This is a genomic window from Cupriavidus sp. 22TCCZM01-5, from assembly GCF_057798915.1.
The window spans coordinates 55702-111149 of record NZ_JBYOJR010000009.1 but is presented as its reverse complement, the minus strand read 5'-3'; the positions used below and the strand labels follow the sequence as shown (position 1 = coordinate 111149).

Sequence of the window (55448 nt, the reverse complement as noted above, 5' to 3'; positions counted from 1 at the left end):
CAAGGCGCTGATCGACGTGGCGGTCGAGCGGGTCGCAGCCGGCCATGCGCTGGTCGGCAACGCCGGCGGCACCATCGAAGAGATGACTGCCGCGATGGCGCAGGTGTCCCGCTTTGTGAATGAAATGGCCGCGGCGTCCGGCGAGCAGAGCAACGGCATCGAACAGGTCAATATGGCCGTTGGTCAGCTCGATCAGGTCACCCAGCAGAATGCCGCGCTCGTCGAAGAGGCATCGGCGGCTACGCAGTCGATGGCAGAGCAGGCGAGGGCGCTGCGCGAGGCGGTGGCGGTGTTCCGGCTTGGCGGGCAGGGGATGGTGGCTGCGTGATTCAATCCGATTCCTTCAGGCGCTAAGCCCTCCGGGAAGGCGCTTCATCCGCACCCACCCGGCATCTCCGTGCTGACCCGATGCACTGCAATCCCCTCTATCGGATCCAGCGGCTCGCGCCATGGGGCACGCTCCAGTGCGCGTTGCGTGTCCTTGTACCCGGCCATCCAGCGGCGCTCGATCCCGCAAGTGGAGAAGTCGATATCGCGGTGAATGTCGTTGCCGTCGAGTTGCGGCGCGTCGAGCTCGACTACATGCATGGTCGTCCCGCATCCCCAGCCGAGCAGTTCCTGCACGTCGGCCTGCACGCGTTCGCTTTCGGGGATGTGCTTGCCCAGTTCGCGGATCACATGCCGCAGGCGGTGGATCTGCCGCTGCCGCTCCAGATGGGATTCCGCCCGGCTGGAATACTGGATATCCCGCAGCCGGCTCATCACCTGCCAGATGGAATCGGGCTCCGGGCCGCTGGCGGGCCAAAGCTGCACGGCGAAGATCAGCGAGCTGCGGCGCGGGCGGTCGTCGAGAATCGCTTCCAGCGGCGTGTTCGAATAGATGCCGCCGTCCCAGTAGGGCTCGCCCTCGACCTGTACGGAAGGGAAGCCAGGAGGGAACGCCGCCGAGGCCATCACGTGATCAATATTCAGCGGCGTGTCGCGGTTGGTGAAGTAGCGCATGCGGCCGCTGCGGACACTGACCGTGCCGACCGTCAGCCTTGTCTGCCCGGCGTTCAGGTAGTCGAAGTCGACCAGCCTGGCCAGGGTCGCGCGCAGCGGCGAAGTCGAGTAGAACGCCGCCCTGGCGAGGCCGACAGTGGCGCGTACGCCCAGCCACCAGGCATCGGGGCTTGGGGTGAAGAACGAGGGAATGCCCCGGGTTGTGACCGACAGCACCCGCAGCCAGTCCTCGATCTGTCGAAAGCCGCCGCTCCCTTCGGCAGCGCCGCGATAGGCAACGCCGTCCCAGAATTGCTTGAGCCGGGAGAGCCGCTGCTCAGGCGGATTGCCGGCGATGATGGCCCCGTTGATCGCCCCGATCGAGGTGCCGATCACCCATTCCGGCTCAAGACCCGCCTCATGCAGGGACTGATAGACGCCCACCTGGTAGGCGCCGAGTGCGCCACCGCCTTGCAGTACCAGCACGACCTGGCCCGGTAGCTCCGCGAACGACGTTCCAGCATGCGCGGAGCTGGCGCCTGGTGCTTTTGCGTTCTCGCCCATTTGCTCCCCCAGTCTGTCGTGGCACAGGGACGCCAACTGTTCGCCAGTATCGCCCTGCATATCAGGGCCGGCAATCGCCAACTGACGGTGTCGCGGCGCCTTTTTCCCCGGAGTGGCGCTTCAGATACCGGAGCCCTGCGTTTGCCGGCGCATACCGCAAGTTCTTCGGATCTATGCAGAATCCGGCCGCGCGACATCGCGGCGGCGCGCGGCGTTACCTATGCTGGACAGAAGCGGCGATCCGGCCGGGCAGCCGCGTGGTTCCATCTCATTTCAAGGAGACAACCGTGGACAAGCGATTGAGTGAAGAAGGCATGGATCTGATCTTTCGCGAGGCTCGCACGCACAGCGCGTGGCTGAACAAGCCCGTGAGCGACGAGACCCTGCGGCAACTCTATGACCTGATGAAATGGGGGCCGACCAGCGCCAACTGCTGTCCCGCGCGCATTCTGTTCCTGCGTACCCCTGAGGCCAAGCAGCGCCTGTTGCCCGCGCTGGCACCGGGCAACGCAGAAAAGACCATGGCCGCGCCGGTCACGGCCATCATCGCCTATGACATCAAGTTCTACGAGCTTCTACCCAAGCTGTTTCCGCATGCGGACGCACGCTCATGGTTCACCGACACGCCGGAACTCGCGCTCACCACCGCAAGGCGGAACAGTTCCCTGCAGGGCGCGTACTTCATGATTGCGGCCCGCTCGCTGGGGCTCGACTGCGGGCCGATGTCCGGCTTTGACAATGCCAAGGTCGATCATGAATTCTTTCCCGCGGACCCGAAGGAGAATGCCTTCCAGCTTGAATATTTCCCGGACAGCCATGTGAAATCGAACTTCCTGTGCAATCTGGGCTATGGCGACCCTGCCAAGCTGTTTCCGCGCAGCCCCCGCCTGGATTTCGACGAGGCATGCAAACTGCTCTGAAGCAACTGGTGTCGCGCGACCGGGCGCGGCGCCGGCCCGCGACACCCGATCGCTTGCGGGCGCCGGCGTCCGAACTTCAATCCGTGGCGTGGGCGCAGACCATGGCGCAATATCACTATCGTGTATTGGATGATGAAACGCCTTCCAGGCCGCGCTTGACGAAATTGCCGAGAAGCGGATAGATTGGCGCAACCATGAGCCGCCGCCCCGCCTCCTTTTCCCTTGACCTCACTGCGAACCAACCGCAATGGGGCGCGCGCGCCAAATCCAAAAAACAGTCGCTCACCTGACCGGAGCGCGCTGTTCCGTCAGTTGAGCGACGGAACAGCATCAGTGTAGAAGACGGTCTGCCAGTTTCCCCCCTTACTGTCTTGAGCGCCTCTTGCTCCGTCGCTTGCCTGCGCGGTTTCCGAATCGGTCGATCCGGAGCATGCAATGCAAGAAGTGGAACATCTCTATCGTGGTATCTGGCTACCCCTGGTCACCCCTTTTCGCAACGATGAGGTGGATTACGTCGCACTGCGGCGGCTAGTGGCTTATTACCGCTGCAGTGGCCTGGCGGGATTAGTGGTGTGCGGCAGCACCGGCGAAGCCGCCGCGCTCGATGAGGCGGAACAGCTGGCGGTGCTGGATACCGTGCTGGCCGAGGCGGGGGAGTTGCCGGTCATGATGGGCCTGGCCGGCAATAATCTCCGGCATGTGCTGGGCCGTCTGGACAGGATTGGCGAACGTCCGCTGGCGGGCGTCCTGGCGCCTGCACCGTACTACATAAGACCGTCGCAGGAAGGATTGAAGGCATATTTTCGCGAGCTGGCCGACAGATCCCGCGCACCACTGGTGCTGTATGACATTCCCTACCGGACCGGTGTGACGCTGAGCGCTGAAACGCTGCTTGCGTTGGCGAACCACGGCAATATCCGGGGTATCAAGGACTGCGGCGGGAATGCTGAAACCACACAGGCGCTAATCGCCGATGGCCGCCTGGCCGTCCTCGCGGGGGAGGATCACCAACTGCTTGCCACGCTGTGCATGGGCGGCCAGGGCGCGATCGTTGCATCAGCGCACATTCGGCCTGATCTCTTCTCGGCGTTGTGGCGCGCGGTGGCTGACCAGCGCCTGAGCGTTGCCCGCCATCTTTTCCATGCCCTGATGCCGCTGATTCGGCTCGTGTTTGCGGAACCTAATCCAGGTCCGATCAAGACACTGCTGGCCAGGCATGGCTGGCTGTCTGATGAACTGCGATTGCCAATGACGTCGGCTTCGACCGCGCTAGCTGAGCAATTGGCGATTGCGTGTGAAGCCTTGGATTCGCGACACGTGAATGCTTTGTAGTTGCGCAGGCTGGAGGTAGGCGTACGGTCACTGCCGTATGTCTGCCCGTTATTGTGAGTGAGGACTGTGTCCGAATGCCAAGGACCTTCGCCTACGGAGCTGGCGGGAGGCTCGGTACAGGGAACTCGGCGGCGAGGACGACTCGCCGGCCGAATCGCCGATTCCAGAGTCGTCTCAACGCGGCCTTACCTCCATGGCACGACACTTTTCCGATGCACCCGGATTTTGCTTAATTCTCGGTTGTCACTTGACAGCCTACGATTGCTTATCTAGCCTCGGAGATATAGATGGTCGTCCGTGCCAAACACCCGAAGAAGGAAGTCGAAGAAGCGCTAAGGTACGCGGAGTCGCAGGGCTGGCGCGTCGAAAAGGCGAAGGGAAACGGACATGCATGAGGCCGCATCTACTGCCAGCCCAACGATAAGGGATGCCGCAGCGGCGAGTTCTGTGTCTTCAGCATCTATAGCACGCCGAAGAGTCCGTTCAACCACGCTGACAGGGTCAGGCGGATCGTGGACCACTGCTCGTATCGGTACGAGGAAGCAATACCGCTTAAGCTGCATAAGAGGACCTAGCCATGGAGTATGCATTCACCCTCAGATACCAACTGTCGCAGGACGACAGCGATCCCGACACGCTGGTCGAGCGGCTCTATGAAGCCGGGTGTGACGACGCGATCGTAGGAACGGGCGTGGCCGGCCGGATCGCGCTCGCCTTCGACCGCGAAGCTGAATCCGCCAGCGCTGCCATCATGAGCGCCCTTGCCGATGCCAGGCGCGCAATGCCATCTGCCACGCTGATCGAAGCCGCTCCCGATCTGGTGGGACTCACCGATATCGCCGATGCCGTTGGCATGTCCCGCCAAAACATGCGTAAGCTGATGCTTGCCAATCCGGATTCATTCCCGGCACCAGCGCATGAAGGCACCAGCTCCCTCTGGCACATGATGGAGGTTCTCTTGTGGATGAGCGGAAAGGGCTATGAGATTGAGCGGGGACTCATTGAAACCGCATCCACGACCAAGCAAGTCAACCTGGCCAGGCGCGCCCGGGATGTGGTTCCGGCGATGGCGCGGCAGTTGCGGGCATTGCTAGCGTAGGGCGGCAGGCAATACGACTCGCGCCGCTGTCATCGCCCTGTCATCCCGGCCTTCGACAATGCGCAGCGAAGCAGGGGGCCGAGCCTTCCCGGCTGACCGCGTGACGCGGCGCAGCGACGGAATGTCTTGACTCCCGATTTTTTCCGCCTTCAATGAAAACGTTTTCATCCGGCCCCGCCGCTCTGGCTGCCCGGAATGCTCGAATCAGGTAGCCGTGACGCGAAGACACATTCCCGAACCCAGGCCAGACAGCGGCGGCGCGACGCTGCTCGACGTGGCTCAGGCCGCGCGCGTGTCGCTGGCGACCGCGTCGCGCGTTTTCAGCGCACCCGGCATGGTGCGCGAGAGCACCGCACAGCGTGTGCTCGACGCGGCGCACAAGCTGAGCTTTCGTCCGAACCTGCTTGGCAGCAAGCTGCGCGCCCAGCAGTCCCGGATGATCGGCGTGATGCTGCCGACGATGGACAACACGGTATTCGCCGAATGCTGGCGCGGGATCGAGGAGGCGGCGCTCGCCGCCGGCTACTCGCTGATGCTGGTGACGAGCGGCTACGACCCGGCGCGCGAGCGCGAGCGCGTGGAGTACCTGCTGCGTCATCGCGTCGACGGCATGGTGCTGACCGTGGCCGATGCGGCACGCAGCGCGGTGCTGGACCAACTCGACGGCGAGGGCGTGCCGTATGTGCTCGCGTACAACCAGGCCAGCGCACGCGGCCGTCGGCATTCGGTTTCCGTGGACAACCGCGGCAGCGCCTGCGCGGGCGTGGAGACGCTGATCGCGGCCGGGCACCGGCGCATCGTCGTGGTCTCTGGCGCCTTTGTTGCCTCGGACCGCGCGCGCCAGCGCTTTGCGGGCTACCAGGACGCGATGCGCGAACACGGGCTGGAGCCGGTCCCGGCACTCTGCCTGCCGTCGCACACCGCCAGCAATGCGGCGCAGATCCGCGCGCTGATGGACGCTGACGACGCCCCCACGGCCTTCTTCTGCACCAACGACCTGCTGGCGATCGGCGTGATCGCCGATCTGGGCCGGCTCGGCCTGCGCGTGCCGGCCGACGTCTCCGTGCTCGGCTACGACGGCATCGCGCTCGGCAGCGTGGTAGAGCCGACGCTCGCGACCGTGGTGCAGCCCAACACCGACATCGGCACCCGGGCCGTGCGCCATCTGCTGGCGCGGCTGCGGGCCACGCCCGACGGCGCGCCGGCGCCCGCGCGCGTGACGCTGCTGCCCCACGCGTTGCGCGTGACCGGCACCATCGCGGCGCCGCCGGCGCGTGCGAATCCGGGCATTCCCGCGCATGTCCCGCGCGTTGCCGCACGAATCCGGCGTATCCCATAACCCAGCCTTCCACCACCGACAGTTGCCAACCAAGGAGCCTCACATGCAACCGTTCTCCGCCTGGCGCCGCCCGCTGCGCCGGATCGCCCTGATGTTCGCCGCCGCGGCCTTCAGCCACGGAGCCTTCGCGCAGACCGCCATCTGCTACAACTGCCCGCCCGAATGGGCCGACTGGGCCGCGCAGATCCGCGCCATCAAGGAAAAGACCGGCGTTACCGTGCCGCTGGACAACAAGAACTCCGGGCAGTCGCTGGCGCAGCTGGTGGCGGAGAAGGCGAGCCCGGTGGCCGACGTGGTCTACTACGGCGTGACCTTCGGCATCCAGGCCAAGAAGGACGGGGTGACCGCACCGTACAAGCCAGCGCACTGGAACGACATCCCCGATGGCCTGAAGGACCCGCAGGGCAACTGGTTCGCGATCCACTCGGGCACGCTCGGCTTCATGGTCAACGTGGACGCGCTGCGCGGCAAGCCCGTGCCACAGTCGTGGGCCGACCTGCAGAAGCCCGAGTACAAGGGCCTGATCGGCTATCTCGACCCGGCCAGCGCATTCGTCGGCTACGTCGGCGCGGTCGCCGTCAACCAGGCGCTGGGCGGCACGTTCGACAACTTCGGCCCCGCCTTCAAGTACTTCAAGGACCTGCAGAAGAACCAGCCGATCGTGCCGAAGCAGACCGCCTACGCGCGCGTGCTCTCCGGCGAGATCCCCATCCTGCTCGACTATGACTTCAATGCGTACCGCGCCCGCTACAAGGACCACGCCAACGTGGCCTTCGTCATCCCGAAGGAAGGCACGGTCGTGGTGCCCTACGTGATGAGCCTCGTCAACAAGGCCCCGCATGAGGCCGAGGGCCGCAAGGTGCTGGACTTCGTGCTGTCGGACGCCGGCCAGGCGCTGTGGGCCAATGCCTACCTGCGCCCGGTGCGCAGCAGCGCGGTTTCGAAGGAGGTCCAGGCACGCTTCCTGCCGGCCTCCGAGTACGCGCGCGCCAAGCCGGTCGACTTCGGCCGCATGGCCGATGTGCAGAAGGCCTTCAGCGAGCAGTACCTGAAGGAAGTGCGCTGAGCACGCGCTGGTAATGGTCAGTCGTCCCCGCGCCCCGCTCGCGCGGGGACGACGCCACGGCAAGGCCCATCCCATGACAAAGCGAAATCTCCTCCTGTTCGGCTTCGCACTGCCGGCACTGGTCGTCTTCCTTGCGTTCTTCTGCCTGCCGATGGCGCGCCTCGTCGCGGTCAGCGTCGAAGGGCCACAAGGCGCGGGCGTGTACTGGACGGTGCTGACGAGTCCCCGCTATCTGCACAGCCTGATGGTGACCGTGCTGCTGTCCGGCGCCGTCACGCTGGCGACGCTCGTCATCGCCGGCATCGCCGGCACGTTTCTGCAGCGCAACCCCGTGCCGGGCAAGCCCGCGCTTGTCGCCGTGCTGACGTTCCCCCTGGCGTTCCCCGGGGTGGTGATCGGCTTCATGGTCATCATGCTCGGCGGACGCAACGGCCTTTCGGCGATGGTCGGCGACTGGCTCGCGGGCGAGCGCTGGGCCTTTGCCTACGGGCTTGCCGGCCTCTTCGTCGGCTACCTGTACTTCTCGATTCCGCGCGTGATCCTGACCGTGATGGCGGCGGTGGAGAAGCTCGACACCTCGCTCGAGGAAGCGGCGCGCTCGCTCGGCGCGAGCCCGTGGCGCGTGGTGCGCGACGTGATGCTGCCCGCGCTGATGCCGGCGATGCTCTCCAGCGGCGCAATCTGCTTCGCGACCAGCATGGGCGCGTTCGGCACGGCATTCACGCTGGCCACGCAGCTCGACGTGCTGCCGCTGACGATCTACAACGAATTCACCAACTACGCCAACTTCGGCATGGCGGCCGCGCTCTCCATCCTGCTGGGCAGCGTGACCTGGGCCCTGCTCGCGGTGGCGCGCTGGTTCTCCGGCGATGCCGTCGCCGCCACCGCCTAGGAGCTCGATCATGTCTACCGTTCGCCCTGGCCTTCGCTACTGGCTGCAGCTCGCGCTGACGCTGGCGGTCTGCCTGTTCATGATCGTGCCGGTCGTGCTGTCCGTGCTGGCCGGCCTCACCAACAACATCTTCGTCGGCCTCGCCAGCGGCCTTACCACTCGCTGGCTCGAGGAGGTCTGGTCGCTGTACCGCAATACGATCTTCCTGTCGCTCGGCATCGCGCTCGCATGCCTGGCCTGCACGCTGGTGCTCGGCGTGCCCGCCGCGTACTACATGGCGCTGCGCCGCAACCGCGTCACGCGCCTGATCGAGGAACTGCTGATGTTGCCCGTGGCGATCCCGGGCCTTGCCACCGCGCTCGGCCTGATCCTGCTCTATGGCCAGTGGCAGGCGCTGCGCACGAGCTGGGTGTTTATCCTGATCGGCCACGTGCTGTTCACGCTGCCGTTCATGGTGCGTGCCGTGCTGGCGATCCTGTCGGCCATCGACATCCGCACGCTCGAGGACGCGGCCGCCAGCCTTGGCGCCGGCCGCATGCAGCGCTTCTTCACGGTGATCCTGCCGAACTGCCGCCAGGGGATCCTGGCCGGCGCGCTGATGGTGGTCACGCTGTCGGTCGGCGAGTTCAACCTGACCTGGATGCTGCACACGCCGACCACGCAGACGCTGCCCGTGGGACTGGCGGACAGCTATGCGTCGATGCGGCTCGAGATCGGCTCCGCCTACACCATCGTCTTCTTCGTGATGATCATTCCGCTGCTCGTGCTGATGCAGGCGCTGGCCGCCATGGGCGCGCGCGCCCGCAAGCACGTGCGCGCCGAGGTGCCGGCCGTGACCGCCGCGCCCGCCACCCCTACCGAGACCCGTCATGCATGAACCCACGACCATCCGCCTGCGCCGCTGCGGCAAGACCTTCGCCGACGGCGCACTGGCGCTGCAGCCGCTGGACCTGGACATCGGCGCCGCCGAGACGCTGGTGCTGCTCGGCCCCTCGGGCTGCGGCAAGACCACCACGCTGCGCATCATCGCGGGACTGGAGTCGCCGGACGCTGGCGGCGAGGTCTGGTTCGGCGACACCAATGTGACGGCGCTGCCGATCGAGCAGCGCGGCGTCGGCATGGTGTTCCAGAACTATGCGCTGTTTCCCAACATGACGGTCGCCGAGAACATCGGCTACGGCCTGCGCGTGCGCCGCGTGGACGCCGCCACGCAACGCCGGCGCATCGACGACATGCTTGGCATGATGCATCTCGGGCCGTTCGCCGACCGCCGCGTCGACCAGCTTTCCGGCGGCCAGCGTCAGCGCGTGGCGCTCGCCCGCGCCATTGCCGTGCAGCCGCGCGTGCTGCTGCTGGACGAGCCGCTGACCGCGCTCGACGCCAAGCTGCGCGACGCATTGCGCGCCGACATCAACCAGCTCCTGCGCAGCCTGCGCATCACGGCCGTCTACGTGACGCACGACCAGGCGGAGGCGATGGCGCTCGGCGACCGCATCGTCGTCATGGACCGCGGCCGCATCGCGCAGGCAGGCACGCCGCAGGAGATCTACCGCGCGCCGGCCAATGCGTTCGTCGCGGATTTCATCGGCACGATGAACCGCCTCTGCGCCACGGCGGAGCACGGCGGCGCGTGGCGCGTGCCGGGCGGCGTGGTGCCGCGCGACCCCAAGACCGTGGCCGGCCCGCGTGCCGAACTCATGTTCAGGCCCGAGGACGTGGCGCTCGCGCATGCGGACAACGCGCATGTGCAGGGTGCCGTGATCACCGCGCTGTTTCTCGGCAACTGCACGCGGCTGCTGGTGGATGTCGGCGCCGGCGCGCCGCTGATCGTCGACACCACGCGGCGCGACGGCTGGCAGGCCGGCGATCGCATCGGATTGCGCGTCGACACCGCGCACATGATCACATTGGCGGAGGCCGAGGCAGCATGAACAAGCCCTATCTCGTTGCGCATGTCACCGACCTGCACATCAAGGCCGGCGGAAAACTGTCCTACCGGATGGTCGATACCGCCGGCGCGCTGCACCGCTGGATCGACACGCTGCTGGCCCTGGCGCAACGCCCGGACATCGTCATCATCACCGGCGACCTGGTCGACTTCGGCGCCGAGGCCGAGTACTGCTTCCTGCGCGACATCCTGCAGCGCCTGCCGATGCCATACCGCCTGCTGCCCGGCAATCACGACAGCCGCGGCGCGCTGCGGGCGGTGTTTGCCGATCATGACTACCTGTTTGCCAATGGCGACGGCGAGGCGCCGGTCCACTATGCCGTCGACGCAGGGCCGCTGCGCCTCGTCGGTTTCGACTGCACGGTGCCGGGCAAACCGGGCGGGCGCGTCGATCCCGCCGCGCTGCCGTGGCTGCAGGCCACACTCGCCGCCGCGCCGGCCACGCCGACGCTGTTGCTGCTGCACCATCCGCCGTTCTACACGGGCATCGGGCACATGGACGAACAGGGGCTGGAAAATGCGGCGGCGCTCGAAGCCGTCGTGCGGCTGCACCCGCAGGTCGAGCGCATACTGTGTGGCCACCTGCATCGCCACATCACGCGGCGCTTCGCCGGCACCATCGCGATCACCGCGCCCGGTCCCGCGCATCAGGTGGCGCTGGACCTGGACCCACAGGCACCGTCGCGCTTCCGCATGGAGCCGCCCGGCTACCTGTTGCACTGGTGGCATCCGCAGCACGGCCTGGTCACACACGCCGCCGCGATCGGCGAGTATGGCCCACTGCATCCGTTCTTCGATGCGCACGGCAAGCTGATCGACTAAGCGGTTACCGGGACAGGTGGCACAGCCGCGCCTCTCCAGGTGAGGCGACAGGGACCCGGTGCGGCAGTTGCCCGTACCGGATAAACTGTGCGCGGCCATTCAGCCCGTGGCGGGCGGCACGCGTTGCGCGCCTGCAGCCACTCTTCCTCTTCCGTCATTCCAATGCCAATGAAAGCCATCCTTTCCACCCTGACCTTCGCCCTGCTGGCTCCGCTTGCTGCGCATGCCGCCAACGAATGCGACAAGTACCGCACCAGCTACGACAAGACGTACTGCTTCGCGAAGTTGTTCCTCGAATCCGACAAGGAATTGAATTCGAGCTACAACGAGTTGCGTGGCCTGGTCGGCGACAGCGTGAAGCAGCAGTTGAAGGACACCCAACTGGCCTGGATCAAGTACCGCGACGCGTCGTGCGAGTCTAGCGGGGCCATCGACGTCGACTGCAACTACCGCGTCAACCGCGACCGCGCCGAATACCTGCGCGACCGCGTGCGCGAATGCAAGGCCGGCACCTGCCGCAACGACATGATCAGCAAGAAGTCCTGGAACTGATCCGATGACAGGGGCGATCTCTCGCGGCCGCCGGGCAGTGTTGGCTGGGCTGGCGGCCGGCTTTTCGGCCGTCGCCTGCGCGTCGCAGTCGCCCGCCAGCCCGCGGCCGGTCCGCATCGTCATCGATCCCGGACACACACCGTCGCAAGGCGGCGCATTGGGTGTACGTGGCATCCATGAGGTGCACTACAACGACCGGCTGGCCTCGCAGCTGGTACAGGCGCTCACGCTGGCCGGGTTCGATGTGGCCCTCACCCGTGGCCCGACCGAGAACGTGTCGCTGGAAGCGCGCGCCCAGTACGCGAATGCACGGCAGGCGGACCTGTTCCTGTCGATCCACCACGATTCCGCGCAGATGCAGTATCTGGAGAAAGCCAAAGCGGGCGATCTCGATGCATATCGGACTACGCGGCCCATCGCCGGCTATTCGATCTTCGTGTCGCAACGCAATCCGCGCTTCGCGCAGAGCTATGTATTCGCGCAGATCCTCGGCGAAGAAATGCGCAAGCTGGGGCGCGCGCCGACGTTGCATCATGCGGAACCAATCGCCGGCGAATCGCGGGAACTACTGGCGCCAGATTTTGGTATTTATCGCTTCGACGATCTGGTTGTCCTGCGGCAATCCGTGATGCCAGCGGTGCTGCTGGAGGCGGGGGTCATTGTGGATCCGGCTGACGAGGCTTATGTCAGTGATCCGGGGAACCAGGCTCGCATGGTTCATGCGGTGGTTGTAGCGGTGCAACGGTATGTGGCGATGGTTCGGGCCGGCGACGCGGGGAGATGATGTAGCGGCGCTGGAGATCGTGAGGAGGTGGTGGCCTTCGATTCAATATCCCGAAACTGGCTGCATAGCCTATGACCTACCGCAGCGAAACCTGATCGCTTGACACGAACAGTCATAGCATCTGCGCCACGCGTCACGGCAATCGCAGAATCGCAGAATCGAAAGAAATCACAAGTGTTTCAAGATTGATATTAAGCACCGTGCGCTTTTTCCTTTGACGCGCAGCCTGCGCCTGCGGGCATACGCAACGCGGATGCACCGGCTGTGTCATGTCATCATTGACTTTCCGGATTGGTGGACTACACATCTTGATACACAGCCTGTCGCGATCCACGTTCGCACTTGCTGTTGCCATCCCCCGCACCTCAGGCATACAAGTCCGGCGCTGATTTCTGTCATCGCACAGCAGCCCTGCGAACGAACAAGTTGCCTGCCATTCACGGGGTATTCCCACGCCTTGTGTTTCGCGATGGACATGGAGGCTTTCATGATCCCTCATCCTTCCCCCGTCCTTTCCCGTAGAGGTTGCCTGACCGCCGGCAGTGTCCTGTTGCTGCTCGCCGGTGTCGTCCAGGCCCAGACATCCGTCGTACCCGAGCAACATTTCCCGCCGGGCTACCTCGAGTCGGTTTCTACTGGCTACGAAAATGGTGCGGGGATCCCAGGGACCGCCATGGACGAGTCGCGTGTCACCCCTGCATCCCCCAAGGAGGCACGCGAACCGACTTCCACGCCTCTGAGTCACGCGATGTTCCTCGTGCCGCCGAAATCTCCCGTTTCGACTTCGCCCCAGAAAAAGAAGCGCCACGAGTGAATGGGGACGGAAGGCGCCGACTGGCGCGGCGCCAAGCCGCGGCATGGCGACCTATGCGTGACAAGTCCGCCTGCATCGCTCAGCGCGAGTTCAGCCAGGCCTGCCGTGTATTGACTCCCTAAGCAGTGCTGCTGTGCGTACGCGGGAAACCCGCAATTGCCGGTGCCGGTGCTCAGGCAGACAATCGGCGAGCACGCAGCTTCATACCGACATGCTCGTGGCGGTCTCGCTGGCCGCCATCTGTCGCTCGCCCACGTAACGACGCCCATTGGCGCGCAGACCCATCGTGACGTCCTCGTCCTCGTCCTCACGCAATCCCCGCCTCCATTTTGACCTCACCACCATCCAGCTCTTCATCGCCGTAGCCGACCAGGGCAGCATCACCCGCGGCGCGGAGCGCCTGCACCTGGCCGCGGCGGCCGCGTCCCGCCGCATCCTCGAGCTGGAATCCCAGCTCGGCGTCTCCCTGTTCGAACGCCTGCCTCATGGCATGGCCCTGACCGAAGCCGGCCGCGCGCTGCTGGCCCACGCCCGCGGCATTACCCACACGGTCCAGCGCATGCAGGACGATGCGTCGTCGTTCGTCGGCGGCGACCTCGGCGTGGTGCGGGTGGCGGCGCCCAAGTCCGCCGTGATCCAGTTCCTGCCGTTCGACATCCAGCGCTGCGCCAGCGCTTGCCCCGGCGTGCGTATCGATCTGCAGGAGATGAACAGCCAGGAGGTCCAGCAGTGCCTGCGCCGCGGTACCGTGGATATCGGCATTTACGAAAGCAGCCTCGGCGTGATCGATATGCCGACTGCACCATACCGGGCCGACCGGCTGATGCTCGTGGTTGCGCGCGGCCATGCGTTGGCGCGGCGCAAGCAGGTGACTACGGACGACGTGCTGGACTGCGACCTGATCGTGCTCGGCGAGAGTTCGGCGATCTCGATCGGGCTGGAGCGGCTTGCGGAGGAGGCCGGCCGCGTGCTGCGGATGCGCATGCGGGTGGGCGGCTTTGACAGCATTGCCGCACTGGTGGCGCAGAACCTGGGTGGCGGGGTGATGCCGGAGGCGATAGCGGCCGAGGTGGCCGCTGGCAGCCGGTTCGTGCGGCTGCCCATCGCCGGGCCCTGGGCTCAGCGGCAGTTCGTGCTGTGCCACCGACCGCCCGGCGCGCTGTCGTCGGCCGCGCAGGGCGTGCTGGCGGTGCTTGCGCAAAACGCGAAACCTGAATCCCCCAAATAGCGATAGCCTGCTGCAGCCGCATTGCGCATCATGGGCCCCATAACGACCAGTCATAGGACGGAGACACGCAATGCAGCGCAGACAATTCATGCTCGCGGCCGTGGCCGGATTGGCGGTTCCCAGCCTCGTGCGCGCCGCCGCCGACGTGCACGGGCCGGTGCGGATCGTGGTCGGCTTTGCGCCGGGCGGCGGCACCGATGTGCTGGCGCGTGTCATCGGGCAGAAGCTCGGGGTCATGTGGAACACCAGCGTGCTGGTGGAGAACAAGCCGGGCGCGACCGGCGCGATCGCCGCCGCCTATGTCGCCAAGCAACCGCCTGATGGCACCACGCTGCTGATGGCCCACGTCAACAGCCATGCGATCGCGCCCGCGCTGCTCGACGTCAAGTACGACCCGCGCACCGACTTCTCGCCGATCTCGATGGTCGGCGTCACGCCCAATATGCTGACCTGTCGGCCCGAGCAGAAGGTGCGCACGGTATCGGAGGTCGTGGCGCTGTGCCGGCAGAAGCCCGGCAAGATTTCCTTCGGCTCGTCGGGCATCGGCTCGGCCCAGCATCTGGCGCTGGAGATGTTCCGGATGCAGGCGAAGCTCGACGTGGTGCACGTGCCGTACAAGGGCTCGGGCCCGCTGGTGGCGGACCTGCTCGGCGGCCAGATCGACTATGCCTTCGACACGATGACCGCCGCCACGCCGTTCATCCAGCAGGGCAAGGTGATCGCCATCGCGCAGACCCGCCTGAAGCGCGCGGCCAGCCATCCGAATGTGCCAACGCTGGCGGAGTCCGGCTTCCCCGGCCTCGACGCGGCCTCGTGGTACGGCCTGGTGGGCCCGAAAGGCATGGCGCCGGCGCTGGTGCAGCGCATGAACGAGGACGTCAACCGCGTGCTGGCCATGCCCGACGTGGTCGAGCGCCTCAAGAGCTTCGGCGCCGAGGACTCGGGCGGCACGAGCCAGCAGTTCGGCGCCTTCATCGTGTCCGAGTCCAGCAAGTGGGCCAGGGTCGTGAAGGACGCCGGCGTGAAGGCGGAAGCCTGATGGCCGGGCGCGCCGCCGCACCCGCACCCGCGCACGCCACCCGATACCCTTATCCAGGAAGTACCCGATGACAGATTTCGCCGATACCCGCGACCAGACGTCCGCTCGCCCCTTGCCGCTGGCCGGCGTGCGCGTGCTCGACATCTGCCAGGTCATGGCCGGCCCCTATGCCTGCATGCTGCTGGCCGACCTTGGCGCCGACGTGATCAAGATCGAACCGCCCGAGGGCGGCGACCAGACGCGCGGCTCGATGGGGTTCAAGATGAAGGGCCCGGACAGCATGGGCTTCCTCAACATGAACCGCAACAAGCGCAGCGTCACGCTCGATCTCAAGACCGAGTCGGGCCGCGAGGTACTGTATCGCCTGGCGCAGACGGCCGACGTCCTGGTCGAGAACTATCGTCCGGGCGTGATGAAGCGCCTGGGCATCGACTACGAGACGCTCAGCAAGATCAACCCGAAGCTGGTCTACTGCAGCATCTCCGGCTTTGGCCAGAGCGGCCCGTGGGCCAGCCGGCCCGGCTTCGACCTGATGGCGCAGGCCATGTCGGGCGTGATGAGCGTGACTGGCTACCCGGGCGGCGCGCCGGTCAAGGCGGGCGTGCCGGTGGCCGACATCGGCTGCGCGCTGTTCGCGACCTACGGCATGCTGTCCGCATATATCGGTGCGAAGGCGACTGGCAAGGGGCAGTATGTCGATGCGTCGCTGTTCGACTCCGCGCTGGCGTTCTCGATCTGGGACACCTGCGAATACTGGGGCACCGGCCGCGAGCCCGAGCCGCTGGGCACGGCCAATCGCATGAGCGCGCCGTACCAGGCGATGAAGGCCGCCGATGGCTATTTCGTCATGGGCGCGACCAACCAGAAGCTGTGGCAGTTGCTGTGCAAGACCATCGACCGGCCGGACCTGCTGGCCGATGAGCGCTTTGCCACCGTCGCGCTGCGCTTGAACAACCGCAAGGAACTGATCGCCGCGCTGGAGGAGAGCTTCGCCAGGCAGGGCTGCGACTACTGGATCGAACACCTGCTCGAAGTCGGCATTCCGGCGGGGCCGATCCTGACCTATCCGCAGGCCTTCGACAGCGAGCACGGCCGGCACCGCCAGATGCGCATCGAGATCGACCACCCGATCGAAGGCAAGGTGCCTAATATCGGCTTCGCCGTGAAGATGGGCGGCACGCCGCAACAGGTACGGCGCCCGCCGCCGCTGCTGGGCCAGCATACGGAGGAAATCCTGGCGGAGCTGGGGCTTTCGAAGGACCAACAGCAGTCGCTGGCCGCGGCCGGCGCGTTCGGCGCGTGAGCACCGCTCAGCCCGACGAAGGGCGGGTCACGCTCACGAGGCAAGGGCAGGTCGCGACGCTGACCTTCGACCGTCCGGCCGCGCGCAATGCGATGACGTGGGCCATGTACGAGCAGCTTGCCTCGCACTGCCGCACGCTTTCCGCCGAGGGCAACTCTGGCGCGCGCGTGGTGGTCATGCGCGGCGCGGGCGGCGAGGCCTTTGTCGCGGGCACCGATATCGCCCAGTTCCGGCAGTTCTCCGGTGGCGACGACGGGGTGGGCTACGAAGCGCGCATCGACGAGGGCATCGGGCTGGTAGAGCGGCTGCCGATGCCTACCGTGGCAGTCGTCGAAGGATGGGCGGTGGGCGGCGGGCTTGCCATCGCCACGGCATGCGATTTCCGTGTCGCGACGCCCAAAGCAAAATTCGGCGTGCCGATTGCGAAGACGCTCGGCAATACGTTGTCGGCACAGAACCTCGCCAAGCTGCGTGCGGCATGGGGGCTGCAGCCCGTGCGCCGCATGCTGTTGCTCGCGCAGATACTCGATGCCGATGCGGCGCTGGCGTGTGGCTTTCTGGAAGGGGTCTATGCACCGGAGGCGCTGGACGGCGAGGTCAACGCCCTGTGCGGCCGGCTCGCCGCGCTGGCGCCGGTCACGCAGCGGGTCGTGAAGGAGTCATTGCGGCGACAGACCGTGGAGGCAGTGGCCGATACCGATGACCTGGTGCGGCAGTGCTATGGCAGCGAAGACTTCCGCGAAGGCGTGGAGGCGTTCGTGGGTCGGCGGCCGCCGGAGTGGAGGGGCAAGTGAATGATGGATAGGGATGGTGACAGCCAGCGCGTTGTTACTCCTCCACGAGTGCCTGCACAGCCCTGCGCGCAACCGGCGTGACCAGCAGGACGGCAGGAAACGCAACCAGCCAGGCCGTCAGCCATGCGCTGAGCCACATGCCGGCAAAGTCCGGTACCAGGCCGACAGCGCGATACGTCGAGATGCCGGCAACGATCAGGGACATCAGCCCCGACAGCACCAGGCTGAACAACTGCGGACCGTATTTCCTCGGGATCATGGGCGTTCCTCGTATTCGTTGCGCGGGACGTGCATTTCAGCGGACGCGGTGCAGCGTCTCGGCGAAGTTCCTGCCGAACATTCTGGCCGTTTTCACATCGCCGGGGGCGAACGCATCTGCCGCCGCGGAGTGGTCAGACTGGGCCATCAGGCCCGACCACGATCCCAGCCGGTTGGCGGCCTCGTCATAGGGAACGCCGCCGTGCTGCTCGGGCAAGATAGGGTTGCCGACCCACAGCATCCCGTGCTGCATGGAAAACACGAAGATCGACATCAGCGTTGACTGCTTGTCGCCGGCAGGCAGCGACGACACCGTGAAGCCGGCAGCGAGCTTCCCCTTGAGTTGCTGCGTTCGCCACAGGCGCCCAGTGGCATCCATGAAGGTCTTGAAGGTGCCGGAGACACCGCCAAGGTAGGTTGGCGAGCCGAGGATGTAGGCGTCGTACCCGAGCAGTTCCTCCGGGGCTTCGGCCAGGTCCCTGGCCTTGATCAGCCGGGCTTCGGTATCGGCGACGCTCGCCGCGCCTTCCTGCACGCACCCGGCAATGTGTTCGGTGTGGCCGTGGGCGCTGTGATAGATGATGGCTAGCTTCTTCATGGCGATCAATCCAGTTTACGTTGCGGTAGTTCGGGGAAGGCGTTCTTTATTGCATTAGAGATGCGATACAGCGCGCGGACAGGTACAGGCCGAAGCCAAAGACGGTGTGATTGGCGACGCTGCGCAGGCAGTTCCTGAACGGCGTCGGCGTCCGGGAAGCGGCAAAGCCGGCGCCCATGGCTGGCTGCATGATGAACAGCGGTGCCGCGACTGTAGCCATGCCGACGAGAACCGCCGGCAGCACTGTGGGGTTGTGGACCCAGCTGGCACCGCCGATCGCAATGAGCAGCCACGCGAACGCGATGCCGATCGCATAGTGCGTGAGCCAGCCCAGTGCGCGTTCGCCGGAAATCGGCTGTGCCTGCCCGATCGAGGCGTGCGCGAATCTCCCGCGAAACAGGTGGCCGACCCATCGCCCGATGAACGCGAAATTGAGTGTCGGGACGCCGATGCGCTTGAGGAACGTCAGCCAGACGTCCATGAAGGCCGTGGCACCCATCCCGATGGCAACGATCGTGGCGATTTCTGGCAGGCGTGTCATGGGGTTCCTTGCAGTTGACTTGCGGAAACGATGTGGCCACTATAGAAGTTGAAGTCAACTTCAAGTCAAGGGCCGTCTGATGGATATCGCCGAAGTCGCCAAACGCACGGGGGTGCCTGCTTCGACACTGCGCTATTACGAGAAGAAGGGGCTGATCGTGTCGCTGGGCCCGCAGGGCGCCCGGCGCAGGTTTGCAGAAGGCGTCGTGAATCAGCTTGCGCTGATCTCGCTCGGGCAGGCGGCGGGACTCTCGCTGGATGAGATCCGTTCGATGTTCGCGCCTGATGGCCAGGCGCACATCGACAGGCAGTTGCTGCTGGAAAAGGCCGACGAGATCGACGCGCTGATCACGCGGCTTCGCGCGATGAGCCACGGCCTGCGGCATGCGGCGGAATGCCCGGCGCCGAGCCATGCTGAATGCCCGACCTTCCAGAAGCTTGTCAAAGCGGCGGCGTCAGGCGCTCTCCAGAGGGGCCTGGGGCAACCAGCATTGAAACGTGGCGCCAGGTAGCGCCGAGGTGGGTCAATGAAGCACTACATCCTGCTGCTGAGAGGCATTAACGTTGGCGGCAAGAACGCCTTGCCGATGAAAGATCTGGTTTCCATCCTCGATAGCCTGGGTGCGGTGGAAGTCAGAACCTATATCCAGAGCGGCAACGTGGTATTCGAGGCCAGCAAGGAGGCGGCAGCGCACATTGCATCGAAGCTCGGCCAGGAGATCAAGCGTCGACGCGGCTTTCAGCCAACGGTGCTGGTGCTGTCACAGAATGATCTGCGCAGGGCGATCGAGCGCAATCCGTTCCCCGATGCTGAAAGCGATGCAAACCGCCTGCAGGTCGGATTCCTGGCTGACGCTCCCGCGAGTCCCGACCTGGAACGACTCGGCGCCATCAAGCTGGAGTCCGAGCGCTTTCGTCTCGATGGCAAGGTGTTCTATCTGCATGCCCCGGCAGGCGTTGGAACATCGAAGCTTGCCGCGAACAGCGAGCGACTGCTCGGCGTACCGATGACAGCGCGGAACTGGAAAACGGTTTGCCGGCTCATGGAGATGGCGGAGGCTCGGGCACCGATATAAGCGAAGGTGCATGATCTGGCCTGCCCGTCGCCAGCGCTGACAGGCTTTTCCTCAGGGAAGGAGTAGCACGGCCGCACCGTGACGATGGTGACGCGTCGATCCCTGTGGCCGCGACGCTTTGAGTTCGGCGCCACCGCGTTTCTCCGCCCACCTGCCGGCCGGCTATTGCTTGAGCATTTGCGTCTTGAAGAAGCCACCAGTGCCGGTGGTCGCGACCATGGTCAGCGAGCGGCGGTACAGGGTGTTGCTTGTCGTGACGATGCTGCCATCGGACGGCACAAAGCGGATCGCGGCATAGCCCTGATGCGGGATGTCTACGGACATGGCACAGCCAGTGCTTGCAGGCGACGTCGCAACGGAAGGGGTCACACTGACTCGATAGAGATTCTTCGCTGAGCCCGGCTCGGCCAACATCGCGGTGCCTGTCAACGCGCAGATTTTTGTGCCGCTCGTGTAGGTGCCGCTGACATTGCCCTGGTCATCGATCGATATCTCGAAGCCGTCTTGCTTCCAGCTTCCCTCGATGCTCGCCTGATCCACTGCGAGCGCATTGGCGGGATCGTATGTGGCACCGATGGTTGACGGCGTGTCCGATCCGGCCCTCTGGTAGGAGCCGTCAAGCTTGCTGTTCAGCGCAATAGTCCCTGTGCCAGTGACGGTCGTCGCAACAAGGAACTCGGAGACAGTATCTGGCGTGAAGTTCCAGGTTGAACCGGAAAACCGAAAGCCTCCGCGCACGGTACCGACCAGCTCGGCGCGGACGAAGCGCGCGCCGCTGTCGATGAATGTGACGGTCATGAATTCCGACCATAGCCCCTCGCTGCCATTGCCGACCGCTGCCGTTGAGCCGGGCTGTGGAGCCGACAGGCTCGGCAATGATTCGCCGGTATGCGGTGGGGCCGGAGTCGGCGAGGGGGCAGGCGAAGGTGTAGGCGAAGGTGTAGGCGAAGGCGCCGGGGGAGGGACTGGCGGACTGCTGCCGCTGTCATCTCCGCCTCCGCAGGCGCTCAGCAACGCGCATGCCGCCAGCGCGGCCACTGCAATCTGTGATGGGATGGCTCGCATCGGAATCTCCTTGTTGGATCGTCTTGGTAAGGCCGAGCGATCGTAGGGAGAGCGGTGCGACTGAACTTGATCTCAGATCAATGGACTTGCGGTTTAGGAAGATTGCCATGTCGGAGGGCCCAACAGCGTCGTTTGCGCGCGACAGGCCGGTGGCCGGAGCTCAGCGGTGCATCGGTGCAATGGTGGCGCTGTCGTCCCGGACTTGCACCGATGCCATCGCATCCCCGGCCGTACCCTGTTGCCTGGCCACGGTACGCAGGATTTCCACAAACGCGTCCATGGCCTCGGATCGCAATTCGTTCTTCCGCGTGACGATGCCGTAGCTCGTCATGGCCCGGCGGATCGGCACGGGTACGCGCCCGAGCAGTCCTTGCCCGACGTACTTCTCGACCGCGGCGCGCGGCTGCAGCGACAGCATCTCGGTCGCCTGCAACAGCTCCAGCGTGGAGAAGATCGAGGGCGTTTCCACCATGCCGACCAGCGAGCGGATACCCGCGGCGGCAAAGGTTTCTTCGAACAGCTGCCGGATGGCAGTGGCGGGCGGGTAGAGGATCCACGGCCATTCGGCCAGGTCGGCCAGCTCCGGTCGTGCCTGGGCAAGCAAGGGATGGTCCGGCTTGCATACCACCCACACCGGCTCCGGCGACAGGACCTCGAAATCGAAGATCGCCTGCTGGCGCGGCTCGGTCAGGCGCCCGACCATGATGTCGAGCTTCTTTTCCTCCAGCCACACGGCGAGCTGGTCGCTGCTCTGCTCCACCAGCCGGATGACCAGGCGCGGGCGCTTCTGCAGGATCTCGCGGATGCCGGCGGTCACCACCTGCGCCGCCGACGCGGAGATCGCACCGACCGTGAGGTGGCCGTGCCCGCCCGCGCGCAGGGTTTCCAGTTCGCTGACGAACTTGCCGAGGTCGGCCACCGCCGTGCTGGCGTAGCGTACGGCGAACAGGCCCAGGTGCGTCGGGCACATGTCGCGCGGCAGGCGCTCGAACAGCTTTGCCTGGAGCATGCCCTCGATATCGCTCAGGATCTTGGTGGCGGCCGGCTGGGTGATGTGCAGCTGTTCGGCGGCCGCGCGCAGGTTGCGGGTGCGTCCGAGGACGTCCAGCAACTGCAGGTGCCGGAAACGCAGCCTGGCCAGCACGGATGACGGGGGAGCAACGGCTTGTCGGGACATGAGGTTAACCCGGTAATACTGATAACCAGATGGAATCGATGTTAGCAAATAATCGATTGGATGTTTATCGATGCCACACATAGAGTTGCACCTGCGCACCGGACTCCGCCATGGTCCCGATGTTCGCGCCGACAATAATTTGTACGTGGAGACAACGATGACTTCCCTGCCTGCGCTCAGCCTCAGCGCCAAGGAGACCCTGCCCGCCGATGGCCTGCGCGGCACGCTGGTCGGCCGTGCGTGGTTGCCGCCGACCGACGCATCGCCTGGTGGCCCATCGGTGGTGGCCGTGCGCGCCGATGGCGTGTTCGACATCTCCGCAGCCGCGCCGACCATGAGCGGCCTGCTCGAACAGGCGGACCCGGTTGCCACGGTACGCGGCACGCCGGGCCGATGGATCGGCAGCCTGGGCAGCCTGCTGGCCAATGCGCCGGCCAGCACCGGCAGCGCGCAAGCCGCGCACCTGCTGGCGCCGTGCGATCTGCAGGTGATCAAGGCGGCGGGGGTGACTTTTGCCGGCAGCCTGGTCGAGCGCGTGATCGAAGAGCAGACCAAGGGCGATCCGCAGGGGGCCGCCGAGGTACGCGCCAGGATCCACGCGCTGGTGGGCGACAGCCTGTCGAGCCTCCGGCCGGGTTCCGCCGAGGCAGGCGAGCTCAAGGCGCTGCTGATCGCGCAGGGCATGTGGTCGCAGTATCTCGAAGTGGGCATCGGCCCGGATGCCGAGGTCTTTACCAAGGCACCGCTGCTGTCGGCGCTGGGCACCTGCACGGAGATCGGCCTGCACCCGGCATCCGAATGGAACAACCCGGAACCAGAAATCGTGCTGGCCGTCGACAGCCGCGGCCGCGTGCTGGGCGCCACGTTGGGCAATGACGTGAACCTGCGCGACTTCGAGGGCCGCAGCGCGCTGTTGCTGGGCAAGGCCAAGGACAATAACGGTTCCTGCGCGATCGGCCCGTTCCTGCGCCTCTTCGATGAAAGCTTTTCAGTCGACGATGTGCGCCGCGCGAAGGTGGACCTGCGCGTCGACGGCCAGGACGGCTTCGTGTTGTCCGGCGCCAGTTCGATGGACCAGATCACGCGCGATCCGCTCGACCTGGTCGGACAAGCCATGGGCCCCACCCATCAGTATCCCGACGGGTTCATGCTGTTCCTGGGCACTCTGTTCGCGCCGGTGGAAGACCGCGACGCGGCGGGCGGCGGCTTCACGCACAAGGACGGCGATATCGTCCGGATCTCAAGCCAACTGCTGGGCACCCTGGCAAGCCGCGTCAGCCGTAGCGACCGCATTGCCCCGTGGCAGTTCGGCGTGCGCGCGCTGATGGCCAACCTCGCGGCGCGCGGGTTGATCGACGCATCGCTCTGATCGCGCCGGCAGGCGCGACCCCTGATCACCCGACGACCTCACGCACGAAAAAGAACGGGGCGTCGTAATTTCTCGGAACCGCTTCACGCGGATCCGCACTGGAGACAAGCATGCAGAACCTATCTGCCAAATTCGATCCGCTGGCCAGCGCGGTCAGCAAGGCCCGCCTGCGCCTGACGCCATTCCTGGCGCTGATGTTTGCACTGTCGATGCTCGACCGCTCCAACGTCGGCTTCGTCAAGCAGGCGCTGATGGTGGATTCGAACATCGGCAACGCGGCCTATGCGCTGGGCGCCGGCATCTTCTTCATCGGCTACGCCGTGTTCGAGATTCCGAGCAACCTGATCCTGCACCGGGTCGGCGCCAAGGTCTGGCTAAGCCGGATCATGGTGACCTGGGGACTGGCCTCGGCGGCCATGATGTTTGCCCATGACGAGACCTCGTTCTATGTGCTGCGCTTTATCCTGGGCGTGGCGGAAGCCGGCTTTTCGCCGGGCGTGATCCTGTTCTCGACCTACTGGTTTCCCGCCAGCCAGCGCGGCAAGGCGCTCGGCATGTACTACTTCGGCTTGCCGGTGGCGCTGGTGCTCGGTGGGCCGATTTCCGGCCTGCTGCTTGACGTGATGGGTGGCCAGCTCGGCCTGCGCAACTGGCAATGGATGTTCATCATCGAAGGGCTGGCGGCAGTGGTGGTGGGCGTGATCGCCTTCTTCTACCTGGTCAGCAAGCCGCGCGACGCGAAGTGGCTCAGCGACGACGAAAAGGCCGCGCTGGAAACCGCCATCGCGGCGGAAGACAGCCACAAGGTGGCCCATGGTCCCGCCACGGCACTGAGCGCGCTGGGCAACTGGCAGGTGCTGCGCTTCGTGGCGATCTACTTCGCGATCCAGGTCAGCGTCTATGGCGTCATCTTCTACCTGCCGACGCGCATCTCCGAGCTGACCGGTACCGCGGTCGGCGCCAAGGTCGGCCTGCTGACGGCGATTCCGTGGCTCTGCGCGGTCATCGCCCTGCGCGTGATCACCGGCATGGCCGATGCGAAGGGCAAGCAACGGGAATTTGCCATGGCCATGCTGGCGATGGCGGCGGCCGGCATCGGGCTGTCGACGCTTGGCCATGAGCTGGTGCCGGTGCTGCTGGCCTTCTGCATTGCCACGGTTGGCTTCGTCGTCGTCCAGCCGCTGTTCTGGACGCTGCCGACCGCCTACCTGAGCGGCACCGCCGCGGCCAGTGGCATTGCGCTGATTGGTGCACTGGGCAATCTTGGCGGCTTCATCGCGCCGACGCTGAAGACCGCGGTCGAAGCCGCATTTCACAGCCAGCGGGCGGGCATGCTGGCCCTGGCCATCGCCGGCGCGGTCGGCGTGCTGCTCCTGATGAGCGTCGGGGCGCGGGCCCGACGTGCGGCAGCGTTGCCGCTCGGCTCGTCCAGGGTCGCGTGACGGCATAGCAGTATTCTTTGTATTCGAGATTCCTGACATGACCATCCTCGGACATCACTACATCGGCGGCCGGCGCAGCGCTGCCACGGGCCATCCGATCCATAGCGTTGATGCTGTCACTGACAAGCGCCACCCGGTGAGCTTCCATGCGGCGACCGAAGCGGAAGTCGCCGCGGCCGCGCAGGCCGCGCACGATGCCTTCCCGGCGTTCCGGGCCACCAGCCCGGCCGTGCGTGCGGCCCTGCTGGAAGCGATGGCCGATGAGATCGATGCGCTCGGGGATGCGTTCATTGCCGAAGCGTCCCGGGAAACCGCGTTGCCGGCGGCGCGGCTGGAGGGCGAGCGCAAGCGCACCAGCAACCAGATGCGCTTGTTTGCCGCCGTCTTGCGCCGCGGGGACTTCCTGGACGCACGCATCGATCGTGCCTTGCCTGACCGCAAGCCCCAGCCGCGCGCAGACCTGCGCCAGTACCGCATCGGCGTGGGGCCGGTGGCGGTGTTCGGCGCCAGCAATTTCCCGATCGCCTTTTCGGTGGCGGGCGGCGATACGGCATCGGCACTGGCGGCGGGATGTCCCGTGGTCGTGAAGGCGCATCCGGGCCACCCTGTGACGTCTGAACTGATGGCCGATGCGATGGAACGTGCCATTGCCCGCTGCGGGGCGCCGGCGGGCATCTTCAATATGGTCCATGGCGCCGCGGCCACTGGCGCGGCATTGGTGCGGGCGCCGCAGATCAAGGCCGTCGGCTTTACGGGCTCGCTGTCGGCAGGGCGGGCGCTGTTCGACATGGCACAAGCGCGTCCGGAGCCGATTCCCGTGTTCGCCGAGATGTCCAGCGTCAACCCGGTCTTCCTGCTGCCTTCGGCACTGGAGGCACGCGGCCCGCAGATTGCGCGCGAGCTGGCGGCGTCGGTGACGTTCGGCTGCGGCCAGCTCTGCACCAGTCCCGGCCTGGTCCTTGGCGTGCGCTCACCGGCCTTCGATGCCTTCCAGGCGGAACTGGCCACGGCCCTGGCGGAGGCCGCGCCGCAGCCCATGCTGGGTGCGGGCATCCGCGACAACTTCCGGCGCGGGTTCGCGGGACTGCTTGCGGTACCCGGCCTGGAAACGCTGGTGGCGGTGGAGGCGGAGAGCAGCATTGGCGGGCATCTGCTCAAGGCTGAACGGCATGTCCTGTTCGACGAAGACGCGCCGCTCGAAGAGGAGGTGTTCGGCCCGCTGACGGTCGTCGTGGCGCTCGATTCGGAGCGCGACTTCGTGGCCTACGCCGAGCGGATGCGTGGCCAGCTGACCGCGACCGTAATGGCCAGCGAGACCGATCTGCTGCGCCATGGCGAGCTGATTGGTCTGCTGGAAGCCAGGGCAGGGCGGTTGCTGTTCAACGGCTATCCGACCGGTGTGGAAGTGGGCGATGCCATCGTGCATGGCGGACCGTATCCCGCGACCACCGACGCGCGCGGCACGTCGGTGGGCAGCGCGGCCATCGAGCGCTTCCTGCGCCCGGTGTGCTATCAGAACTATCCGGACGCGGCCTTGCCGGCGGCCCTGCGCGATGCCAATCCCTGGCGTCTGCCGCGCCTGGTGGATGGCGTATTTACCCGCGATGCGGTAACGAACCCCGGCAGCCTGGAGGCCGCAGCATGAGCGCCATCCTGGAACAAACGCAGCCAGCGGGCCTTGCCCGCAACGCCGCAGCTGCCGTCGAGCCGGTGATCTGGCTGCATGCGGATGACGATGTGGTCATCGCGCGCCAGCAACTGCTTGCCGGCATGCGCCTTGACAATGGCCTTGCAGTCCGTGGACTGGTGCCGGCCGGGCACAAGATGGCCGTACGCACGGTGGCGGCCGGTGTGCCGGTGCGCCGCTACGGGCAGATCATCGGGTTTGCCACGCGCCAGATCCTGGCGGGCGAGCACGTTCACACGCACAACCTCGCCATTGGCGCGTTCGAGCGCGACCATGCCTTCGGCATCGACGCACGGCCCGCGCCGACGGTGGCGTCGCGCGCGCAGTTCATGGGGATCGTGCGCGCCGACGGGCGGGTGGCAACGCGCAACTACATCGGCATCCTGACCTCGGTCAACTGTTCGGCCACCGCGGCCCGCGCCATTGCGGACCACTTCCGGCGCGACATCAACCCGCGGGCGCTGGCGGACTATCCGAACGTGGATGGCGTGGTGGCGCTGACACATGGCCAGGGCTGCGCGGTCGACAGCGAAGGCGAGGGACTGGAACTGCTGCGGCGCACGCTTGGCGGCTATGCCCGCCACCCGAACTTCGCGGCGGTCCTGATCGTCGGCCTGGGTTGCGAGACCAACCAGATCGACGGACTGATGCAAGGCCAGGGCCTGGCGAGCGGCGCAACGCTGAAAACGATGACGATCCAGGCTACCGGCGGCACCGCGCGCACGGTGGCGGCTGGCATCGAACAGGTCAAGGCGATGCTGGCCGACGCCAACCAGGTGCGGCGCGAACCTGTCGACGCCAGCCACCTGGTGGTGGGGCTGCAATGCGGCGGGTCCGATGGCTACTCGGGCATCAGCGCTAATCCGGCTTTGGGCGCGGCCGTTGACAGGCTGGTCGCGCACGGCGGCACGGCCATTCTCTCGGAGACGCCGGAAATCTACGGGGCCGAGCATTTGCTGACACGGCGGGCAGTGTCAGCGGATGTCGGCCGGAAGCTGCTCGACCGGATCCGCTGGTGGGAAGCCTACTGCGCGCGCATGAGCGCCAGCCTGGACAACAATCCGTCCGCGGGCAACAAGGCCGGTGGTCTCACTACGATCCTCGAAAAATCGCTCGGTGCCGTGGCCAAGGGCGGTACCACCAACCTGGTCGACGTCTATCGCTATGCGGAGCCGGTGCGGGCACACGGCCTGGTCTTCATGGACACGCCGGGCTACGACCCGGTCTCGGCCACCGGCCAGGTGGCGGGGGGTGCCAACCTGATCTGCTTCACCACCGGGCGTGGCTCGGCATACGGCTGCGCACCGGCGCCCTCGCTGAAGCTGGGTACCAATACGGCGTTGTGGCAGCGGCAGCAGGAAGACATCGATCTCAATTGCGGCGCCGTCGTGGACGGCACAAGGACGATCGACGAGCTTGGCGAAGAGATCTTCCAGCTCATCCTGACCATTGCCTCCGGGCGGCAGTCCAAGAGCGAAGTGCATGGTTATGGGCACAATGAGTTCGTGCCCTGGCAACTGGGCGCCATTACCTGACGATGAGTTGCACGCTCGGGCGATCTGGGCACGCGTGGGCGCGGTCACGCGCAACCGATTGAAATTCCGCGTCGCCCATCGCACCACTCACCGTGCATATTTTTCATGCCGCGATGCGGCGGTGCCTTTGCATCGCCGCCACGGCCCTTGCCGGTGGCGGCATTCCCGACTGGCATGTTTTTCGCGTCACAGAGCCATCCCACCCCCGGATTGTGCGTCCCCTTGCGCGCCGTCCGTACCGGAGCCCGTGATGACGACAACCCCATTCCTTACCGATGTAAAAACGTTGCGCGAGCGTGCGCGCAAGCATATCGACGATGGTGCCGTAACAGCCGGCTATTCGGCCGAGCGCGATACCGTGATCAAGCTGCTCAATGACGCACTGGCCACGGAACTGGTTTGCGTGCTGCGCTATCGCCGCCACTACTTCATGGCCCAGGGCCCGAACTCGAAGAGCGTGGCGGAGGAATTCCTGGCCCATTCGAACGAAGAGCAGGGCCACGCCGACATGATCGCGGAGCGCATCGTGCAGCTCGGCGGCGAGCCCGACTTCGCGCCCAACGGGCTGGCGAGCCGGTCCCATGCGGAGTATGTCGAAGGCAAGACGCTGACCGACATGATCCGCGAGGACCTGGTCGCCGAGCGCATTGCGATCGACAGCTATCGCGAGATCGTCAAGTTCCTTGGCGACCGCGATCCCACTTCGCGCCGCATGATGGAAGAGATCCTGGCCGTGGAGGAGGAGCACGCCGACGACATGGCGGACCTGCTGGCCCGCCAGGGGACGGAACGCTAATCGTGCAGCCTTGCGGCGGCGTCGTTCAGCTCGTGTGCGGAGGCGCCGGTGACAGCGTGTCGGCTGGCTTGGGCTCCGCCGCTTCGACAGGTGCGGTGGCAGGCTCGTCGACCCAGAGCCAGAACAGGCGGTAGCCGACAGACAGCATCACCGGCCCGATGAACAGCCCGATGATGCCGCCGCTGACCATGCCGCCGAGCGCGCCGATGAGCACCACTGGCATCGGCACGTCCACGCCGCGCCCGAGCAGCAGCGGCTTGAGCACATTGTCGGCCAGCCCGGCCACGAACACATAGACCGCGAACACGATCGTCACGACGCTGGTGCCTTCCGTGGCGAAGACGTAGACGATGACCGGTATCGTGATCAGCGTGGCCGGCAACTGCATGATGCCGAGCAGCAGCACGGCCAGCGCCAGCAGCCCGGCCCCGGGAATGTCCTTCATGATGAATGCGACGCCGATCAGCAGCATCTGGATAAAGGCAATGCCCACCACGCCCTGCGCCACGGCGCGGATGGTCGCGGTGCACAGTTCCACGATGCGCGCGCCACGGTCCGGTCCGACGATGCGCGCGGCGATGCGATGTGCGCTGTTCGTGCCCATTTCGCCGTAGGCCATGATGATGCCGGCGATGATCAGCGCAAACACGAAGATCAGCAGGCCCGTGCCGACCCCGGCGAGCTTGCCCAGCAGGACGACGCTGAAATCCTTCAGTTGCGGCGCAACCTTCATCAGCAGGCCGCTCAGGTCGGTGGCGGCCTGCTGCCAGAACCCATGAAGCTGCTGGCCCACCACCGGCCAGGCGGACACGGAGTCGGGCGGCTGCGGGATGCGCAGGTTTCCGCCCTTGACGATGTCGATCGCGCGCTCGACCGAATCGAACACGGCAAGGCCCAGCAGGTAGGCCGGCACCAGGATGATCGCGATCGAGATCAGAATGATCAGCGTGGCGATGTGCCCCTCGCTGAGGCCGAAATGTCCGCGCATCCGTACCTGCAGCGGATAGATCGTGACGGCCAGGATCAGCGCCCAGACCACCAGGTCGAAGAACGGATGGAAAATTTCGAAGCAGAAGATGACCAGCGTGGCGATCAGCCCCGCGCGGATCAGTACGTCCAGCAAACTGCGGGACAGCGCCCGCTCGGAAATGGATGTTTGCAGCATCGCTTGTCTCCTTGCAGGGCGCGGCCGGACGCCAGCCGACAACGCAACGCTGGCTGCGCGGCGGCCGCGGCAGGTGCACGGCGAAGAACGCCGGAATTCAGTCTAGGTCAGCCGGAGTGCCGGAACAAGCTCAATGGCGCCCGTCGCCGGGTGCCTATTCGGGCGATGCCGGGGCCGCGAGCCACAGTGCGAGCGCTGGATTGAGCGCCAGCCATGGCTGCCATGCCGCGCGCACCATGTCGGCCCACCACTGGAAGACGTCTTCGAACGGCAGCGGCGGAGACTGCGCGAGCCAGTGCTCGATGGCGGCGAAGGCAGGCGTGGCGCGGACCAGCACGGCAATGAGGTCGGCATCCTGCTCGGGCAGGCTGCGCCGCATGAGCTCGATGTCCATCGTCGGAAGATGTGCGGTGATGCTTGCTTCGGGCATGGTCGTCAACTCCTGGTGAAAGATGCCTGGTGGAAGAGGGCCTTGCCCATTCTTGACGACGAATGTGTCCGCTGCAAGCCCTGTGGGCAAGCCCACGCAGCAAATTGACGGGCCACGCGAACAGGAGCACGCTGGAGGCATCGTTCCACCCCTCCCGCGGAGTCCGCCATGCCCACCGACGATTTCAAAGCGTTCAAGGCAACCCTGGCGATGCTGCTGCGCGACATGCCGGCAGGCACCACCGCCGACTTCACCGACGTGGCAGTGGCCTACTGGGACGGCACGCGCGTGGCGGGCTTCTACCTGCGCGACGGCGGGCACCTCGACGAGGATTTCGAGTTCGATGAAAACGCGTGGGAGAACTGGCGCGACGAACTTGGCGCGTGGCTGGCCGCGCCGCACTTCAGCGAGCGCGACGAACTCAGGGCCCGGTTGTCCGGGGCCGGGCGCGAAACCGGTGGCACCGGCGGCGCGCGCCCGGCGACGGTGAGCTGGCTTACGCCTGCGGCGCAGCGCTGAAGGTCTTGTTGGCGATACCCCATACGCCATTGACTTCCAGCAGCGTGAAGTAGTCGGTGAACGTCACCCCCGGATATTGCAGCACCACCTTGGCCGTGCCGGCATTGCCGGTGACATCGAATTGCGTGATGAAGCGCTTGCGCTGCGCCTCGTCCGCCGCGGGCTCGCCCTGGAAGCGCGCGGCGATGAATTCCTCGACGCTCAGGCTGCAAAGGACGCCATCGCGGAACGAGATGATGCGCGCGTCCGGGTGGAACGCCTTGCGGATGTACTCGCCCTTGCCGCTCGCATGGCCTTTCAGGTAGTTCTCGACGGGCTCCAGGGCGGCAACGTGCTGCGTCGTCGCGCTGGTTTCGCGGAATGTCATGGTCTCCTCCTGTCCAGGGGTATGCCTGGGCCAAGGCCCGGGGCATGGTTCAAAGAGAGCATTGTATTCCAAAATTGTATGCAAAAGCTTGATGCTTTTTTTGCACAATGCCCGCGCGCGCGGCGCCTGCAATTTTCGTGTTGCCGCTACGACCGAAGCGGGGCGGCAATGTGTGGATCGATGAATTTCCCCTGCGCCGAGCCCGCACCTCCGCAACAGTTATGCCGATATGAGGCTGAATTGCTGTGCCCCCGCGAACAACTGGCGGGGCTGCCGCTCTGTCAGAGATCGCGCGGTTTGTCGATGCGAAATATCTAAAATCACAGCCCAATAAAACTGAATTCCGTTTCGCTTTTCCTTCTGCAACGATAGCTTCGCGGTGCGCTTTACGCACCACTTGTGCTTTGCGGAGGAAGAGTCATGGGCAAGAAGCGCCGGATTTCCGCTACGGGCATGGCGCCGGCGGAGGGCGCTGCGACAGCGGTTGCCGCCGCGCCGCGCTGGCGCGCAGGCATGGTTGCGATGCTGGTGTACGCAGGCGTCGCGGCGGGCTTTGGCGCGACCTGGTGGATGATGCATGGCCGGCAGGCGGGCCACGCGCAGGACACCGTGCTCGGAGATGGCGTCCGTGGACCGGCCGGCATGGTTCATATCCCGGGCGGCGAATTCCTCATGGGCAGCGACAGCAAGATGGCGCAGGCCAACGAGAAGCCCGCGCACAAGGTGCGCATCCACGGCTTCTGGATGGACCAGCACCACGTCACCAATGCCGAGTTCCGCAGGTTCGTCGAGGCCACCGGCTACGTCACCACCGCGGAAAAAGCGCCCGAATGGGAAACCCTGAAGGTACAACTGCCACCCGGCACGCCGCGCCCGCCCGACAGCGCGATGGTGGCTGGCGGCATGGTGTTCGTGGGCACCGCACGGCCCGTTCCGCTGCAGGACTACTCGCGCTGGTGGCGCTACGTGCATGGCGCCGACTGGCGCCACCCGGGCGGCCCGGGCACGTCGATCGAGGGCAAGGACAACCACCCGGTGGTGCAGGTCTCGTACGAAGACGCGCAGGCCTATGCGAAGTGGGTCGGCAAGCGCCTGCCCACGGAAGCCGAGTGGGAGTTCGCCGCGCGCGGCGGCCTGGAGCAGGCCACCTACGCGTGGGGCGAAAAATTCGCGCCGGACGGCAAGCAGATGGCCAATGTCTGGCAGGGACAGCAGGGCCAGCCATTCCCGGTGATCAGCCCGAAGGCGGGCGGCGCGCTGGGCACCAGCCCGGTCGGTACGTTCCCGGCCAACGGCTACGGCCTCTATGACATGACCGGCAACGCGTGGCAGTGGGTCGCGGACTGGTACCGCGCGGACCAGTTCCGGCGCGAGGCTGCGCTGGGCAAGCTGATCGCGGATCCGGCGGGCCCCGTGGCGTCGTGGGATCCGAGCGAGCCCGGCGTGCCCGTCAGCGCGCCCAAGCGTGTCACGCGCGGCGGCTCCTTCCTCTGCAACGAGGACTACTGCCTGAGCTACCGGCCCAGCGCCCGTCGCGGCACCGATCCGTACAACAGCATGTCGCACCTTGGCTTCCGGCTGGTGATGGACGACAGCCGCTGGGCCGAGCAGCGCAGGCAGCCGCCGCTGGCGATGGCGCGATAGCGGCGCCATCTCCCCGCGCCCCCTTGCTTACGACTGGAGTACGCGTGATGGAACGCTCCACCCTCAAGCAGTCCGGACGCAATCTTCTGCGTCCGGCGCTGGCCGCGCTGTGCCTGGCCGCACTGGCCTTTGCCGGCGCCAACCTGGGCGGATGCGCGGCACCGGCCGAAGGCGGCACGGCTGCGGCGGGCGCGCAGTCCACCCCGGCGTACCAGGCCGCTGCGCAGGCCCTGCCTTCCTGGCGTGACGGCGCGGCGCGGCAGGCGCTGCTGAAGTTCGTGGCCGATACCACGCGCCCCGGCTCGCCGACCTTCGTCGCGCCAGAGGACCGCATCGCCGTGTTCGACAACGACGGCACACTGTGGAGCGAACAGCCGCTTTACTTCCAGTTCTACTTCCTGCTCGACCAGGTCAGGGCGGCCGCGCCGCAGCATCCCGAGTGGAAGAGCAATCCCGCCTTCAAGGCGCTCATGGCCAACGACATGCAGGCCCTGATGCGCAACGAGAAGCCGCTGCTGTCACTGATTGCCGTGGCCAACAGCGGCATGACGGTGGACGAATACGACCGCACCATCCGTGCGTGGCTCGCGCAAGCGAAGCATCCGAAGCTGCAGCGGCCGTTCACCGAGCTGGTCTACCAGCCGCAGCTCGAACTGCTGTCCTACCTGCGCGCCAACGGCTTCAGGACCTACATCGTCTCGGGCGGCACCATCGAATTCATGCGGCCGTGGACGGAAAAGGTCTACGGCATTCCGCCCGAGCAGGTAATCGGTTCCTCGCAGGCGGTCAAGTACGTATCGCGCGATGGCAAGCCGGTGCTGGTGCGCGACCCGAAGCTCGAATTCATCGATGACGGACCGGGCAAGCCGGTCGGCATCTACCGCCATATCGGCCGCCGCCCGATCCTTGCCGTGGGCAATTCGGACGGCGACCTGCAGATGCTGGAGTACACCACCGGCGGCGACGGGCCGCGCATGGCCGTGCTGGTCCACCACGACGACGCCGAGCGCGAGTTCGCCTATGACCGGCAGTCAAAGGTCGGCAAGCTCGACAAGGCGCTTGACGCGGCCAGTGCCAGGGGCTGGACGGTGGTCAGCATGAAGCAGGACTGGCTGCAGGTCTATCCGGCCGGCAAGCCATGAGCACGATGAAGGCAGCAGTGAACCGACCGTAACGGGTCAATGAACGGAGGCGGGACATGCACCGAGTTGAAGAGGGCATAGGGAAACGAGGGGGCTCCAGGCTGGTGATGCTGGCCATGGCCGCTGCCGTATTCACCATCGCGGGCTGCGGCAAGAAGGAGACGCCGCCCAAGGAACAGCAGCCGGCGGCACAGGCGCCGGCCGCGGCGCCGGAATCCGGCGCGGCCGCGCCTGTGCCGGCCAAGGAGAATCCGCCGGTTGCAGCCAATGCGCCGGTTCCCGCCGCTTCGGCGCCCGCGCTGGCGGCCACCGCGCCGTCCGGCAAGAAGCCGAACATCCTCGTCATCTTTGGCGATGACGTCGGACAGACCAACATCAGCGCCTACAGCCACGGCGTAGTGGGCTATCGCACGCCCAACATCGACCGTATCGCGAACGAAGGCATGATGCTCACCGATTACTACGGCGAGAACAGTTGCACGGCGGGCCGCTCCACCTTCATCACCGGTGAGGTCGGCTTGCGCACGGGCTTGCTGAAAGTCGGCATTCCGGGCGCGCCGGTCGGCCTGCAGGCGCAGAACGTGACCATCGCCCAAGCGCTCAAACCGCTTGGCTATGCGACCGGCCAGTTCGGCAAGAACCACCTGGGCGACCGCAACGAGTACTTGCCGACCGCGCACGGCTTCGACGAGTTCTTCGGCAACCTGTACCACCTCAATGCGGAAGAGGAGCCTGAGCGCCCGTACTACCCGAAGAACGATACGGCCTGGGTCAAGGCGAACGGGCCGCGCGGCGTCCTTCACTCCTACGCCGACGGCAAGGTGGAAGATACCGGTCCGCTGAACCGCAAGCGCATGGAAACCATCGACGACGAAACCACGGCGGCGGCGATCGGCTTCATGGAGAAGCAGGTCAAGGCCGACAAGCCGTTCTTCGTGTGGATGAATACGACGCGCATGCATGCCTTCACCCATGTTCGCCCGTCCATGCAAGGACAGAGCGGCATGCCGGGCAATGAGTACGCGGACGGCATGCTCGAGCACGACGGCGATATCGGAAAACTGCTCAAGTCGCTCGACGACCTGAAGGTTGCCGACAACACCATCGTCGTCTACACCACCGACAACGGGCCCAACCAGTGGTCCTGGCCGGACGCGGCAACCACGCCGTTCCGCAGCGAAAAGGACACCAACTGGGAAGGCGCATTCCGTGTGCCGGCACTGGTGCGCTGGCCGGGCAGGATCAAGCCCGGCACGGTGTCCACGACGATGATGTCCGGTCTCGACTGGTTCCCGACGCTGCTTGCGGCGGCCGGCGATGGTGACGTCAAGGACCGGCTGCTCAAGGGCACCAGCATCAGCGGAAAGTCCTTCAAGGTGCACCTGGACGGCTATAACTTCCTGCCATACCTGACCGGGCAGACCAACGTCGGACCGCGCCAGGACTTCTTCTACTTCAACGATGATGGCGTACTGGTGGCCATGCGCCACAACGACTGGAAGTTCGTGTTCTGCGAACAGCGCCAGCCGGGCGGCTTCGAGGTGTGGGCCAACCCCTTCACCTGCCTGCGCGTGCCAAAGGTATTCAACCTGCGCATGGACCCGTATGAGCGGGCGGATATCGTCTCCGATCAGTACTATGACTGGACGGCGAAGAATGCCTATATGGTCAGCTATGCAGCGTCGCGTGTGGCGCCGTTCCTCCAGACGTTCAAGGACTACCCGCCCAGCCAGCGCCCGGCGAGCTTCACCATCGACCAGATGACCGAGGCGGTGATGAAGTCCATCGACAAGGGGGCAGGCGCCGGCAAGTAATACCAGTGGCAATGGTTGGCCGGGTCACTCCGGCCAACCTCTTCACCAGGATCGCACCATGAGAGAAGCGCATGCCGGCGCCAACGCCGGCAAGCAGCAAGCGCGGCACAGATCTGACAAACCGCGGCGCCCGGAAGGCGCCGCGTTGCAGGCAGGGCAGGGTCAACTGGCGCATGACGGTGCCGTGCTGGCACCTGCCCTGTTGCTTTTCGCGTCCGGCGCGGCCGGGCTGATCTACCAGGTTCTCTGGATCAAGCAGCTCGCGCTGGTGGTCGGAGTGGATGTGCACGCCGTCACCACCGCCGTGAGCGCATTCTTTGCGGGCCTCGCACTAGGCGGCTGGCTGCTGGGGCGCGTGGCCGACCGTCATGCGCAGCCGCTGCGGCTGTATGCGTGGCTTGAAATCGCCGTGCTGGTGCTGGCCATTGGCGCCACGCTGGCGCTGGCGCGTGCCGCCGCGCCGTTCGCCTGGCTGGAAGGCCGCGCCGGGCTGCTGGCCTGGGCGCTGCCGTTCGTGCTGGTGATCCTGCCCGCGGCGGCCATGGGTGGCACGCTGCCTGTGCTGATGCGTGTGCTGGCGTCGCGCACGGGCCAGGTCGGCACGCATGGCGGACGCCTCTATGCCGCCAACACCGCGGGCGCCATTGCCGGCACGCTGCTGGCGGGCTTCGTGCTGATCCCGTGGCTCGGCATCACGGGCAGCGCGCTGGCCGCGGCCACGCTCAACGGTCTCGCTGCAGTCGCCGCGCTGACCCTGGCGTCACGCGCGGTGCCTGTGGAGGAGCCGGCCACGACTGCCATCGCGCCAGCCTCCGCACAGTCCGCGCGCGATGCGGGCGACGGCCGCCTGGCATTGGTGCTCTACGCCGCTGCCGGCGGCATTGCGCTTGGCTATGAAGTCGTGTGGTCGCAGGCCATCGTGCAGTTCATCAGCACGCGCACCTTTGCGTTCACGATCGTGCTCGCGACTTATCTTGCGGGCCTTGCGACCGGCAGCGCGCTGGCTGCGCGCCGGGCCGACCGTGCGCGCGACCCTTGGGGCGCGTTCGCCATGCTGATTGCCGCGGCAGGGCTGGTTGCGCTGCTGGAGATCGTCGTGCTCGGCGAATGGCTGCTGCAGGCGCAGGCGGCGGTATCGGCCTGGGCGCAGTCGGTCACGTCGAACGGTCTGCTGGCCGCCTGCGCGAGCTTCGCAGTGGCGGCGCTGTGCGTGGTGTTCGTGCCCACGCTGCTGCTGGGCGCCGCGTTCCCGTTCGTGTTGCGCGTGGGCGTGGATAACCACCGGCTCGGCGCTGGCGTGGGCGCGGTGGTGGCGCTCAATACGCTGGGCGGCATCGCCGGTACGGTGGTGGCTGGGTTTGTGCTGGTGCCGCGTATCGGCCTTGTCCATACGCTGTCCGTACTGGCCGTGGGCGCCGGCATTGTCGGCGTGATTGCCGTGGCGCTCGGCTCGGGCGTGCGCAAGCCGGCGCGCTGGGCCGTGCCGATGGTGGCGCTGCTCGCGGTGATTGCCGCGGCGTTTGCGCCCGCGGACCGGCTCGCCACGCTGCTGGCGCGCGCACGTGGCGGCGAGATGGTGTTCTACGAGGAAGGCCGCGGCGCCACCGTGGCGGTGGTGAAACAGTCGTCGTCGAGCCACTCGTTCAACCGCCTCTATATCCAGGGCGTGTCCAATTCCGGCGACACCATGACGTCGCTGCGCTACATGCGGCTGCAGGCGCTGCTGCCGCTGATCGTGCACAGTGGCACACCGCGCTCGGCGCTGGTGATCGGCCTTGGCACCGGCATCACCGCCGGAGCCACGCTGCCGTATCCGGGCCTTGAGCAGCGCGTGGTGGCCGAGTTGCTGCCGCCGGTGCTGCGCGCCGTGCCGCAGTTCCAGGGCAACTTCGGCGTGGCCGGCGACCACCGCATTGAGATCCGCCTGCGCGACGGCCGGCGCGAGCTGCTGCAGAGCGACCAGCGCTACGACCTGATCACGCTGGAGCCGCCGCCGCCTTCCGCCGCGGGCGTGGTCAACCTGTACTCGACCGATTTCTATCGCCTTGCGGCAGCGCGCCTGCAAGCCGGCGGCCTGGTCGCGCAATGGCTGCCGCTGCCCACGCAGAACGACGAAGACACGCGTTCTCTGGTGCGCAGTTTCCTCGACGTGTTTCCGTATGCGACGCTGTGGACCACCGAGCTGCACGAGATGATGCTGGTGGGCTCGCTGGCGTCCATCACGCTCGATCCCGTGCGCATCCGCGAACGTTTTGCACAGCCGGAAGTCTCGGCTGCGCTGCGCGAGGTCGGCGTGGCGTCGCCGGCCGCGTTGCTGGCAACCTGGGTGACGGACCGCGCGGGCCTGGAGCGCTATGCTGGTGACGCGCCCGCCGTGACCGACGATCACCCCCGCATCGAGTATGCGACCTGGGTGCGGCGCGCCGAGTTCCCGCAAGTCCTGCAGCGCCTGCTGACGCTGCAGACCGAGCCCCCGCTGACCGAAGCCGATGCCGGCCTGATCGCCGATATCGGGCAGGAACGCGAAACGCTGCACACCTTCTACACGGCCGGCCTCGATGCCTACTACGGCGACCGAGACGCCTGGGCGCTGCATATGCAACAAGTCATGCGTACCGATCCCGACAACCCTTACTACGCCTGGTTCGGAGGTGGCCGCCGAAGCTCCGCCCCGGCGCCATCGAGGAATGCCCCATGAGCAACCGCGTCGGCGTGCTGGCGCTGCAGAGGCGCATGGGCGAAGCCATCGTCGGCCAGCAGCACATGATCGAGCGCCTGTTGCTGGGCCTGCTGGCCGATGGCCACTTGCTGGTGGAGGGGTTGCCGGGCCTCGCCAAGACGCGCGCGATCAAGGTGCTGGCCCGCAACCTGGAAGCAAAGCTGTCGCGCATCCAGTTCACGCCCGACCTGCTGCCGGCCGATATCACGGGCTCCGAGGTGTACTACACCGAGGGCGGCAAGGGCGAGTTCCGCTTCCAGGCCGGCCCGATCTTCGCCAACCTGGTGCTCGCCGACGAGGTCAACCGCTCGCCGGCCAAGGTGCAGGCCGCGCTGCTCGAAGCGATGGAAGAGCGCCAGGTCACCGTCGGCGGCGTGACCCACAAGCTCGATCCGCTGTTCCTGGTCATGGCCACGCAGAACCCGATCGAGCAGGAAGGCACCTATCCTCTGCCCGAAGCGCAAATGGACCGCTTCCTGATGCACGTGAACGTGACCTACCCGGAAGCGGACGCCGAAGCGCAGATCGTGGCGCTGGCGCGTGCCGAAGAATCGGGCGCGGCCGCCGGTACGCAAGCGCCCGCGGTACAGCGGCTCGCACCCGAGGTCATCTTCGCCGCGCGGGCCGAGATCCACGGCATCCACGTGAGCGAAGCGGTGGCGCGCTACATGGTCGCGCTGGTGCATGCCACGCGCGAGCCCAAGACCGTCGACGCCGAGCTCGATCGCTGGATCCAGGTGGGCGTGAGCCCGCGCGGCTCGATCGGGCTCGACAAGGTGTCGCGCGCCTATGCCTGGCTGCATGGACATGACTTTGTCTCGCCCGAGCACGTGCAGGCTGTCGTGCATGAGGTGTTCCGCCACCGCCTGATCCTGTCGTACGAGGCGCACGCGGCCGGTGTCAGCGCCGATGCCGCGATCGACCGCCTGGTGCAGCAGGTCGCCGTGGCCTGACGCGGCGGCCGGCGCCATGCGTTCCCATCTTGCCTCGCTTGGCCGCTCGCCGGTGCCCGCCGGGGAGCGTCCTGCCACGCACGCGCAAACCGGTGTCAGCGTGGACGCCGCGGCGCTGGCGGCGCTCGAAGTCGCTGCGCGCGATTTTCATTTCCTGCCGCGCCAGCCCGTGCACAGCGTGCTGGCGGGCCGGCATGCCTCCCGGGTGCGCGGGCGCGGCCTGACGTTCGAGGAAGTGCGCGGCTACCTGCCCGGCGACGATATCCGCAGCATGGACTGGCGCGTCACCGCGCGCACCGGCAAGCCGCACGTGCGCGTGTACAGCGAAGAGAAGGACCGCCCGGTGCTGCTGCTGGTGGACCAGCGCATCAATATGTTTTTCGGCAGCCGCCGCGCGATGAAATCCGTGGTCGCGGCCGAGGCCGCGGCGCTGGCGGCGTGGCGCGTGCTGTCCGAGGGCGACCGCGTCGGCGGCCTGGTGTTCGGCGACGGCGAATGCACCGAGCTCGCGCCGCGCCGCAGCCGGCAGGCCGTGGAGCACCTGCTCGGCGAGATCGCGCGGCACAACCAGGCGCTGCGTGCCGATGCCCCCGCGCGGCGCGGCGCCGGGCAACTCAATGCCGCGCTCGAGCGAGCCGCGCGCCTCGCGCGGCATGACCACCTGGTCATCGTCATCAGCGATTTCGACGGGCATGACGCGGCCACGCGCGACCTGATGCTGTCGATGAGCGCGCGCAACGACCTGCTGACGATGCTGGTCTACGACCCGTTCCTGCTCGAACTGCCGGACTCCGGCCACCTTGTCGTCAGCGACGGCGAGTTGCAGGTCGAGCTGGGATTCGGCCACGCCTCCACGCGCAAGGGCATCGCCGAATTCGTCGATGCGCAGAGCCGCAACCTACTGGGCTGGCACCGCGCCATCGGCGTGCCGCTGCTGCCGCTGTCGGCCGCGGAGGAGACGCCGCTGCAATTGCGCCGCCTGCTTGGCCAGGCGCTGCCGCAAGGCCAGGCCACGCTGCGCGCCCGGCAGGGAGGGCGGCCGTGAGCGACCTGACGCACAGCACCGCGGCGCCGGATAGCGCGACGATTGCCGGCGATCTCCGGCAGATGGCCGAAGTGGTCGAGCCTCCGCCGCCGTCATGGCGGCCGCAGACCATCGGCTGGCCGGTGGCGGGCGCGATCGTGCTGGCGCTGCTGGCCGCCACAGCCTGGCGCTGGTGGCGCCGTTACCGCGCGAACCGCTACCGCCGCGAGGCCCTGGCCGAGCTGGCACGGTTGCGTGCGGGCCTGGCCGTGTCGCCGCAGGCACGGGCGCAAGCGCTGGCCGCCATGGCGGAACTACTCAAGCGCACCGCGCTGGCGGCGTGGCCGCGCGCGCAGGTCGCCAGCATGGCGGGCGCCGAGTGGGCCAGGTTCCTTCAAGCCCACGCGGGCAAGGCCGGCGCGGCGGTGCCGGTGCTCGCGACGCTGGTCAACGACGCGCAGTACCGCGATGCCGCGGTGCTGGCGCAATGGCCCGACAGCCAGGTGGCGGCCACGGCCGCGGCCTGCCAGCAATGGATTGCCCGCCACCATGTACCAGTTTGAATACCCGTGGTTCTTCGTGCTGCTGCCGCTGCCCTTGCTGCTGTGGTGGCTGCTGCCGCCGTATCGCGAAGAAAGCCCGTCGGTGCGCCTGCCGTTCTTCGGCGAGGTCGCGAGCGCGGCGGGGCTGAAGCCGGCGCCGGGAGCGGTCGTGCCGCACAGCAACTGGCTGCAGCGCATCCTGGCGCCGCTCGCGTGGGCGCTGCTGGTGACGGCGCTGGCGCGCCCGCAGTTCCTGGAGGCGCCCATCGAGAAGGTGCAGCCCGCGCGCGACCTGCTGCTGGCGCTGGACCTGTCGCAGTCGATGGACACGCGCGATTTCCGCGACCCGGCCGGCGCACTGATCCCGCGCGTGCAGGCGGTGCGCGACGTGGTCAGCCGGTTCGTGACGCGCCGTCCCGGTGACCGCATCGGCCTGCTCGTGTTCGGTGACGCGCCGTACCCGCTGGCGCCGTTTACGCTCGACCATGTGCTCGTGCAGTCCATGATCCATGACCTGCTGCCGGGGATGGCGGGCCCCGGCACGGCGCTTGGCGATGGCATCGGCCTTGGCATCAAGATGTTCGACCAGAGCCAGGCGCCCGAGAAGGTGCTGATCGTGCTGACCGACGGCAACGACACCGCCAGCAAGATGCCGCCCGAACGCGCCGCGGAGATCGCGAAGGAGCGCCATGTGATCGTGCATACGATCGGCATCGGCGATCCGTCCGCCGAGGGCGAGCAGCGCGTCGATCTTGGCGTGCTGCAGCGCATTGCCGCGCAGACGGGCGGGCGCTATTTCTTCGGCGCCGACCAGGCGGGACTCGAAAGCATCTATGCCACGCTCGACCGCATCACGCCGCACAACCACAAGACGCTGTCGTGGCGGCCGCGCCGGGAGCTGTTCAAGTGGCCGCTCGGCGCCGCGGTGGGCGTGGTGCTGTGGTACCAGCTCGTCATGGCGTTGTGGTCGGCGTGGCTGTCGCGTCCGCGACGGCCTGCAGCGCCGGAACCGGCAGCGCAGGAGCCGTGATGCAGGCGCTCGCGGACTTTCACTTCCTGCGCCCATGGTGGCTGCTGGTGCTGGTCCCGGCGGTACTGCTGGTATGGGCCGTGCGCCGCCGCGGCGATGTTCGGCGCCGCTGGCGTGATGCGATTGCCCCGCATTTGCTGGATGCATTGATGGTCGGCGAGCGCCGCCGGCTGGCCATCCGTCCCGTGCACCTGACTGCGCTGCTGCTCGCACTCGGCGCCATCGCGCTGGCCGGTCCCACGTGGGAGCGCGAACGTCCGCCATTCCTCGACGACAAGGCACCGCTGGCGATTGCTATCGACCTGTCGCCGACCATGGACGCGATCGACGTAACGCCTACGCGGCTCGAGCGCGCCAAGCTCAAGGTCAAGGCGCTGCTCGCGCGGCGCGATGGCGGGCGCACGGCCATCTGGGCCTACGCCGGCTCCACGCACCTGGTGCTGCCGCTGACCGACGACGCCACGCTGCTGCAGACCTTTGTCGATGCGCTGCAGACCCGCATCATGCCCGCGCCGGGCAAGGACACCGCGCTCGCGCTGCGCACCATCGACGCGGCGCTTGCGCATGAGGAAGTGCCCGGCACCATCCTGTTCCTGACCGACGGGGTGGAGGCCGCTGCCGTGCGGGGGTTCAAGGCCCAGGCCGGCAGCGGGCGCAGCCAGCCGGTGGTGCTGGCGATCGGCACCGAGCGCGGCGGACCGCTGCGCAGTGGCCCCGAGGGCTTTGTCGAGAAGGACGGCGTGCGCGTGTTCGCACGCATGGACATGGCCGCGCTCAAGCGCTTTGGCGACGACACCGGCGTGCCGGTCGCCACGTTCACGCCCGATAGCGACGACGACGTCGCCTGGGTGCAGCGCCACGTGCAATCGCACCTGGCGCGCAAGCAGTCGGCGGACAACACGCGCTGGAAGGACGAGGGCTGGAGGCTGACGATCCCGATCGCGCTGCTCGGCGTGCTGTGGTTCCGCAAGGGCTGGACCGTACGCTGGATCACGGGCGTGCTGCTTGCTGTGGCGCTGGCGGCGCCGCAGCGGGACCTGCGCGCGCAAGCATCGGCGCCGGATGCCGAAGCGCCGCGCGCGTGGCGCTTTGTCGACCTGTGGCTCACGCATGACCAGCAGGGCCGGCGCGCTTTCGAACGTGGCGATTTTGCCGGCGCCGCGGCGCTGTTCGACGATCCCATGTGGCGCGGCGTGGCGCAGTACCGCGCGGGGCAGTACGCACGGGCGGTGCAGAGCTTCGCGCTGGTCGATTCACCCGAGAGCGACTTCAACCAGGGCGACGCGCTCGCGCGGATGGGCAAGTACAAGGATGCGGCGGCGCGCTACCGGCAGGCCCTGAAGCGCCGCCCGCAATGGCCTGCGGCCACGGCCAACCTGGCGCTCATGGAAAAGCTGGCGGCGAAGGCGGACAAGCCGAAGGAAGGCGAGGAGCCGCCCGACATCAAGCCAGACGAAGTGAAATACGACAGGGATGCCAAGCCACCCGAGGGCGCAGGCAAGAAGCGCGAGATGGGTGCGGTGGAAAGCGCCGAGACCTGGATGCGCGCGATCCAGACCACGCCGACCGAGCTGCTGCAACGCAAGTTCGCGTTGCAGCAGAGCCAGGCGCGGCCGGGCGCCGGAGCCCAGCCATGACGCGCGCGGGCCGGGGTCTCGGCATCTGGTGCACCGGTCTTGCGCTGTGGCTGGCGAGCGCGCTCGCGCTGGCAGCCGACCCACTCGTGCGTGTCGAGGTGGCGGCGCAGCAGCCCGTGCTGCCGGGCCAGCAGATCCGCATCGAGGTGACGGTGCTGGCGCCCAACTTCTTCCTGTCCGCACCGGTCTTTCCGACACTGCAGGTGCCCGGCGCGATCGTCACCATGCCGGACGACCGCGGCCAGAACACGGTCGAGACCATCAATGGCGCGAGCTATGCCGGCATCCGCAAGACCTACCTGTTTGCCGCGGAGCAGGGCGGCGATTTCCAGTTGCCACAGGTCTCCATCGCGTTCACTTATTCCGGTGATGATGGCAAGCCGCGCCAGGGCAGCGTGACGCTGCCGGCCACAACCATTCGCGCTGCGGGCGCCGCAGCCACGCTGCCGGTGGCGCGGCTGATCGTCACGCAGCACTTCGACCGTCCGGTCAGCGGCCCGCAGGCGCATTTCCATGCCGGCGATGCGCTGGTGCGCACCGTCACCACGTTCGCGCCGCAGACCCAGGCCATGATGATCCGGCCGCCGAAGGTGGAGGCGCCGTCAGGCGTGCGCGTGTTCGCGGGCGATCCGCAACTCAGCGATGCCGCGCAGGACAGCGCCGGCAATGCGGGCGGCAGCCGCACGGACCGCATCACCTATGTGTTCGAGCACGCCGGAACCTTTACGCTGCCCGCCATCAAGGTGGAATGGTTCGATCCGGTCACGCGCAAGCCCGGCGAATCGGAGGCGCCCGAGGTGAAGGTGGACGTGGCCTCCGCGCCGGGGCTGGCAGGACTGTCACCGACCGGCCCCCACGCCGCGCCCTTGCCCGGAGAGCGCGGTGCCGCATGGCGCCGGTGGCTGTGGGCGGCCGGCGGCGTCCTGGTATTGCTGCCGGCGTGGCTGCTGCTGCGTTGGGCCCGGCCGCGCGTGGCACGCCTGCGCCGGGCGCTCGCGGCACGGCGCAGCGCCAGGGCGGCCGGCAGCGAGGCGCGGCTCGCGGTGCTGCTGCAGGCTTGCCGCGACAACGACGCGGCGGCGGCTTATCGCGCGCTGGGTGTCTGGTCGCACACAGCGTGGGGCAAGGCGCCGTCGGAATGGGTGGCCGGCACCGGCAACGCGGCGCTGGCGGCCGCCGTCGGCGAGCTTGAACGGCGTCTGTTCGGTGCCGGTGCCAGCGCGAGGCCATGGAGCGGTGGCGAACTGGCGCGCCTGTTGCCGGAATATGCCCCCGCGCACCGGCCTGTCCGCGCGCGTCGGGCCACGCCGGCAGCGCTGCCGCCGCTCAATCCCTGAGGCCTGCTGGCCGAACCGGCCGGATCGACTATGATGGGCGCCTCGCCGCCAGCCTGCGGGGATGGAATGATCCTGCGCCACGCCTGGTGGCGGCTTCCTGTCCACTTTGCCCGATGCCGCCATGGCCCGTCTTCAGCTCGACCTCCCCGACGACCAGTTCTGCTATTCGACCCACCTGACCGTGCGCGTCACCGACATCAATTCGGCCAACCACCTGGCCAACGATTCGATGATCTCGATGATTTCCGAGGCGCGCGCCCGCTTCCTCTTCGAGTTCGGCAGCGAGGGCGACCAGGTCGAGGGCCTCGGCATCATCGTCACGGACCTGGCCACCATGTACCGCAATGAAGCGCACGCGCGCGACCAGCTGCTGTTCGAGGTCGGCGTGATGGATTTCAACAAGTACGGCGGCGACATCATCTTCCGCATCACGCGCCCGCAGGACGGCGCGCTGATCGCCATGGCCAAGTCCGGCTTCGTGTTCTTCGACTACCACCAGAAGAAGGTGATGCCGATGCCGGCAGGGTTTGCCGGCCGCTTCCCCAAGGTCAACTGGCTCGGCTGAGCCTCATGCTTCGGGCGGTGCCGCTGGCGCGATGAAGTGCGACACTACGGGCGGCTGATCGCCGGTGTGGAAGGTCAGGGCGCGTTCCTGGATGTCGCGGTCGTGCAGCGTCACGCGCTCGTGCTGGCGCAGGTGCTCCAGCCAGGACACGACCTGGAAGCACTCCAGATAGCGTCCGGGCCGCGCGGCGTCCTCGAACAATCCCCATGAAAAGGCGCCGTCGCGCAGGCGCGCCTGGCTCAGTTCGTCCAGCGTGGCGACGAAGCGTGCCGCGTTTTCGGGCTGCACCTGGTACTCGATGGTGATCAGCACCGGGCCGCGGTCATGGCCGACTTCGTCGCTTACTTGCGGGGCCGGCCAGTGCATGGACGGCGCCAGGCGTGACGAATCGCCCTGCTGTAGCTTGTAGCGCCACGTCAGCGCGATGGCGAGCAACGCGCCGGCGCTGGCGATCAGCAGCGCGGCAGGGATGCCGAGGCGGCTTGCCGCCTGGCCCCAGACAATGCTGCCGGCACTCATCGAGCCGAAGAACACCGTGACGAAGATCGACAGGCCGCGCGCGCGCACCCATTCCGGCAGCGAGGTCTGTGCCGACACGTTCAGCGTGGTCAGCACGGCGATCCACGAGGCGCCCGCCACCAGGCTCGCGGCGCCGGCCGCAACCGGGTTGTGGATCGTCGCGAACAGCAGCAGCGCGACCACGGTGCCCAGCGTGCCGAGCGCCACCACGCGGTCCGGCCCGAGCCACTGGCGCAGCCGGCCCAACCCCAGCGCGCCCAGCACCGCGCCCACGCCCACGCAGCCGAGCAGCGCGCCGTAGAGCTGGGCACCGCCGGCCAATATCTGGCGCGCGATCAACGGCAGCATGGCCCAGTAGGCGCTGGCGAACAGGAAGAATGCGGCAGCGCGTGCCAGCGTGGCCTTGAGCGCCTGGCTGTGCCACGCAAAGCGCACGCCGGCGCGCATCGCGCCGAGCAGGTCTTCGGCAGGCAGGCGGCGCGTGGCCGGGGCCGGCGGGTGCCACCACGCGAGCGCGGCAACCACCGCCAGGAAGCTGGCGGCATTGATCAGGAACGGCGCGGCTACGCCGATGCCGGAAATGATGAAGCCCGCCAGCGCGGGCCCGATGGCGCGGCTGATGTTGATGCCCACGCTATTGGTCGCCACTGCCTGCTGCAGTGCCTGGCGCGGCACCAGGCTCGGCACGATGGCCTGCCAGGCCGGCGCCGTGATGGCGGCGCCCACGCCCATGGCGAACGTGAACAGCAATAGCAGCGCCGGCGTGGCGCCGCCCAGCAGTACGACGATGCCCAGGCCGGCCGCTACTGCGGCCATCACCACCTGCACCACCAGCAGCATGCGGCGCCGGTCGAGGATATCGGCGAGCGCGCCGGCCGGCAGGGCCAGCAGGAACACCGGCAGCGACGTGGCGGTCTGTACCAGCGCCACCCAGGCCGGCGACGGCGCCAGCGAGGTCATCAGCCAGCCGGCACCCACGTCGTGCATCCAGGTGCCGATATTGGACAGCACGGTGGCCGTCCACAGCACGCTGAAGGCGGGATAGGCAAAGGGGCTGGCAGCCGGGGCGGCGTCGCCGGACGAGGAGGGAGCGGGGGAAGGGGTGGCCTTGGATCTGTCCACGGGCGGCTCCGAAAAGGGGGCGCGTCAGTCAGGCAATTCCAAGGCTAGGCAGAAAAACGGCCGCGCAAGGCGGCCGTCGAAAGATTTCAGATCGCGGGCGCTGGCCTCAGACCTTGCGCTCGCCGCCGAGCGCCTCGGTCAGGTCGCTCAGCATGCCAGCCAGTTCTCCCGCCATCAGCGTGAAATCGGCGTCGAAACGCTCGTCTTCGTCGCTGCCGGTGTGGTCGGCTTGTTCCTTGATCACGTCCAGCGGCGCCACGCGCTTGACCGCGAGCGAATCGGTCAGCACGAACGACACGCGGTCGTTCCAGGTCATGGCCAGGCGCGTGCAGCGCTTGCCGCCGGAGATATGGCGGCGCAGGTCTTCGGCATCGAGCGGATGACGCACGTAGCGCACGGTGGCCTTGCTTTCGGCGCCGGACTGGAGTTCGATCTCCTGGTCCACGGTGAAGCCGGCGGGCGCGGTGTCGGTGGCCAGCCAGTCGGTCATGGCTGCCACGGGCGACTGGTTCACGTGCAGGTTCGCGAGCGGCAGCGGGTCGAGTGCCTTGAACAGCATGCCGCGCACTTCGTCGGCCTTGGCCGCGCTGGCGGCGTCGATGGCCAGCCAGCCATTGTCGGGGTCGATCCACACGCGCGTGTCGCGGCGGATGCTGAAGGCGCGCGGCAGCAGTTCTTCGGTGACCTGCTCCTTCAGTTCCTTCATTTGCTTGCGGCCGGGCTTGTAGCCTTGCTGCTCCTCGATCTCGGCGGCGCGCGCCTTGGTCACCTGGTTGACCACGGTGGCGGGCAGCAGTTTTTTCTCGGTGCGCAGCGTCAGGAGCATCTGGCGGCCCACGGCGTGGACCAGCTGGCCGTTGTCGCGCGGCGAAGCCCAGCCCTGCGTCTGCATTTCAAGGCTGGTGCCGGGAAAGAAGGCATGTTTGGCCAGGCTGGCTTCGACTTCGTCGGCGCCGGGTGACCATGGAGCGGAAAAACGGTGGAGCTGCAGGTTCTTGAACCACATGGGAGGAATTCGGCCAAAGGGACGAATTCTATCCGGTCGCAGCGGTGCCGCCGGAAAAAGCGGCGGCACCGCGCGCGATGGTGCTCAACAGATTGCGCTACAGATCGAGCTTGCTGATCTTGCTGCCTTCCAGGCTGAGTCCGGCCATCAGGCCCGCATTGGTCATGACGAACCCGACAATCGGAGATTGCGCGGTGTTGGTGTCCAGCACGCCGTTGGCGCCTACCGTTGCCAGCGCCACGGTGGCGTCCACGCCGGCGGTCCAGCCTTCGCTGCGCACGAACTTGTCGTAGGCGTCCTGCGTCAGGAACATCAGGATGACGGACTTGGACTGCGCGCCGATCTGCCAGCCGACCGAGCCCGCGATCAGGCGGTAGTAGCCGCGCGTGGCACCGCCCGAGCGCAGCGCGCCATCGCCATACTCGCCGCCGACGACAAAACCCGCCGTCAGCGTCTTCGGGAACACCAGGATGCCGCGTGCCTTGTTGGCCAGGTCGTGCGAGCCCTTGACGCTGCCGTACAACTTGCCGAGCGTGGCATCCACACCCGAATCCAGTTCGCGCCGCCGCGCGGCCTTGTCGCTTTTCGCATCGGGACCCGTGGTAGTGCAAGCGGCCAGCGACAAGCCGCCCAATACGAGGCCGGCACCGGTTTGGAGGAATGAGCGGCGCTTCATAGGATCTCCTTCTGCTTGTTTGTGTACTTTGAAGCATAGTGCCCGGCCGGGTGCGGACCAATGGCGGACCGTATGCAACACGTTGAAGTCGTTTCCATTTGTTAATGTTGTGGCGAATGGTCGACTTTTTCGCAGCAAGGCCGCGCATGCTGCGGTACAGTCCCGACGCATGAAAACGCTCCTCCATGCCCCCAAGTTATCCATCCTGCTGGTTGCCGCGCTGCTTGGCGCCTGTGGGTCCCAACCGCCCGCGCCCGATGCGGGCGAGGCCGCCGGCGCCGCCAATGCCGCCAACGCGAGCACGAACGCCGACAACGGCTGGCAGGCACTGCGCGCCCGCTATATGGATTGCGTGCAGCACAAGGCCGACGAAGGCGTATCCGGCAAGGCACAGACCAAGGACGTGGTGTCCTCGGCGCTGGCTGCATGCAATGGCGACCTGAAGGCGATGCACGATGCCTTCGGCACCTATCTCGGCAGCCAGATGTCGTCCTCGCACGGCAAGTCCGGCGCGCGCCAGGCGGCCGACCGCGTCACCACCGACACGCGCGAGAAGGCGCGCGCCTACCTGACGAAATACGTGGAGCGCGAACGCTATCTCGCGCGCGCGCAGTAAGCGCAGTAAGGCCGCCAGCCGCTAAAGCATTTCCAGCGGCGCGGGTCCTTTCGGCGGCGGGAACAGGCGGTCGAGTTCCTGAAGTTGTTCCGGCGCGAGCGGGTGCTGCAGCGCGCCGAAGTTCTCGCGCAGGCGTTCGCGGTGTCCGGTCTTCGGGATGGCGATGATGTCGTCGCGTGCAAGCAGCCAGGCCAGCGCAACGTGAACCGGCGTCATGCCGTTGGCCTGCGCGAAGCGCACGAGCTTCGGGTGCCGCACCAGCCGCGCCTGCTCGATCGGCGAATAGGCCATGACCGGCACGCCATGCGCCCGCAGCCACGGCAGCAGGTCCCATTCGATGCCTCGGCGGGTCAGGTTGTACAGGAGCTGGTTGACCGCAACCTGGTCCCCGCCTGGGACCTCCCACAATTCCTCCATATCGGACAGGTCAAGATTGCTCACGCCATAGTGGCGGATCTTGCCATCGCGCTGCAGGCCCCGCAGCGCTTCCACCGTTTCCTCCAGCGCGATGCCGCCGCGCCAGTGCAGCAGGTAGAGGTCGAGGCGGTCGGTGCCGAGCCGGCGCAGGCTGCGTTCGCACGCGGCCACGGCGCCGCGGCGGCTGGCGTTGTGCGGGTAGACCTTGCTGACCAGGAAGACCTCGTCGCGCCGGCCGGCGATGGCTTCGCCGATCATCTCTTCGGACTGGCCCTCGCCATACATCTCGGCGGTGTCGATCAGGCGCAGGCCCAGGTCCAGGCCCAGCCGCAGCGTAGCGATTTCCTCGGCACGCGCGGCGGGGTGTTCGCCCATATTCCACGTTCCCATGCCAAGCGCGGGCACGCGCTCGCCATCGGGCAGGGTGACATGCTTCATGGTGGCTTTCCCTCGCGGTGGGTGGTACGCATGGCTGCTGCGCCCACACTAGTTAACAAGTCACCAATCTACAAGAACACGAGAGCGGAATTAAGGCTGAAATTGTCCCGTCAGCCTGTACGTAGCCGACCGGTACCCGCCATCTTCACCCATGCTGATGCCGATACTCCTGCGTCAGCCCGCCATATCCATAAGCCGCGGCACGTGCATCGATCACGTGGATATACGAGACCGGATGCACGTTGCCGATCAGCTCGGACAGTGCCTCGAACACAGCTTTCAGGTACGCAGCCTTCTCCGCCTTGGTATTGGTTTCATCGGTCACGCTGATATCCAGATGGAAGGCATTGCGCCCGCTTTCGGACAGCGGCTCGCCGCCGATGATCCACTGTTCGCGCGGCACGTACTGGACCGCGATGGCGATGACATCGGGCTTCTTGCCGAGCACGCGCTGCGTGAGTTCGGCCACTGCCGCGGCGCTGCGGCGGGTGAGGGCGGCGTCGGGCTGGCCGGAGATCTGCAGGTTGATGTGGGGCATGGCTGGCTCCTGTCTGATTGCGTTGGTGATGTCATGGTAGGTGACGGTGTACCATCGGAAAAGCGGGAAGTTCCGATATGAACCATCGGATTCTCCGAATCAATGTGTTCATCAGGAATCAGGGGATCACCATGCGCGGATTCGACACCGACCAGTTGCGCACCTTCGTCACGGTGGCCGATAGCGGCAGCCTGTCCGCAGCCGCGCCCCGGCTGTTCCTGTCGCAGTCCTCCGTCAGCGAGCAATTGCGCAAGCTCGAGGAGCGCGCCGGCCTGCCGTTGCTCACGCGCGGGCGCAAAGGCGCGGTGCCGACGCCCGCGGGAATGCGTCTGCTCGAGCATGCGCGGCGCATCCTGGCGCTCAACGACATGGCGCTGCAGGAGTTGCGCGGCCGCGTGCTGGAGGGCGAGCTGCGGCTCGCGGTGACCGATTACTTCCGGCCCGCCGAGATCGCCGGCATGCTGCGCCGCCTGCGCGAACGCCATCCGCTGCTGCGCCTGCACGTCACGGTGATGAAGAGCGCCGTGATCGACGCCACGGCGGACATGGACGCGTTCGATGTCGGCCTGAGCATGCGCATCGTGGGCACGCGCGGCCAGGCGGCGGCGCGGCGCGGGACGTTGCTGCGGCGCGAGCTGCTGTCGTGGGTGACGGCGCAGGGCGAGGCCGGCAACTTGCCGCCGACGCTGCCGCTTGTGCTGCTGCCCGACTCGTGCTCGCTGCACCAGTTCGTGGTGAAGCTGCTGGTGCGCAAGCATCGGCCGTTCGAGATCGCGCACTCCGCTTCGGGCGTGGCGGGTTTGCACCTGGCGCTGGCTGCGGGGCTGGGCCTTTCGTGCCTGAACGCGTCGGCGATCGGCCCCGGCGTGGCGCCACTCGATGCGGCAAGCCAGCGGCGGCTGGGCCTGCCGGCGTTGCCCGAAGCGGAGTTCTTCCTGTTGCCTGGCCGGCGCGGCGAGCCGGATTTCATCGCGGCCGCGCGCGATGCGCTGGCGGAACAGTTCGGGTAATCGCCGGGCACGGGCAGGGGTCTGACGGAGATCAAAAATGTGATTTGAGTGACTCTTTAACAACAAAGCCGAGGAGGATATTTCGCCGCAAATTTGACCTTGTGTCGCCTGTAAATGATAATGCGTCGCATTTTAGTTGCGGCATTACAAAAAATTACAGGGAAATGAGTCTTAAACTGCATCCAGTACACCGCGCCGTTCTGACGGTATTCGCGTGCCAGCCAATGCTGGCCGGCATTGTCCATGCCCAGGAGGCCGGTGCCGCAGCTGCCGCATCGCAGCAGAGCCTTCCCGAGGTCACGGTCAGGGCCGATGCCAGCCAGGACCTGGGGACGGGCTACAACCCCGCGAAGACAGTCAGCGCCACCAAGACCGAGGCGCCGCTGCGCGACGTACCGCAGACGGTCAACGTGGTCACGGCAGATGTCATGCGCGACCAGCATGCCAACTCGATGCAGGACGCCCTGAAGAACGTGCCGGGCGTGTCGTTCTCAACGGGCGATGGCCAGCGCGACCAGGTGTCGATCCGCGGTTTCACCGCGATTGCCGACCAGTTCGTCGACGGCATCCGCGACGATGCGCTCTATTTCCGTGACCTGTCCAACGTGGACCGCGTCGAAGTCATCAAGGGACCGGCCGCCGTGCTCTATGGCCGTGGCTCGTCGGGCGGCCTGATCAACCGCGTGACCAAGAAGCCGGGCGTCGACGTGACCGACTTCGCGCTGAGCTACGGCATGTGGGCCGACCGCCGCGCCGAGGCCGACGTCGGCCGCGTGTTCGCCGATGGCGCCGCCGCATTCCGCGTGACGGGCGCGGTGGAGAAGGCCAACAGCTACCGCTCGCAGCAGTTCCTCGATCGCAAGGCGATCGCGCCGTCGCTCGAACTGCGGATCGCACCCGAGACCACCGTGCTGCTGCAGGCCGACTATCTCGAAGACCGTCGTGTGACCGACTTCGGCATCCCGGCCTACAAGGGCCGCCCGGTCGACGTGCCGGCCTCGCGCTACTACGGCGCGGCCAACGCGCGCGACGCCGACTACTCGCAGTCCCGCGTGTACTCGGGCACGGCCACGATCAACCATCGCTTCAACGACAGCTGGTCGATCCGCAATGCCACACGCTATTACCACTATTCGCTGGACCGCAACAATACGCTGACCAACTCCGTCAACGAGGCGGCGCAGACCTTCACCATGAACCACGGCAATGTCGGCCGCGAGGAGCATGGCTGGTTCAACCAGACCGACCTGACGCAGAAGGCCAGTTTCTTCGGCATGCAGCATGAGCTGCTGTACGGCATGGAGATCGGCCAGCAGAACAAGAACCAGGTCAACAACACCAAGCCGGTGCTCGGTGCGGACGGGAAGGTAGCGAACTTCAACCTGTTCAATCCGGTGCTGCCCACGCTGGCGCGCCTGGCGCCGGGCACGCCGGCTACCAACAACCTTGGCGTGTTCAATACCCTGGCGTTCTACACGCAGGACATGCTGACTCTCAGCGAGCAATGGAAGGCGTTGCTGGGCGTGCGCTACGACCGCTTCGAGCAGGAGACGCGGCAGAACATTGCCGGCCAGCCCAATCTGTCGCGCACCGACAATGCGTGGAGTCCGCGTGCCGGCCTGGTCTGGCAGCCGACGAAGGCGCAGTCCTACTACGTGTCGTGGAGCAAGTCGTTCCAGCCGTCCGGCGAAGCCTTCGCGCTCGCGGCCAGCAACACGCAACTCGCGCCCGAAACGACCAACAACACGGAAGTCGGGGCCAAGTACGACTTCCTGGATGGCAAGGCCAGCGCCACGGTGTCGGTGTTCCGCCTGGAACGCACCAATATCAAGGTCGCCAACGCCGCCGGCACGGCACTGATCCCGATCGGCGAGCAGCGCACCGATGGCGTGGAACTCTCGGGCGCGGCCGAGCTGGGCGGCGGCTGGCGCTTCCTGGCCGGCTACGCCTACCTGGACGCCGAAGTGACCAAGTCGACGGCGGCCTTCCAGGGCAAGCGCGCCACGATCACGCCCAGGCATTCGGGCAACGTCTGGCTGACCAAGAGCCTGGGCTATGGCTTTGGCGTGGGCGCCGGCCTGAACATGGTGGGCGCGCGTTACGCCGACCCGGCCAATACCGTGACGCTGCCCGGCTATGTCACGGCCGACATGATGGCCTGGTATCGCCGCGGTGCCTTCGAGGCCCAGCTGAACCTGTACAACCTGTTCGACAAGAGCTACATCGTCTCGGCGCACGGCACCAACCCGAACCTGAACATGCCGGGCGCGCCCCGCAGCGTCATGGCGACGATCCGCTACCGGATGTAAGTCAGTACGGAAATCGTCAGCCAGCAAAAAGGCCGGGCGGTTACACACCGCCCGGCCTTTTTTTCCTTCCGTTATGGCACTAACCGGCTCAGGTCTCGCTCCACTGCCTCAACAGGTTGTGGTAGCAGCCCACCAGGGTCCGGCGCGCATCTTCATCGGCGCCGGTCTGGTTCAGGCGCTGGATGGCGTTGTCCATGTCGAACAGCAGCGCGCGCTGCGTGTCGTCGCGCACCAGGCTCTGGATCCAGAAGAAGCTGGCCACGCGCGTGCCGCGCGTGATCGGCGTGACCTGGTGCAGGCTGGTGGCCGGGTAGACCACCATGTCGCCGGCTTCGAGCTTGACCGAGTGCATGCCGTAGGTGTCCTGCACCTGCAGCTCGCCGCCGTCGTAGCTGTCGCGCGGCGACAGGAACAGCGTGGCCGAGATGTCGGTGCGCAGCTTGCGCCCGTCGTGCGGGTGGATGCGTACGCTGCCGTCCACATGGGCGCCGAAGGTCATGCCCTCGCTGTAGCGGTTGAACATCGGCGGGTAGACGATATTGGGCAGCGCGGCGCTGATGAATCGCGGGTTGCGCTCGAGCATGCCCAGGATCAGGCGCTGGCATTCCAGCGCCACGTCCGAGCGTTCGTCGATCTGCTGGTTGAACTTGACCGGCGCGCCCGAGTAGCCGGCCGTGACGCGGCCGTCGACCCAGGCATCGCCCGCCTGTTCCAGCCGTTCGCGCACCGCGCCGACCTGTTCGGCGTTGAGGACCTGGGGGATGACGACCAGCATGGCGGCTTTCCTTACCTGCTTACATGCGATAGGTGAACGACAGCATGGCGGTGCGGCCGGTACCCGGCACCGAGCGTCCGCCATCGGACTGGATCAGTGCATCGTAATACATCT

Annotated in this window: 54 protein-coding genes (2 of these 54 only partly in view); 38 read left to right on the top strand and 16 right to left on the bottom strand. The window is 66.8% G+C overall.

Annotated elements, in window-relative coordinates; all coding sequences use genetic code 11:
* Positions 1-328 carry the 3' end of a methyl-accepting chemotaxis protein gene (locus AC3FNH_RS11485; protein ID WP_488720132.1) on the top strand. The gene continues 1220 nt to the left of window position 1, outside the view, so the window shows 328 of its 1548 coding nt (coding positions 1221-1548); its start codon lies off the left edge, out of view; its stop codon occupies positions 326-328.
* 44 nt (positions 329-372) lie between these two features.
* Here the strand turns inward: AC3FNH_RS11485 and AC3FNH_RS11480 are convergent, their stop codons facing one another.
* Positions 373-1545, bottom strand: a complete 1173-nt coding sequence (locus AC3FNH_RS11480; RefSeq protein WP_488720190.1) for a patatin-like phospholipase family protein — start codon at positions 1543-1545, stop codon at positions 373-375.
* A 287-nt stretch (positions 1546-1832) separates the two neighbouring features.
* On the opposite strand from AC3FNH_RS11480, the gene AC3FNH_RS11475 reads away from it, so the two are divergent.
* The 15 genes from AC3FNH_RS11475 to AC3FNH_RS11405 all read left to right on the top strand — a co-directional run bounded on the left by AC3FNH_RS11475 (position 1833) and on the right by AC3FNH_RS11405 (position 17477).
* On the top strand, positions 1833-2465 hold the full coding sequence (locus AC3FNH_RS11475) for a malonic semialdehyde reductase (RefSeq protein ID WP_488720189.1): 633 nt from the start codon (positions 1833-1835) through the stop codon (positions 2463-2465).
* Between the two features lie 435 nt (positions 2466-2900).
* Complete coding sequence (dapA, locus tag AC3FNH_RS11470) at positions 2901-3797, top strand: 4-hydroxy-tetrahydrodipicolinate synthase (RefSeq protein WP_488720131.1); 897 nt, start codon at positions 2901-2903, stop codon at positions 3795-3797.
* Between the two features lie 577 nt (positions 3798-4374).
* A complete protein-coding gene (locus tag AC3FNH_RS11465) occupies positions 4375-4896 on the top strand; it encodes a DNA-binding protein (RefSeq protein ID WP_276098551.1) in 522 nt (173 codons plus the stop codon).
* 214 nt (positions 4897-5110) lie between these two features.
* Positions 5111-6235 carry a LacI family DNA-binding transcriptional regulator gene (locus AC3FNH_RS11460; protein ID WP_488720130.1) on the top strand — a complete coding sequence of 375 codons (1125 nt, stop codon included), beginning with the start codon at positions 5111-5113 and terminating at the stop codon, positions 6233-6235.
* A 43-nt stretch (positions 6236-6278) separates the two neighbouring features.
* Positions 6279-7301: an ABC transporter substrate-binding protein gene (locus AC3FNH_RS11455; protein ID WP_276098550.1), complete on the top strand. Its 1023-nt coding sequence runs from the start codon at positions 6279-6281 to the stop codon at positions 7299-7301.
* 73 nt (positions 7302-7374) lie between these two features.
* Positions 7375-8193 (top strand): ABC transporter permease, encoded by an 819-nt coding sequence (locus tag AC3FNH_RS11450; protein WP_488720129.1) that lies wholly within the window; start codon positions 7375-7377, stop codon positions 8191-8193.
* Positions 8194-8203: 10 nt separating this feature from the next.
* Positions 8204-9070: an ABC transporter permease gene (locus AC3FNH_RS11445; RefSeq protein ID WP_276098547.1), complete on the top strand. Its 867-nt coding sequence runs from the start codon at positions 8204-8206 to the stop codon at positions 9068-9070.
* Positions 9063-10124, top strand: a complete 1062-nt coding sequence (locus tag AC3FNH_RS11440; RefSeq protein WP_488720128.1) for an ABC transporter ATP-binding protein — start codon at positions 9063-9065, stop codon at positions 10122-10124. Before AC3FNH_RS11445 ends, AC3FNH_RS11440 begins: the two co-directional genes overlap by 8 nt.
* Positions 10121-10963 (top strand): phosphodiesterase, encoded by an 843-nt coding sequence (locus tag AC3FNH_RS11435; RefSeq protein ID WP_488720127.1) that lies wholly within the window; start codon positions 10121-10123, stop codon positions 10961-10963. Before AC3FNH_RS11440 ends, AC3FNH_RS11435 begins: the two co-directional genes overlap by 4 nt.
* Positions 10964-11131: 168 nt before the next feature.
* Positions 11132-11515: a lysozyme inhibitor LprI family protein gene (locus AC3FNH_RS11430; protein ID WP_276098544.1), complete on the top strand. Its 384-nt coding sequence runs from the start codon at positions 11132-11134 to the stop codon at positions 11513-11515.
* A gap of 4 nt (positions 11516-11519) precedes the next feature.
* The gene (locus tag AC3FNH_RS11425; RefSeq protein ID WP_488720126.1) at positions 11520-12299 is read left to right on the top strand and encodes an N-acetylmuramoyl-L-alanine amidase family protein; all 780 of its coding nucleotides are present in this window, start codon (positions 11520-11522) and stop codon (positions 12297-12299) included.
* 1100 nt (positions 12300-13399) lie between these two features.
* Positions 13400-14341 carry a LysR family transcriptional regulator gene (locus tag AC3FNH_RS11420; RefSeq protein WP_488720125.1) on the top strand — a complete coding sequence of 314 codons (942 nt, stop codon included), beginning with the start codon at positions 13400-13402 and terminating at the stop codon, positions 14339-14341.
* A gap of 70 nt (positions 14342-14411) precedes the next feature.
* Complete coding sequence (locus tag AC3FNH_RS11415) at positions 14412-15380, top strand: Bug family tripartite tricarboxylate transporter substrate binding protein (RefSeq protein WP_488720124.1); 969 nt, start codon at positions 14412-14414, stop codon at positions 15378-15380.
* Positions 15381-15447: 67 nt separating this feature from the next.
* Complete coding sequence (locus AC3FNH_RS11410) at positions 15448-16683, top strand: CaiB/BaiF CoA transferase family protein (protein ID WP_488720123.1); 1236 nt, start codon at positions 15448-15450, stop codon at positions 16681-16683.
* The gene (locus tag AC3FNH_RS11405) at positions 16680-17477 is read left to right on the top strand and encodes an enoyl-CoA hydratase/isomerase family protein (RefSeq protein WP_276098538.1); all 798 of its coding nucleotides are present in this window, start codon (positions 16680-16682) and stop codon (positions 17475-17477) included. The genes AC3FNH_RS11410 and AC3FNH_RS11405 overlap by 4 nt, the downstream gene beginning before the upstream one ends.
* Before the next feature lie 34 nt (positions 17478-17511).
* Here the strand turns inward: AC3FNH_RS11405 and AC3FNH_RS11400 are convergent, their stop codons facing one another.
* Genes AC3FNH_RS11400 through AC3FNH_RS11390 form a run of 3 tightly spaced genes read right to left on the bottom strand, consistent with a single transcriptional unit; the run spans position 17512 to position 18874 of the window.
* Positions 17512-17736 (bottom strand): DUF2798 domain-containing protein, encoded by a 225-nt coding sequence (locus AC3FNH_RS11400; protein WP_488720122.1) that lies wholly within the window; start codon positions 17734-17736, stop codon positions 17512-17514.
* A 36-nt stretch (positions 17737-17772) separates the two neighbouring features.
* A complete protein-coding gene (locus AC3FNH_RS11395; protein WP_276098536.1) occupies positions 17773-18333 on the bottom strand; it encodes a flavodoxin family protein in 561 nt (186 codons plus the stop codon).
* 46 nt (positions 18334-18379) lie between these two features.
* Entirely contained in the window at positions 18380-18874 is a 495-nt protein-coding gene (locus AC3FNH_RS11390; protein WP_488720121.1) for a DUF2938 domain-containing protein, read from the bottom strand.
* 79 nt (positions 18875-18953) lie between these two features.
* Here AC3FNH_RS11390 and AC3FNH_RS11385 point away from each other — a divergent pair, with 79 nt between their 5' ends.
* Together AC3FNH_RS11385 and AC3FNH_RS11380 are read left to right on the top strand one after the other, a co-directional pair.
* Positions 18954-19385, top strand: coding sequence for a helix-turn-helix domain-containing protein (locus AC3FNH_RS11385; protein WP_276098534.1), 432 nt, complete (start codon positions 18954-18956; stop codon positions 19383-19385).
* 15 nt (positions 19386-19400) lie between these two features.
* Positions 19401-19949, top strand: coding sequence for a DUF1697 domain-containing protein (locus AC3FNH_RS11380; protein ID WP_488720120.1), 549 nt, complete (start codon positions 19401-19403; stop codon positions 19947-19949).
* Positions 19950-20111: 162 nt separating this feature from the next.
* On the opposite strand, the gene AC3FNH_RS11375 is transcribed toward AC3FNH_RS11380, so the two are convergent.
* Positions 20112-20747, bottom strand: coding sequence for a hypothetical protein (locus AC3FNH_RS11375; RefSeq protein ID WP_276098532.1), 636 nt, complete (start codon positions 20745-20747; stop codon positions 20112-20114).
* A gap of 427 nt (positions 20748-21174) precedes the next feature.
* Positions 21175-22191 (bottom strand): LysR substrate-binding domain-containing protein, encoded by a 1017-nt coding sequence (locus AC3FNH_RS11370; protein WP_488720119.1) that lies wholly within the window; start codon positions 22189-22191, stop codon positions 21175-21177.
* A 157-nt stretch (positions 22192-22348) separates the two neighbouring features.
* Here AC3FNH_RS11370 and AC3FNH_RS11365 point away from each other — a divergent pair, with 157 nt between their 5' ends.
* The 5 genes from AC3FNH_RS11365 (at position 22349) to AC3FNH_RS11345 (ending at position 29020) form a co-directional block, all read left to right on the top strand.
* Complete coding sequence (locus tag AC3FNH_RS11365; RefSeq protein ID WP_488720118.1) at positions 22349-23560, top strand: fumarylacetoacetate hydrolase family protein; 1212 nt, start codon at positions 22349-22351, stop codon at positions 23558-23560.
* A gap of 110 nt (positions 23561-23670) precedes the next feature.
* Entirely contained in the window at positions 23671-25002 is a 1332-nt protein-coding gene (locus AC3FNH_RS11360; protein WP_276098528.1) for an MFS transporter, read from the top strand.
* A gap of 37 nt (positions 25003-25039) precedes the next feature.
* Positions 25040-26647 (top strand): aldehyde dehydrogenase (NADP(+)), encoded by a 1608-nt coding sequence (locus AC3FNH_RS11355; protein WP_488720117.1) that lies wholly within the window; start codon positions 25040-25042, stop codon positions 26645-26647.
* Positions 26644-28224: a UxaA family hydrolase gene (locus tag AC3FNH_RS11350; RefSeq protein ID WP_488720116.1), complete on the top strand. Its 1581-nt coding sequence runs from the start codon at positions 26644-26646 to the stop codon at positions 28222-28224. Before AC3FNH_RS11355 ends, AC3FNH_RS11350 begins: the two co-directional genes overlap by 4 nt.
* Positions 28225-28474: 250 nt before the next feature.
* Positions 28475-29020 (top strand): ferritin-like domain-containing protein, encoded by a 546-nt coding sequence (locus tag AC3FNH_RS11345; RefSeq protein ID WP_276098524.1) that lies wholly within the window; start codon positions 28475-28477, stop codon positions 29018-29020.
* A 25-nt stretch (positions 29021-29045) separates the two neighbouring features.
* On the opposite strand, the gene AC3FNH_RS11340 is transcribed toward AC3FNH_RS11345, so the two are convergent.
* Both AC3FNH_RS11340 and AC3FNH_RS11335 read right to left on the bottom strand, forming a co-directional pair.
* Positions 29046-30185: an AI-2E family transporter gene (locus AC3FNH_RS11340; protein WP_488720115.1), complete on the bottom strand. Its 1140-nt coding sequence runs from the start codon at positions 30183-30185 to the stop codon at positions 29046-29048.
* A gap of 154 nt (positions 30186-30339) precedes the next feature.
* Positions 30340-30615, bottom strand: a complete 276-nt coding sequence (locus AC3FNH_RS11335; protein ID WP_488720114.1) for a hypothetical protein — start codon at positions 30613-30615, stop codon at positions 30340-30342.
* A 168-nt stretch (positions 30616-30783) separates the two neighbouring features.
* On the opposite strand from AC3FNH_RS11335, the gene AC3FNH_RS11330 reads away from it, so the two are divergent.
* Positions 30784-31134, top strand: a complete 351-nt coding sequence (locus tag AC3FNH_RS11330; protein ID WP_276098521.1) for a hypothetical protein — start codon at positions 30784-30786, stop codon at positions 31132-31134.
* Here the strand turns inward: AC3FNH_RS11330 and AC3FNH_RS11325 are convergent.
* Positions 31112-31501 carry a nuclear transport factor 2 family protein gene (locus AC3FNH_RS11325; RefSeq protein ID WP_488720113.1) on the bottom strand — a complete coding sequence of 130 codons (390 nt, stop codon included), beginning with the start codon at positions 31499-31501 and terminating at the stop codon, positions 31112-31114. The genes AC3FNH_RS11330 and AC3FNH_RS11325 overlap by 23 nt on opposite strands.
* 570 nt (positions 31502-32071) lie before the next feature.
* Between AC3FNH_RS11325 and AC3FNH_RS11320 the strand changes: the two genes are divergently transcribed.
* The 11 genes from AC3FNH_RS11320 (at position 32072) to AC3FNH_RS11270 (ending at position 45908) form a co-directional block, all read left to right on the top strand.
* Positions 32072-33145, top strand: a complete 1074-nt coding sequence (locus AC3FNH_RS11320) for a formylglycine-generating enzyme family protein (protein ID WP_488720188.1) — start codon at positions 32072-32074, stop codon at positions 33143-33145.
* 47 nt (positions 33146-33192) lie between these two features.
* Positions 33193-34287, top strand: a complete 1095-nt coding sequence (locus tag AC3FNH_RS11315) for an HAD family hydrolase (RefSeq protein WP_488720112.1) — start codon at positions 33193-33195, stop codon at positions 34285-34287.
* Between the two features lie 56 nt (positions 34288-34343).
* Positions 34344-36101, top strand: a complete 1758-nt coding sequence (locus AC3FNH_RS11310; protein ID WP_488720111.1) for an arylsulfatase — start codon at positions 34344-34346, stop codon at positions 36099-36101.
* 58 nt (positions 36102-36159) lie between these two features.
* The gene (locus tag AC3FNH_RS11305) at positions 36160-38799 is read left to right on the top strand and encodes a fused MFS/spermidine synthase (protein WP_488720110.1); all 2640 of its coding nucleotides are present in this window, start codon (positions 36160-36162) and stop codon (positions 38797-38799) included.
* A complete protein-coding gene (locus AC3FNH_RS11300) occupies positions 38796-39773 on the top strand; it encodes an AAA family ATPase (RefSeq protein WP_488720109.1) in 978 nt (325 codons plus the stop codon). The genes AC3FNH_RS11305 and AC3FNH_RS11300 overlap by 4 nt, the downstream gene beginning before the upstream one ends.
* A gap of 16 nt (positions 39774-39789) precedes the next feature.
* Positions 39790-40818, top strand: a complete 1029-nt coding sequence (locus AC3FNH_RS11295) for a DUF58 domain-containing protein (protein ID WP_488720108.1) — start codon at positions 39790-39792, stop codon at positions 40816-40818.
* A complete protein-coding gene (locus AC3FNH_RS11290) occupies positions 40815-41360 on the top strand; it encodes a DUF4381 domain-containing protein (protein WP_488720107.1) in 546 nt (181 codons plus the stop codon). Before AC3FNH_RS11295 ends, AC3FNH_RS11290 begins: the two co-directional genes overlap by 4 nt.
* Positions 41347-42369 carry a vWA domain-containing protein gene (locus AC3FNH_RS11285; protein WP_488720106.1) on the top strand — a complete coding sequence of 341 codons (1023 nt, stop codon included), beginning with the start codon at positions 41347-41349 and terminating at the stop codon, positions 42367-42369. Before AC3FNH_RS11290 ends, AC3FNH_RS11285 begins: the two co-directional genes overlap by 14 nt.
* Positions 42369-44006, top strand: a complete 1638-nt coding sequence (locus AC3FNH_RS11280; RefSeq protein ID WP_488720105.1) for a vWA domain-containing protein — start codon at positions 42369-42371, stop codon at positions 44004-44006. Before AC3FNH_RS11285 ends, AC3FNH_RS11280 begins: the two co-directional genes overlap by 1 nt.
* Positions 44003-45343, top strand: a complete 1341-nt coding sequence (locus AC3FNH_RS11275; protein WP_488720104.1) for a BatD family protein — start codon at positions 44003-44005, stop codon at positions 45341-45343. The genes AC3FNH_RS11280 and AC3FNH_RS11275 overlap by 4 nt, the downstream gene beginning before the upstream one ends.
* A gap of 121 nt (positions 45344-45464) precedes the next feature.
* Positions 45465-45908, top strand: a complete 444-nt coding sequence (locus AC3FNH_RS11270) for a thioesterase family protein (protein ID WP_224080864.1) — start codon at positions 45465-45467, stop codon at positions 45906-45908.
* A 3-nt stretch (positions 45909-45911) separates the two neighbouring features.
* On the opposite strand, the gene AC3FNH_RS11265 is transcribed toward AC3FNH_RS11270, so the two are convergent.
* The 3 genes from AC3FNH_RS11265 to AC3FNH_RS11255 form a co-directional block, all read right to left on the bottom strand.
* Positions 45912-47549, bottom strand: coding sequence for an MFS transporter (locus tag AC3FNH_RS11265; protein ID WP_488720103.1), 1638 nt, complete (start codon positions 47547-47549; stop codon positions 45912-45914).
* Between the two features lie 106 nt (positions 47550-47655).
* Complete coding sequence (locus AC3FNH_RS11260) at positions 47656-48555, bottom strand: recombination-associated protein RdgC (RefSeq protein ID WP_276098508.1); 900 nt, start codon at positions 48553-48555, stop codon at positions 47656-47658.
* Between the two features lie 97 nt (positions 48556-48652).
* Positions 48653-49231: a BPSL1445 family SYLF domain-containing lipoprotein gene (locus AC3FNH_RS11255; RefSeq protein WP_488720102.1), complete on the bottom strand. Its 579-nt coding sequence runs from the start codon at positions 49229-49231 to the stop codon at positions 48653-48655.
* 169 nt (positions 49232-49400) lie between these two features.
* On the opposite strand from AC3FNH_RS11255, the gene AC3FNH_RS11250 reads away from it, so the two are divergent.
* Positions 49401-49847 (top strand): hypothetical protein, encoded by a 447-nt coding sequence (locus AC3FNH_RS11250; RefSeq protein WP_488720101.1) that lies wholly within the window; start codon positions 49401-49403, stop codon positions 49845-49847.
* 21 nt (positions 49848-49868) lie between these two features.
* Here AC3FNH_RS11250 and AC3FNH_RS11245 read toward each other — a convergent pair whose 3' ends face one another.
* Together AC3FNH_RS11245 and AC3FNH_RS11240 are read right to left on the bottom strand one after the other, a co-directional pair.
* Positions 49869-50702, bottom strand: coding sequence for an aldo/keto reductase (locus AC3FNH_RS11245; RefSeq protein WP_488720100.1), 834 nt, complete (start codon positions 50700-50702; stop codon positions 49869-49871).
* A 145-nt stretch (positions 50703-50847) separates the two neighbouring features.
* Positions 50848-51240 carry a tautomerase family protein gene (locus AC3FNH_RS11240; protein WP_276098504.1) on the bottom strand — a complete coding sequence of 131 codons (393 nt, stop codon included), beginning with the start codon at positions 51238-51240 and terminating at the stop codon, positions 50848-50850.
* 131 nt (positions 51241-51371) lie between these two features.
* Between AC3FNH_RS11240 and AC3FNH_RS11235 the strand changes: the two genes are divergently transcribed.
* Together AC3FNH_RS11235 and AC3FNH_RS11230 are read left to right on the top strand one after the other, a co-directional pair.
* Positions 51372-52250 carry a LysR family transcriptional regulator gene (locus tag AC3FNH_RS11235; RefSeq protein WP_276098503.1) on the top strand — a complete coding sequence of 293 codons (879 nt, stop codon included), beginning with the start codon at positions 51372-51374 and terminating at the stop codon, positions 52248-52250.
* 164 nt (positions 52251-52414) lie between these two features.
* Positions 52415-54559: a TonB-dependent receptor gene (locus AC3FNH_RS11230; protein WP_488720099.1), complete on the top strand. Its 2145-nt coding sequence runs from the start codon at positions 52415-52417 to the stop codon at positions 54557-54559.
* Positions 54560-54647: 88 nt separating this feature from the next.
* On the opposite strand, the gene AC3FNH_RS11225 is transcribed toward AC3FNH_RS11230, so the two are convergent.
* A complete protein-coding gene (locus tag AC3FNH_RS11225; RefSeq protein ID WP_276098501.1) occupies positions 54648-55334 on the bottom strand; it encodes a Fe2+-dependent dioxygenase in 687 nt (228 codons plus the stop codon).
* A gap of 19 nt (positions 55335-55353) precedes the next feature.
* On the bottom strand, positions 55354-55448 hold the 3' end of the coding sequence (locus AC3FNH_RS11220; protein WP_488720098.1) for a TonB-dependent receptor. Its footprint extends 2146 nt past the window's final position; 95 of the gene's 2241 nt are visible here — the last part of the coding sequence; the start codon falls outside the window, past its right edge; it ends in the stop codon at positions 55354-55356.

Excerpts from the sequence above, each read along its gene's own strand:
- AC3FNH_RS11480 (WP_488720190.1), bottom strand. The coding sequence starts at position 1,545 with ATGGGCGAGAACGCAAAAGCACCAGGCGCCAGCTCCGCGCATGCTGGA.
- dapA (WP_488720131.1), top strand. The coding sequence starts at position 2,901 with ATGCAAGAAGTGGAACATCTCTATCGTGGTATCTGGCTACCCCTGGTC.
- AC3FNH_RS11465 (WP_276098551.1), top strand. The coding sequence starts at position 4,375 with ATGGAGTATGCATTCACCCTCAGATACCAACTGTCGCAGGACGACAGC.
- AC3FNH_RS11455 (WP_276098550.1), top strand. The coding sequence starts at position 6,279 with ATGCAACCGTTCTCCGCCTGGCGCCGCCCGCTGCGCCGGATCGCCCTG.
- AC3FNH_RS11450 (WP_488720129.1), top strand. The coding sequence starts at position 7,375 with ATGACAAAGCGAAATCTCCTCCTGTTCGGCTTCGCACTGCCGGCACTG.
- AC3FNH_RS11445 (WP_276098547.1), top strand. The coding sequence starts at position 8,204 with ATGTCTACCGTTCGCCCTGGCCTTCGCTACTGGCTGCAGCTCGCGCTG.
- AC3FNH_RS11440 (WP_488720128.1), top strand. The coding sequence starts at position 9,063 with ATGCATGAACCCACGACCATCCGCCTGCGCCGCTGCGGCAAGACCTTC.
- AC3FNH_RS11435 (WP_488720127.1), top strand. The coding sequence starts at position 10,121 with ATGAACAAGCCCTATCTCGTTGCGCATGTCACCGACCTGCACATCAAG.
- AC3FNH_RS11430 (WP_276098544.1), top strand. The coding sequence starts at position 11,132 with ATGAAAGCCATCCTTTCCACCCTGACCTTCGCCCTGCTGGCTCCGCTT.
- AC3FNH_RS11425 (WP_488720126.1), top strand. The coding sequence starts at position 11,520 with ATGACAGGGGCGATCTCTCGCGGCCGCCGGGCAGTGTTGGCTGGGCTG.
- AC3FNH_RS11415 (WP_488720124.1), top strand. The coding sequence starts at position 14,412 with ATGCAGCGCAGACAATTCATGCTCGCGGCCGTGGCCGGATTGGCGGTT.
- AC3FNH_RS11410 (WP_488720123.1), top strand. The coding sequence starts at position 15,448 with ATGACAGATTTCGCCGATACCCGCGACCAGACGTCCGCTCGCCCCTTG.
- AC3FNH_RS11400 (WP_488720122.1), bottom strand. The coding sequence starts at position 17,736 with ATGATCCCGAGGAAATACGGTCCGCAGTTGTTCAGCCTGGTGCTGTCG.
- AC3FNH_RS11395 (WP_276098536.1), bottom strand. The coding sequence starts at position 18,333 with ATGAAGAAGCTAGCCATCATCTATCACAGCGCCCACGGCCACACCGAA.
- AC3FNH_RS11390 (WP_488720121.1), bottom strand. The coding sequence starts at position 18,874 with ATGACACGCCTGCCAGAAATCGCCACGATCGTTGCCATCGGGATGGGT.
- AC3FNH_RS11385 (WP_276098534.1), top strand. The coding sequence starts at position 18,954 with ATGGATATCGCCGAAGTCGCCAAACGCACGGGGGTGCCTGCTTCGACA.
- AC3FNH_RS11380 (WP_488720120.1), top strand. The coding sequence starts at position 19,401 with ATGAAGCACTACATCCTGCTGCTGAGAGGCATTAACGTTGGCGGCAAG.
- AC3FNH_RS11375 (WP_276098532.1), bottom strand. The coding sequence starts at position 20,747 with ATGACCGTCACATTCATCGACAGCGGCGCGCGCTTCGTCCGCGCCGAG.
- AC3FNH_RS11370 (WP_488720119.1), bottom strand. The coding sequence starts at position 22,191 with ATGTCCCGACAAGCCGTTGCTCCCCCGTCATCCGTGCTGGCCAGGCTG.
- AC3FNH_RS11365 (WP_488720118.1), top strand. The coding sequence starts at position 22,349 with ATGACTTCCCTGCCTGCGCTCAGCCTCAGCGCCAAGGAGACCCTGCCC.
- AC3FNH_RS11360 (WP_276098528.1), top strand. The coding sequence starts at position 23,671 with ATGCAGAACCTATCTGCCAAATTCGATCCGCTGGCCAGCGCGGTCAGC.
- AC3FNH_RS11355 (WP_488720117.1), top strand. The coding sequence starts at position 25,040 with ATGACCATCCTCGGACATCACTACATCGGCGGCCGGCGCAGCGCTGCC.
- AC3FNH_RS11350 (WP_488720116.1), top strand. The coding sequence starts at position 26,644 with ATGAGCGCCATCCTGGAACAAACGCAGCCAGCGGGCCTTGCCCGCAAC.
- AC3FNH_RS11345 (WP_276098524.1), top strand. The coding sequence starts at position 28,475 with ATGACGACAACCCCATTCCTTACCGATGTAAAAACGTTGCGCGAGCGT.
- AC3FNH_RS11340 (WP_488720115.1), bottom strand. The coding sequence starts at position 30,185 with ATGCTGCAAACATCCATTTCCGAGCGGGCGCTGTCCCGCAGTTTGCTG.
- AC3FNH_RS11335 (WP_488720114.1), bottom strand. The coding sequence starts at position 30,615 with ATGCCCGAAGCAAGCATCACCGCACATCTTCCGACGATGGACATCGAG.
- AC3FNH_RS11330 (WP_276098521.1), top strand. The coding sequence starts at position 30,784 with ATGCCCACCGACGATTTCAAAGCGTTCAAGGCAACCCTGGCGATGCTG.
- AC3FNH_RS11325 (WP_488720113.1), bottom strand. The coding sequence starts at position 31,501 with ATGACATTCCGCGAAACCAGCGCGACGACGCAGCACGTTGCCGCCCTG.
- AC3FNH_RS11320 (WP_488720188.1), top strand. The coding sequence starts at position 32,072 with ATGATGCATGGCCGGCAGGCGGGCCACGCGCAGGACACCGTGCTCGGA.
- AC3FNH_RS11315 (WP_488720112.1), top strand. The coding sequence starts at position 33,193 with ATGGAACGCTCCACCCTCAAGCAGTCCGGACGCAATCTTCTGCGTCCG.
- AC3FNH_RS11310 (WP_488720111.1), top strand. The coding sequence starts at position 34,344 with ATGCACCGAGTTGAAGAGGGCATAGGGAAACGAGGGGGCTCCAGGCTG.
- AC3FNH_RS11305 (WP_488720110.1), top strand. The coding sequence starts at position 36,160 with ATGAGAGAAGCGCATGCCGGCGCCAACGCCGGCAAGCAGCAAGCGCGG.
- AC3FNH_RS11300 (WP_488720109.1), top strand. The coding sequence starts at position 38,796 with ATGAGCAACCGCGTCGGCGTGCTGGCGCTGCAGAGGCGCATGGGCGAA.
- AC3FNH_RS11295 (WP_488720108.1), top strand. The coding sequence starts at position 39,790 with ATGCGTTCCCATCTTGCCTCGCTTGGCCGCTCGCCGGTGCCCGCCGGG.
- AC3FNH_RS11285 (WP_488720106.1), top strand. The coding sequence starts at position 41,347 with ATGTACCAGTTTGAATACCCGTGGTTCTTCGTGCTGCTGCCGCTGCCC.
- AC3FNH_RS11280 (WP_488720105.1), top strand. The coding sequence starts at position 42,369 with ATGCAGGCGCTCGCGGACTTTCACTTCCTGCGCCCATGGTGGCTGCTG.
- AC3FNH_RS11275 (WP_488720104.1), top strand. The coding sequence starts at position 44,003 with ATGACGCGCGCGGGCCGGGGTCTCGGCATCTGGTGCACCGGTCTTGCG.
- AC3FNH_RS11270 (WP_224080864.1), top strand. The coding sequence starts at position 45,465 with ATGGCCCGTCTTCAGCTCGACCTCCCCGACGACCAGTTCTGCTATTCG.
- AC3FNH_RS11260 (WP_276098508.1), bottom strand. The coding sequence starts at position 48,555 with ATGTGGTTCAAGAACCTGCAGCTCCACCGTTTTTCCGCTCCATGGTCA.
- AC3FNH_RS11255 (WP_488720102.1), bottom strand. The coding sequence starts at position 49,231 with ATGAAGCGCCGCTCATTCCTCCAAACCGGTGCCGGCCTCGTATTGGGC.
- AC3FNH_RS11250 (WP_488720101.1), top strand. The coding sequence starts at position 49,401 with ATGAAAACGCTCCTCCATGCCCCCAAGTTATCCATCCTGCTGGTTGCC.
- AC3FNH_RS11245 (WP_488720100.1), bottom strand. The coding sequence starts at position 50,702 with ATGAAGCATGTCACCCTGCCCGATGGCGAGCGCGTGCCCGCGCTTGGC.
- AC3FNH_RS11240 (WP_276098504.1), bottom strand. The coding sequence starts at position 51,240 with ATGCCCCACATCAACCTGCAGATCTCCGGCCAGCCCGACGCCGCCCTC.
- AC3FNH_RS11235 (WP_276098503.1), top strand. The coding sequence starts at position 51,372 with ATGCGCGGATTCGACACCGACCAGTTGCGCACCTTCGTCACGGTGGCC.
- AC3FNH_RS11230 (WP_488720099.1), top strand. The coding sequence starts at position 52,415 with ATGAGTCTTAAACTGCATCCAGTACACCGCGCCGTTCTGACGGTATTC.
- AC3FNH_RS11225 (WP_276098501.1), bottom strand. The coding sequence starts at position 55,334 with ATGCTGGTCGTCATCCCCCAGGTCCTCAACGCCGAACAGGTCGGCGCG.